This window comes from Streptosporangium sp. NPDC002721, from assembly GCF_042888905.1.
Lineage (GTDB): Bacteria > Actinomycetota > Actinomycetes > Streptosporangiales > Streptosporangiaceae > Streptosporangium.
Window position 1 is genome coordinate 343,240 of the sequence record NZ_JBIAQI010000002.1, and the last position, 54,775, is coordinate 398,014.

The 54,775-nt window shown below is 71.4% G+C and carries 53 protein-coding genes and 1 pseudogene (1 of these 54 cut by a window edge); 22 read left to right on the forward strand and 32 right to left on the reverse strand.

Features of this window, described 5'->3' with window-relative positions:
- The 5 genes from ACFYWM_RS03660 to ACFYWM_RS03680 all read left to right on the forward strand — a co-directional run.
- Positions 1-1,130, forward strand: the 3' portion of a protein-coding gene (locus ACFYWM_RS03660) for an ABC transporter substrate-binding protein (RefSeq protein ID WP_389908062.1). 433 nt of this gene lie to the left of the window's left edge; only the last 1,130 of its 1,563 coding nucleotides appear in the window; its start codon lies off the left edge, out of view; its stop codon occupies positions 1,128-1,130.
- A 120-nt stretch (positions 1,131-1,250) separates the two neighbouring features.
- The gene (locus ACFYWM_RS03665) at positions 1,251-2,216 is read left to right on the forward strand and encodes an ABC transporter permease (RefSeq protein ID WP_389908064.1); all 966 of its coding nucleotides are present in this window, start codon (positions 1,251-1,253) and stop codon (positions 2,214-2,216) included.
- The gene (locus ACFYWM_RS03670) at positions 2,213-3,073 is read left to right on the forward strand and encodes an ABC transporter permease (RefSeq protein WP_389908066.1); all 861 of its coding nucleotides are present in this window, start codon (positions 2,213-2,215) and stop codon (positions 3,071-3,073) included. The genes ACFYWM_RS03665 and ACFYWM_RS03670 overlap by 4 nt, the downstream gene beginning before the upstream one ends.
- Positions 3,070-3,882: an ATP-binding cassette domain-containing protein gene (locus ACFYWM_RS03675; protein WP_389908068.1), complete on the forward strand. Its 813-nt coding sequence runs from the start codon at positions 3,070-3,072 to the stop codon at positions 3,880-3,882. The genes ACFYWM_RS03670 and ACFYWM_RS03675 overlap by 4 nt, the downstream gene beginning before the upstream one ends.
- Entirely contained in the window at positions 3,879-4,790 is a 912-nt protein-coding gene (locus tag ACFYWM_RS03680) for an ABC transporter ATP-binding protein (RefSeq protein WP_389908070.1), read from the forward strand. The genes ACFYWM_RS03675 and ACFYWM_RS03680 overlap by 4 nt, the downstream gene beginning before the upstream one ends.
- Positions 4,791-4,800: 10 nt before the next feature.
- Here ACFYWM_RS03680 and ACFYWM_RS03685 read toward each other — a convergent pair whose 3' ends face one another.
- A complete protein-coding gene (locus tag ACFYWM_RS03685; RefSeq protein WP_389908072.1) occupies positions 4,801-5,271 on the reverse strand; it encodes a DUF2000 domain-containing protein in 471 nt (156 codons plus the stop codon).
- 114 nt (positions 5,272-5,385) lie between these two features.
- On the opposite strand from ACFYWM_RS03685, the gene ACFYWM_RS03690 reads away from it, so the two are divergent.
- Entirely contained in the window at positions 5,386-5,877 is a 492-nt protein-coding gene (locus tag ACFYWM_RS03690; RefSeq protein WP_389908074.1) for an Lrp/AsnC family transcriptional regulator, read from the forward strand.
- 255 nt (positions 5,878-6,132) lie between these two features.
- On the opposite strand, the gene ACFYWM_RS03695 is transcribed toward ACFYWM_RS03690, so the two are convergent.
- The 5 genes from ACFYWM_RS03695 to eda form a co-directional block, all read right to left on the reverse strand.
- Positions 6,133-7,290 carry an AI-2E family transporter gene (locus tag ACFYWM_RS03695; protein ID WP_389908076.1) on the reverse strand — a complete coding sequence of 386 codons (1,158 nt, stop codon included), beginning with the start codon at positions 7,288-7,290 and terminating at the stop codon, positions 6,133-6,135.
- 426 nt (positions 7,291-7,716) lie between these two features.
- A complete protein-coding gene (locus tag ACFYWM_RS03700; RefSeq protein ID WP_389908078.1) occupies positions 7,717-8,043 on the reverse strand; it encodes a cupin in 327 nt (108 codons plus the stop codon).
- Positions 8,044-8,110: 67 nt separating this feature from the next.
- Positions 8,111-8,731 (reverse strand): AAA family ATPase, encoded by a 621-nt coding sequence (locus ACFYWM_RS03705; RefSeq protein ID WP_389908080.1) that lies wholly within the window; start codon positions 8,729-8,731, stop codon positions 8,111-8,113.
- A gap of 1,368 nt (positions 8,732-10,099) precedes the next feature.
- Complete coding sequence (locus ACFYWM_RS03710; RefSeq protein ID WP_389908081.1) at positions 10,100-11,347, reverse strand: TIGR03118 family protein; 1,248 nt, start codon at positions 11,345-11,347, stop codon at positions 10,100-10,102.
- 259 nt (positions 11,348-11,606) lie between these two features.
- Entirely contained in the window at positions 11,607-12,218 is a 612-nt protein-coding gene (gene eda, locus ACFYWM_RS03715; protein WP_389908082.1) for a bifunctional 4-hydroxy-2-oxoglutarate aldolase/2-dehydro-3-deoxy-phosphogluconate aldolase, read from the reverse strand.
- Positions 12,219-12,340: 122 nt separating this feature from the next.
- On the opposite strand from eda, the pseudogene ACFYWM_RS03720 reads away from it, so the two are divergent.
- Positions 12,341-13,447, forward strand: a pseudogene (locus tag ACFYWM_RS03720) (RNA-guided endonuclease InsQ/TnpB family protein).
- A 119-nt stretch (positions 13,448-13,566) separates the two neighbouring features.
- Here the strand turns inward: ACFYWM_RS03720 and ACFYWM_RS03725 are convergent.
- From ACFYWM_RS03725 to zwf, 3 genes are all read right to left on the reverse strand, one after another.
- On the reverse strand, positions 13,567-14,523 hold the full coding sequence (locus ACFYWM_RS03725) for a glucokinase (RefSeq protein WP_389908084.1): 957 nt from the start codon (positions 14,521-14,523) through the stop codon (positions 13,567-13,569).
- A 190-nt stretch (positions 14,524-14,713) separates the two neighbouring features.
- Complete coding sequence (edd, locus tag ACFYWM_RS03730; RefSeq protein ID WP_389908086.1) at positions 14,714-16,609, reverse strand: phosphogluconate dehydratase; 1,896 nt, start codon at positions 16,607-16,609, stop codon at positions 14,714-14,716.
- Positions 16,610-16,677: 68 nt separating this feature from the next.
- Positions 16,678-18,153, reverse strand: a complete 1,476-nt coding sequence (gene zwf / locus ACFYWM_RS03735) for a glucose-6-phosphate dehydrogenase (RefSeq protein WP_389908088.1) — start codon at positions 18,151-18,153, stop codon at positions 16,678-16,680.
- Positions 18,154-18,313: 160 nt separating this feature from the next.
- On the opposite strand from zwf, the gene ACFYWM_RS03740 reads away from it, so the two are divergent.
- From ACFYWM_RS03740 to ACFYWM_RS03750, 3 genes are all read left to right on the forward strand, one after another.
- Positions 18,314-19,516, forward strand: coding sequence for an ROK family transcriptional regulator (locus ACFYWM_RS03740; protein ID WP_389908090.1), 1,203 nt, complete (start codon positions 18,314-18,316; stop codon positions 19,514-19,516).
- 206 nt (positions 19,517-19,722) lie between these two features.
- Positions 19,723-20,817 (forward strand): Gfo/Idh/MocA family protein, encoded by a 1,095-nt coding sequence (locus tag ACFYWM_RS03745; RefSeq protein ID WP_389908092.1) that lies wholly within the window; start codon positions 19,723-19,725, stop codon positions 20,815-20,817.
- Positions 20,814-21,410, forward strand: a complete 597-nt coding sequence (locus ACFYWM_RS03750; RefSeq protein ID WP_389908094.1) for a DUF1349 domain-containing protein — start codon at positions 20,814-20,816, stop codon at positions 21,408-21,410. The genes ACFYWM_RS03745 and ACFYWM_RS03750 overlap by 4 nt, the downstream gene beginning before the upstream one ends.
- A 42-nt stretch (positions 21,411-21,452) precedes the next feature.
- Here ACFYWM_RS03750 and ACFYWM_RS03755 read toward each other — a convergent pair whose 3' ends face one another.
- Positions 21,453-21,998 (reverse strand): MarR family winged helix-turn-helix transcriptional regulator, encoded by a 546-nt coding sequence (locus ACFYWM_RS03755; RefSeq protein ID WP_389908096.1) that lies wholly within the window; start codon positions 21,996-21,998, stop codon positions 21,453-21,455.
- 168 nt (positions 21,999-22,166) lie between these two features.
- Here ACFYWM_RS03755 and ACFYWM_RS03760 point away from each other — a divergent pair, with 168 nt between their 5' ends.
- The 3 genes from ACFYWM_RS03760 (at position 22,167) to ACFYWM_RS03770 (ending at position 25,545) form a co-directional block, all read left to right on the forward strand.
- Positions 22,167-23,336: a flavin-dependent oxidoreductase gene (locus ACFYWM_RS03760; protein WP_389908098.1), complete on the forward strand. Its 1,170-nt coding sequence runs from the start codon at positions 22,167-22,169 to the stop codon at positions 23,334-23,336.
- On the forward strand, positions 23,333-23,782 hold the full coding sequence (locus ACFYWM_RS03765) for a DUF3237 domain-containing protein (RefSeq protein ID WP_389908100.1): 450 nt from the start codon (positions 23,333-23,335) through the stop codon (positions 23,780-23,782). The genes ACFYWM_RS03760 and ACFYWM_RS03765 overlap by 4 nt, the downstream gene beginning before the upstream one ends.
- A gap of 95 nt (positions 23,783-23,877) precedes the next feature.
- Positions 23,878-25,545, forward strand: coding sequence for a CocE/NonD family hydrolase (locus tag ACFYWM_RS03770; RefSeq protein ID WP_389908102.1), 1,668 nt, complete (start codon positions 23,878-23,880; stop codon positions 25,543-25,545).
- 139 nt (positions 25,546-25,684) lie between these two features.
- On the opposite strand, the gene ACFYWM_RS03775 is transcribed toward ACFYWM_RS03770, so the two are convergent.
- Entirely contained in the window at positions 25,685-26,512 is an 828-nt protein-coding gene (locus ACFYWM_RS03775) for an alpha/beta fold hydrolase (RefSeq protein ID WP_389908104.1), read from the reverse strand.
- Between the two features lie 195 nt (positions 26,513-26,707).
- Between ACFYWM_RS03775 and ACFYWM_RS03780 the strand changes: the two genes are divergently transcribed.
- A complete protein-coding gene (locus tag ACFYWM_RS03780) occupies positions 26,708-27,727 on the forward strand; it encodes a WXG100 family type VII secretion target (RefSeq protein WP_389908106.1) in 1,020 nt (339 codons plus the stop codon).
- 304 nt (positions 27,728-28,031) lie between these two features.
- Here ACFYWM_RS03780 and ACFYWM_RS03785 read toward each other — a convergent pair whose 3' ends face one another.
- From ACFYWM_RS03785 to ACFYWM_RS03800, 4 genes are all read right to left on the reverse strand, one after another.
- On the reverse strand, positions 28,032-28,340 hold the full coding sequence (locus ACFYWM_RS03785) for a MiAMP1 family antimicrobial peptide (RefSeq protein ID WP_389908108.1): 309 nt from the start codon (positions 28,338-28,340) through the stop codon (positions 28,032-28,034).
- Positions 28,341-28,476: 136 nt separating this feature from the next.
- On the reverse strand, positions 28,477-29,400 hold the full coding sequence (locus tag ACFYWM_RS03790) for an NADP-dependent oxidoreductase (protein WP_389908110.1): 924 nt from the start codon (positions 29,398-29,400) through the stop codon (positions 28,477-28,479).
- A gap of 27 nt (positions 29,401-29,427) precedes the next feature.
- A complete protein-coding gene (locus ACFYWM_RS03795) occupies positions 29,428-29,757 on the reverse strand; it encodes a DUF3140 domain-containing protein (RefSeq protein ID WP_389908112.1) in 330 nt (109 codons plus the stop codon).
- A complete protein-coding gene (locus ACFYWM_RS03800) occupies positions 29,750-29,986 on the reverse strand; it encodes a DUF2945 domain-containing protein (protein ID WP_389908114.1) in 237 nt (78 codons plus the stop codon). Before ACFYWM_RS03800 ends, ACFYWM_RS03795 begins: the two co-directional genes overlap by 8 nt.
- A 457-nt stretch (positions 29,987-30,443) precedes the next feature.
- On the opposite strand from ACFYWM_RS03800, the gene ACFYWM_RS03805 reads away from it, so the two are divergent.
- A complete protein-coding gene (locus ACFYWM_RS03805) occupies positions 30,444-31,979 on the forward strand; it encodes a methionine--tRNA ligase (RefSeq protein WP_389908116.1) in 1,536 nt (511 codons plus the stop codon).
- A gap of 174 nt (positions 31,980-32,153) precedes the next feature.
- Here the strand turns inward: ACFYWM_RS03805 and egtD are convergent, their stop codons facing one another.
- The 9 genes from egtD to ACFYWM_RS03850 all read right to left on the reverse strand — a co-directional run bounded on the left by egtD (position 32,154) and on the right by ACFYWM_RS03850 (position 42,813).
- Entirely contained in the window at positions 32,154-33,134 is a 981-nt protein-coding gene (gene egtD / locus ACFYWM_RS03810) for an L-histidine N(alpha)-methyltransferase (RefSeq protein ID WP_389908118.1), read from the reverse strand.
- A gap of 102 nt (positions 33,135-33,236) precedes the next feature.
- A complete protein-coding gene (egtC, locus tag ACFYWM_RS03815; RefSeq protein WP_389908120.1) occupies positions 33,237-33,941 on the reverse strand; it encodes an ergothioneine biosynthesis protein EgtC in 705 nt (234 codons plus the stop codon).
- Between the two features lie 12 nt (positions 33,942-33,953).
- Positions 33,954-35,300 carry an ergothioneine biosynthesis protein EgtB gene (gene egtB / locus ACFYWM_RS03820; protein WP_389908122.1) on the reverse strand — a complete coding sequence of 449 codons (1,347 nt, stop codon included), beginning with the start codon at positions 35,298-35,300 and terminating at the stop codon, positions 33,954-33,956.
- A gap of 95 nt (positions 35,301-35,395) precedes the next feature.
- Positions 35,396-36,649: an ergothioneine biosynthesis glutamate--cysteine ligase EgtA gene (gene egtA, locus ACFYWM_RS03825; protein WP_389908124.1), complete on the reverse strand. Its 1,254-nt coding sequence runs from the start codon at positions 36,647-36,649 to the stop codon at positions 35,396-35,398.
- Positions 36,650-36,690: 41 nt separating this feature from the next.
- Complete coding sequence (locus tag ACFYWM_RS03830; protein ID WP_389908126.1) at positions 36,691-37,380, reverse strand: RNA polymerase sigma factor; 690 nt, start codon at positions 37,378-37,380, stop codon at positions 36,691-36,693.
- Positions 37,381-37,736: 356 nt separating this feature from the next.
- The gene (locus ACFYWM_RS03835; RefSeq protein ID WP_389908128.1) at positions 37,737-39,680 is read right to left on the reverse strand and encodes a DUF2264 domain-containing protein; all 1,944 of its coding nucleotides are present in this window, start codon (positions 39,678-39,680) and stop codon (positions 37,737-37,739) included.
- An 83-nt stretch (positions 39,681-39,763) separates the two neighbouring features.
- Positions 39,764-40,612: a carbohydrate ABC transporter permease gene (locus ACFYWM_RS03840; RefSeq protein WP_389908130.1), complete on the reverse strand. Its 849-nt coding sequence runs from the start codon at positions 40,610-40,612 to the stop codon at positions 39,764-39,766.
- Positions 40,609-41,544, reverse strand: coding sequence for a carbohydrate ABC transporter permease (locus ACFYWM_RS03845; RefSeq protein ID WP_389908132.1), 936 nt, complete (start codon positions 41,542-41,544; stop codon positions 40,609-40,611). Before ACFYWM_RS03845 ends, ACFYWM_RS03840 begins: the two co-directional genes overlap by 4 nt.
- Positions 41,545-41,595: 51 nt before the next feature.
- Positions 41,596-42,813: an ABC transporter substrate-binding protein gene (locus ACFYWM_RS03850; protein WP_389908134.1), complete on the reverse strand. Its 1,218-nt coding sequence runs from the start codon at positions 42,811-42,813 to the stop codon at positions 41,596-41,598.
- A gap of 184 nt (positions 42,814-42,997) precedes the next feature.
- On the opposite strand from ACFYWM_RS03850, the gene ACFYWM_RS03855 reads away from it, so the two are divergent.
- The 3 genes from ACFYWM_RS03855 to ACFYWM_RS03865 all read left to right on the forward strand — a co-directional run bounded on the left by ACFYWM_RS03855 (position 42,998) and on the right by ACFYWM_RS03865 (position 45,619).
- Positions 42,998-44,398 carry an ROK family protein gene (locus ACFYWM_RS03855; RefSeq protein ID WP_389908136.1) on the forward strand — a complete coding sequence of 467 codons (1,401 nt, stop codon included), beginning with the start codon at positions 42,998-43,000 and terminating at the stop codon, positions 44,396-44,398.
- A gap of 120 nt (positions 44,399-44,518) precedes the next feature.
- Entirely contained in the window at positions 44,519-44,977 is a 459-nt protein-coding gene (locus ACFYWM_RS03860) for a winged helix-turn-helix domain-containing protein (RefSeq protein WP_389908138.1), read from the forward strand.
- A 372-nt stretch (positions 44,978-45,349) separates the two neighbouring features.
- Positions 45,350-45,619: a hypothetical protein gene (locus ACFYWM_RS03865; protein WP_389908140.1), complete on the forward strand. Its 270-nt coding sequence runs from the start codon at positions 45,350-45,352 to the stop codon at positions 45,617-45,619.
- A 145-nt stretch (positions 45,620-45,764) separates the two neighbouring features.
- Here the strand turns inward: ACFYWM_RS03865 and ACFYWM_RS03870 are convergent, their stop codons facing one another.
- The 4 genes from ACFYWM_RS03870 to ACFYWM_RS03885 all read right to left on the reverse strand — a co-directional run bounded on the left by ACFYWM_RS03870 (position 45,765) and on the right by ACFYWM_RS03885 (position 47,780).
- Positions 45,765-46,298 carry a hypothetical protein gene (locus ACFYWM_RS03870; protein ID WP_389908142.1) on the reverse strand — a complete coding sequence of 178 codons (534 nt, stop codon included), beginning with the start codon at positions 46,296-46,298 and terminating at the stop codon, positions 45,765-45,767.
- A gap of 395 nt (positions 46,299-46,693) precedes the next feature.
- Positions 46,694-46,960, reverse strand: a complete 267-nt coding sequence (locus ACFYWM_RS03875; protein WP_389908144.1) for a hypothetical protein — start codon at positions 46,958-46,960, stop codon at positions 46,694-46,696.
- A 60-nt stretch (positions 46,961-47,020) separates the two neighbouring features.
- Positions 47,021-47,410, reverse strand: coding sequence for a hypothetical protein (locus tag ACFYWM_RS03880; protein ID WP_389908146.1), 390 nt, complete (start codon positions 47,408-47,410; stop codon positions 47,021-47,023).
- A 4-nt stretch (positions 47,411-47,414) separates the two neighbouring features.
- Complete coding sequence (locus ACFYWM_RS03885) at positions 47,415-47,780, reverse strand: hypothetical protein (protein ID WP_389908148.1); 366 nt, start codon at positions 47,778-47,780, stop codon at positions 47,415-47,417.
- A 95-nt stretch (positions 47,781-47,875) separates the two neighbouring features.
- Between ACFYWM_RS03885 and ACFYWM_RS03890 the strand changes: the two genes are divergently transcribed.
- The gene (locus tag ACFYWM_RS03890) at positions 47,876-48,211 is read left to right on the forward strand and encodes a hypothetical protein (RefSeq protein WP_389908150.1); all 336 of its coding nucleotides are present in this window, start codon (positions 47,876-47,878) and stop codon (positions 48,209-48,211) included.
- A gap of 208 nt (positions 48,212-48,419) precedes the next feature.
- Here the strand turns inward: ACFYWM_RS03890 and ACFYWM_RS03895 are convergent, their stop codons facing one another.
- Positions 48,420-48,614 carry a CsbD family protein gene (locus ACFYWM_RS03895; protein ID WP_389908152.1) on the reverse strand — a complete coding sequence of 65 codons (195 nt, stop codon included), beginning with the start codon at positions 48,612-48,614 and terminating at the stop codon, positions 48,420-48,422.
- A gap of 433 nt (positions 48,615-49,047) precedes the next feature.
- Here ACFYWM_RS03895 and ACFYWM_RS03900 point away from each other — a divergent pair, with 433 nt between their 5' ends.
- A complete protein-coding gene (locus ACFYWM_RS03900; protein ID WP_389908154.1) occupies positions 49,048-49,626 on the forward strand; it encodes a ClpP family protease in 579 nt (192 codons plus the stop codon).
- 346 nt (positions 49,627-49,972) lie between these two features.
- Here ACFYWM_RS03900 and ACFYWM_RS03905 read toward each other — a convergent pair whose 3' ends face one another.
- The gene (locus tag ACFYWM_RS03905; RefSeq protein ID WP_389908156.1) at positions 49,973-50,698 is read right to left on the reverse strand and encodes a DUF2470 domain-containing protein; all 726 of its coding nucleotides are present in this window, start codon (positions 50,696-50,698) and stop codon (positions 49,973-49,975) included.
- Between the two features lie 87 nt (positions 50,699-50,785).
- On the opposite strand from ACFYWM_RS03905, the gene rpsD reads away from it, so the two are divergent.
- Positions 50,786-51,400 carry a 30S ribosomal protein S4 gene (gene rpsD / locus ACFYWM_RS03910; RefSeq protein ID WP_389908158.1) on the forward strand — a complete coding sequence of 205 codons (615 nt, stop codon included), beginning with the start codon at positions 50,786-50,788 and terminating at the stop codon, positions 51,398-51,400.
- On the opposite strand, the gene ACFYWM_RS03915 is transcribed toward rpsD, so the two are convergent.
- Positions 51,388-52,356, reverse strand: coding sequence for an ion transporter (locus tag ACFYWM_RS03915; RefSeq protein ID WP_389908160.1), 969 nt, complete (start codon positions 52,354-52,356; stop codon positions 51,388-51,390). The genes rpsD and ACFYWM_RS03915 overlap by 13 nt on opposite strands.
- Positions 52,357-52,784: 428 nt before the next feature.
- On the opposite strand from ACFYWM_RS03915, the gene ACFYWM_RS03920 reads away from it, so the two are divergent.
- Positions 52,785-54,050: a hypothetical protein gene (locus ACFYWM_RS03920; protein WP_389908162.1), complete on the forward strand. Its 1,266-nt coding sequence runs from the start codon at positions 52,785-52,787 to the stop codon at positions 54,048-54,050.
- Here ACFYWM_RS03920 and ACFYWM_RS03925 read toward each other — a convergent pair.
- Positions 54,037-54,768: a TetR/AcrR family transcriptional regulator gene (locus ACFYWM_RS03925; protein WP_389908164.1), complete on the reverse strand. Its 732-nt coding sequence runs from the start codon at positions 54,766-54,768 to the stop codon at positions 54,037-54,039. The genes ACFYWM_RS03920 and ACFYWM_RS03925 overlap by 14 nt on opposite strands.
- Between the last annotated feature and the right edge of the window lie 7 nt (positions 54,769-54,775).

The following is a 54,775-nucleotide window of genomic DNA, read 5'->3' on the forward strand; positions in this document are numbered from 1 at the left end:
GGGTCACCGCGAAGGAGTCGCAGTCGGCCCGCAAGGGCAGCTTCGCCGTCGTCAAGAGCGTCGAGACCCCCGACGACAGGACGGTCGTCGTGAAGCTGAAGGACAAGTCGATCTCGTTCGTCTACAACCTCAGCTACATCTGGATCGTCAACGACACGGCGAAGGACCTGGCGAAGTCCGAGGACGGGACCGGCCCGTACCGGCTGGGCGAGTGGAAGCGCGGCTCCACGCTGAGCCTGACCCCGTTCGACGGTTACTGGGGCACCGCCCCGACGAACAAGGGTGTGGTGTTCCACTACTTCACCTCGGCGACCGCGCTCAACAACGCGCTGCTGACCGACGCCGTCGACGTCGTGACCAGCGAGCAGAGCCCGGACGCGCTGGAGCAGTTCAAGAACAACCCGAACTACAAGGTCAACGACGGCCGGTCGACGACCAAGCTCCTGCTCGCCTTCAACGACAGGGCCAAGCCCTTCGACAACAAGCTCGTCCGCAAGGCCGTCGGCTCCGCCATCGACGACCGCAAGCTGCTCGACTCCATCTGGGGCGGCTACGGGACGGCGATCGGCTCGATGGTCCCGCCCAGCGACCCCTGGTACGAGGACCTCACCTCGGTCGACCCCTACGACGTGGAACTGGCCAGGAAGCAGCTCGCCGAGGCGGGTCTCCCGAACGGGTTCGACTTCACGCTCGACACCCCGAACTACGACCCGCACCCCACCGCGGCCACGTTCATCAAGGGCGAGCTGGCCAAGATCGGCGTCAACGTGACGATCAACGTCATCACCGCCGACGAGTGGTACACCAAGGTCTTCAAGAACCGCGACTTCACCGCGACGCTGCAGGAGCACGTCAACGACCGCGACGTCGTCTGGTACGGCAACCCCGACTTCTACTGGGGCTACGACAACCCCGAGGTGACCGAGCTGGTGAACGAGGCCGAGAAGAGCGACACCGTCGAGCGGCAGGCCGAGCTGCTCAAGCAGGCCAACCGGAAGATCGCCGAGGACGCCGCCAGCGACTGGCTCTACCTCTACCCGCAGATCGTGGTGGCCTCGTCGTCGCTGTCGGGCTACCCGGTCAACGGCCTCAACTCGCAGTTCCACGCCTACGGCATCAAGAAGGGCTGATGCCCGGCCCGCACCTCACCCGCCCGGCCCGCCGCCCCGTGCGGCGGGCCGGGGGCCGGCGCGCGTGCCCGCCGGTACGGAGTCCCCTGTCATGACCACTCACCCGCTGCCCGGTTCTTCATGATCACTTACCTGCTGCGGCGGGCGGCCTTCCTCGTCGTCTCGCTCCTGCTGGCCTGCGTCGTGCTGTTCCTGCTGCTGCGCCTGCTGCCCGGCGACCCCGCCAACGCGCTGCTGTCGGTCGGGGCCACCCCCGAGCAGATCGAGGCCGCCCGCCACCAGATCGGCTCCGACCGGCCGCTGCCCGAGCAGTTCGCCACCTGGATCGGCCGGCTCGCCACCCTCGACCTGGGCGAGTCGTTCATCAGCACCCTCCCGGTCGGCCCGGAGATCGCCTCCCGCCTGGTCGTCACCGTCCCGCTCACGCTGCTGTCCTTCCTGCTGGCCGTCGCCGTCGCCGTACCGGTCGGCTTCGTCGCCGCCCACCGCGCGAACACCTGGTACGGGGCCCTGCTCAGCGGGCTGTCCCAGCTGGGCATCGCGGTCCCGGCCTTCTGGGTGGGGATGCTGCTGATCACGGTGTTCTCGCTCCGGCTGAGGGCGTTCCCGGCCGGGGGCTTCCCCAGGGACGACTGGGCCGACCCGGTCGCGGCCCTCACCTCGCTGGCGCTGCCCGTCGTCACGATCGCCCTCGTCATGTCGGCCTCGCTCGTCCGCTACGTCCGCTCCGCCACCCTGGACGTGCTCGGCAGCGACCACCTGCGGACCTTCAGGGCGCTCGGCTCCTCCTTCACCGGGGCGATGTGGCGGCACGGCCTGCGCAACGCGGCCGTGCCCGTGGTCTCCGTCCTCGGGATCGAGCTCGCCACGACCTTCCTCGGGGCCGTCGTCGTCGAGAGCGTCTTCGCCCTCCCCGGCCTCGGCGGCATGCTGGTCAAGGGGATCGCCCAGCACGACTACCCGGTGATCCAGGGCATCCTGTTCGTCAGCACCTTCGCGGTCCTGCTGATCGGCTTCGCCGCCGACCTCGCCCAGCGGCTCATCGACCCCCGGCTGCGCGGCACCGTCTCCGGAGGCCCCCGATGAAGGCCGCGCCCTCCGTACCGGACAGTCCCGCCCGGTCGCGGCGGTCCACCAGGTCCGCGACGCTCGTGATCGGGTGCGTGCTCGCCGGCCTGGTCGTCGCCGTCGCGGTCGTCTCCCTCCTCTGGCTCCCGTACGCCCCGGACGACACCTCCGGGAGCCGGCTCATGCCCCCGGGGGCCGCCCACCCGCTGGGCACCGACAAGCTGGGCCGGGACCTGCTCACGCAGCTGATGATCGGCGCTCGGATCGCGCTCACGGTCGGAGTCGGGTCGGTCCTGCTCGGCGGCCTCCTCGGCCTGCTCGCCGGTCTCGCGGCCGGGTTCGCCACCCGCTGGCTCGACGACACGCTCTCGGTGCTGCTCGACATCCTCATCGCCTTCCCCACCCTGCTCCTGGCGATGCTCGTGGTCGCGGTGCGCTCGGCGTCGCTCGGCTCGGCGATCCTCGCGATCGGGCTGGGCATGTCCGCGATCGTGGCGAGGCTCACCCGGGTGCTCGTCAAGCGCGTGCTGGCCCAGGACTTCGTCACGGCCTCGCGCACCTCGGGAACCTCCTGGCCGCGCGTGGTGACCGAGCACGTCCTGCCGAACATCTGGCCGACGCTGCTGGTCAACCTCGCGCTCCAGCTCGGGCTCGCCGTGCTGGCCGAGGCGTCGCTGTCCTACCTGGGGCTCGGCCCGCCCCCGCCGAACGCCTCCTGGGGGCGCATGCTGCAGGAGGCCCAGGCGACCGTGCTCACCGCCCCGGCCGGCGCCGTCGCGCCCGGCGTGCTGCTGGTCGTGCTCGTCGTCGGCGTGAACCTGATCGCCGACGGCCTCAGGGACGTGGCCGACCCGACCCGGCGGAGGACGCGATGAGCCTGCTCGACGTCACGGGGCTGCGCGTGCGCTCCGCCGACGGCCACGACCTCGTCAGGGGCCTGTCCTTCACGGTCGGCCCGGGGGAGCGGCTCGGCCTGATCGGCGAGTCCGGCTCCGGCAAGTCGCTGACCGCCCTCGCGGTGATGGGCCTGCTGCCGTCCGGCATGACCGCGTCCGGCAGCGTCGTGCTGGACGCGCCGGGCACGGGCCCGTCCGAGATCGTCGGCGCCCCCGAGCGGCGCCTGAACGGGCTGCGCGGCCGGGCGGTGTCGGTCGTCTTCCAGGAGCCCCTCACGGCCCTCGACCCGCTCATGAGGGTCGGCCGCCAGCTCGCCGAGCCCATCAGGCGCAGGCGGGGACTGCGCGGCGCCGCCCTGCGCGCCGCCGTGGCCGACGCGCTCGGGGAGGTACGGATCGCCGAACCCGGCCGGGTCGCGCGGGCGTACCCGCACGAGATCTCCGGCGGCCAGCGCCAGCGCGTCGCCATCGCGATGGCCCTGGCCTGCGAGCCCGCGCTGCTCATCGCCGACGAGCCCACCACGGCCCTCGACGTGACGGTGCAGGCGGAGGTGCTCGCCCTGCTCGGCGGCCTGGTCACCGCCCGGGGCATGGCCCTGCTGTTCATCGGCCACGACCTCGCGGTCGTCTCCGGGATCACCGACCGCGTCCTCGTCCTCAAGGACGGCGAGGCCGTCGAGTCGGGAACCGTCAGGGAGATCGTGGGCGCGCCGCGCCACCCGTACACCCGGTCGCTGGTGGCGGGCGCCCGGCACCTCGACAGCGCACTGGATTGGACGAACCGTTGACCCGGCCCATCCCGGACCAGCCGTCCGAGCCCACCGAGCCCACCGAGCCCACCGAGCCCACCGAGCCCACCGAGCCCACCGAGCCGTCCGCGGCAGCGGCAGCGGCCGGGAGCGTCGGGGACGAGGCGGTCCGGCCCGTCCTGGAGGCGCGCCAGGTGGGGTTCGCCTACCGCCGGGCGGCCCCCGTGCTCTCCGACGTCTCCTTCGAGGTGCTGCCGGGGCGTAGCACAGCCCTGGTCGGGGAGTCGGGGGCGGGCAAGACGACGCTGCTGCGCCTGCTGCTCGGCCTGGCCGTGCCCACCGCCGGGCGGATCCTCTTCGACGGCACGCCGCTGTCGCCGCGCGACCGGGGGCGGATGCGCGCGTTCCGCCGCAGCGTGCAGACCGTCTTCCAGGACCCGTACTCCTCGCTCGACCCCCGGCAGCGCGTGGGCAGGATCGTCGCCGAGCCGCTCCGCTCGCTCGGGCTGGTACCGGCGGCGCGGTGGAACTCCTCGGCCGCGGACCTGCGCGTCGCCGCCGCGCTGGAGGCCGTCGGGCTGCCCGCCGACGCCGCGCGCCGCTACCCGCACGAGTTCTCCGGCGGGCAGCGCCAGCGGGTCGCCATCGCGCGGGCCATCGTGTGCGAGCCCCGGGTCCTGCTCGCCGACGAGCCCGTCAGCGCCCTGGACGTCTCCACGCGGGTACGGGTCATCGACCTGCTGGCCGAGCTGCGCGAGAGCCACGGGCTGACCGTCGTGATGGTCTCCCACGACCTCGCCGTGGTCGCGATGCTCTGCGACCACACGGCGGTCCTGGAGCGCGGCCGGATCGTGGAGCAGGGCGACACCGCCACCGTGCTCGGCTCCCCGCGCCACCCCTACACCCGGCGCCTGATCGACAGCGTGCCGAGGCTCCCCACCACCTGACCGGCCCGCGTCAGCGCAGCAGCGGGAGCTTGCCCGTGAGGCGCTCCACGGCCTGGCGCGGGCCCAGCAGGCTCACCGCGTAGTACGAGAGATCCTCGCCGTCGGCGCGGGCCAGGCCGGCCAGATACTCGTCGTAGACGTTGGTGCGCTGCGCGATGGCCGCCATGTCGGCGACGACCAGCTCCGCCTCCCCCGCCGCCTCGTTCCTGACCCGGCGGACGACGTCGGCGGGCGCGGCCAGCACCGTGCACCCGGTCCAGGGCAGCCCGGCGTGGGCGCGGCCCGAGGCGTCGGTGCCCGCCGAGCCCAGGATCGCGGGGACGGCCCCGCCCACGGACGCGGCCAGGCAGGCGGCGGCGTTGGCCTGCAGGCCCCGGGGCAGGTCGTGGTCGATCACGATCACCCATTTCACCGGAAGCCGCCGGGTGGGCAGGTCGGTCCGGCGGTCGAGGGTGTCGATCCAGTCGGCCGTCATGGTCATTCCGTGTTCCTCTCTCCGAACTTGTGAGAGGACGCTCGCACTCATACCGTAGGTATCACAATCTGATCTCGCTCTTTCCGAAGGAAGTTCGGGGATTCGTGGGAAAATGTGTCCGTGGACGAACTTGATACGGCCATCCTCGCCGAACTCCAGCGCGACGGCCGCCAGACCAACCGCGAGCTGGCCGAGCGGCTCGGCATCGCGCCCTCGACCTGCCTGGAGCGGGTGCGGTCCCTGCGGAGCAGGCAGGTGATCGAGGGCTTCCACGCGGAGGTCAACCTCGCGGCCATCGGCCGCCCGGTCCAGGCGCTCATCAACGTCCGGCTGCACCCGAAGATCAGGGAGGCGGTCGAGGGCTTCCGCGACCACGTCGCCGCGCTCCCCGAGACCCTCGCGGTCTTCGTGGTGTCCGGCGGCGACGACTTCATCATCCAGGTGGCCGTACGCGACACCGGCCACCTGCGCGACTTCGTCCTCGACCACGTCTCCCGGCACCGCAACATCGCCGACGTGCGCACCTCGCTGGTCTACGACCACATCCGCAAGACCTCCGTCGAGGTACTGCCCCCCGAGCGGCCCGGCCCGCCCCGGACCCGCCACCGCTGAGCGGGTCCGGGACCGGCGGGCCGGGCGCCGGGGGTGAGGCCTCCGGGTTCGGCCGAGGGGGGCGGCGATCTGGATCCGATCCAGGTCGGGGGCGTAACCCGTGGAGGAGTTGCCGAACCTGATCGTGTTGCTCCCGGCCCGCAGGCCGACGTCCACCACCGGGGTGCGGAAGTTGGACCAGCCCAGGGTGTTGCGGAAGTAGGCGCGCTGGGCCGCTCGACCGGGGGCGGTCCGCGCCCTCCCGGGGCGCGTGCGTCAGGCGGGCTTCTTCGCGGGGACGGCCGTTCCGGTCTCCGGCTCCGAGGGCGGCTCCGGGAGCGGGGGCGGCTCCGAGGGCGAGGGGGGAAGCGGCGGGTCGCTGAGCTGCTCGCGGAGATAGTTCCACACCACGGCGATCAGGGCGGCGACCGGTACGGCGAGCAGGCTGCCCACGATGCCCGCCAGGCTGCCGCCCAGCGTCACCGCCAGCAGGACCACCGCCGCGTGCAGGCCCAGACCGCGACTCTGCACCATGGGCTGGAAGACGTTCCCCTCCAGCTGCTGCACGGCGACGATGATGGCGAGCACGATCAGCGCGTCCGTCGGGCCGTTGGAGACCAGCGCGATGAGGACCGCGACGAAGCCGGCGAACAGGGCCCCGATGATGGGGATGAACGCCGCCACGAAGGTCAGCACGGCCAGCGGGAGGACCAGCGGCACGCCCACGATCCACAGGCCGAGACCGATGAAGACGGCGTCGAGCAGGCCCACGAAGGCCTGGGAGAGCACGAACGAGCCGAGGGTGTTCCAGCCGCGCGTGGCGAGGGCCGGCACGTCCGTGGCGAGGCGGCCGGGCAGCTGGCGGGTCAGCCAGGGCAGGAACCGCGGGCCGTCCTTGAGGAAGAAGAACATCAGGAAGAGCGCCAGGACGGTGGTGATCAGGCCGTTGACCACGGTGCCCACGCCGGTGAGGGCGGCGGTGACGATGCTGCCGACGCTGGACTGGATGCGGGTCACCGCGGTGTCGAGTGCCTTGCTGAGCTGGTCGTCGCCGAGGTTCAGCGGAGGCCCGGAGGCCCAGTCGCGCAACTGCTTGATGCCGTTGCTCACGCCGGTGGCCAGCTCGCCGGACTGGGAGGCCACCGGGACGGCGATCAGCACCACGGTGCCGGCGGCGACCAGGAGGAAGAGCAGGGTCACGACCGAGGCGGCCAGGGTGGGGTGCCAGCCGTGCCGGCGCAGGAAGCGGGTCACCGGCCAGGTCAGCGTGGTCAGGAGCAGGGCGATCACGAGCGGCCAGATGACTGACCACATCTGGCCCAGGATCCACAGGACCACCGAGGCCATCAGAACGACGAGCAGCATCTCCAGGGAGATGCGCGCCGAGGTGCGCAGCGCGGCGCGGGTCTTCTTGGAGTTCAGCGTGGCAGGCACGAGAACACCCTAGACAAAGTCCGATCAGGCCCGCACCCGAGGGGGAAACCGGAACGGAACCGGGACAACGCCGACCTGCCGCCGGATGGCGTACGAGCCCCGGGGGCGGATCGACAGCGCCTGCTTCGCCCGTCTCCGCCTCGCTTGTCTCCGCTTCGCCCGTCCTCGCTTTTCCCGTTTTGCCTTGCCCGTTTTGTCTCGCGCGTTTTTGCCCCGTCCCGGGGGCGGCCGTTCCGGTCACCGGCCGGGACGCCGGGCTTCTCGGAGCGGCCGAGGCACCGGGGTGCTCGGAGCGGCCGGGACGCTTTCGTCGGGACGGCACGTCCCCGTGCGGACGCCCGGTCCGGCCGGTGGGTGGTCCCAGGCGTGGTGGCCTGGCCGTCCCGGCCGCCCCTGCCCGATGAGGGGCGGGCCGCGGGGGCGTCCTCAGTCGCCGATGTTGACGACGCTGGTGAGGATGACCACCGACTCCTCGTCGGCCTCCAGCGAGTGCCGCCGCTGCGGGATCGGGGCGGTCTGGCCGGCGCCGAGCCCGACGGTCTGCTCGTCGTCGATGAGCCGGACCCGCCCCGACAGGACGTGCAGGCTCGCGGCCGGCGGGGCGTCGTGGTCGCCGAGGGCCGTTCCCGCGGTCAGCGCGATGATCGCCTGACGCAGGGTGCCCTCGTTGAGGTAGGTGTGGGCGCTGCGGCCGTGCGTGCTCGCCCTGGCGAGGGCGAGGTGTTCCGCGGCGAGAGCCAGTACGTCGATCATTCGGTTCCTCCCGGTCGTTGTGAACCTGCCCTGGGCGGGTGGGGCGCAGAACCAGGCGAGGGTAAAGTCATCCGTCCCGCCGCGTGGCGGGCCGCTCGTCGAAACGGATGGCCCTGAGCAGGTCGGCGGCGGGACGGTCGAGGATCGTGACGCTCGCGGCCGGGGGGAACGTTCCGCGGCGGGCGCGATCGATGATCACTCGCCAGCGGCGGCAGTGCCGGGCGAAGGTCGCGCTCGTGACGACCCGGCCGCGCGAGAGCTGTCCCTCGCGGGCCAGCCTCGGCTCCACGTCGAGCAGGATCAGGTGGACCTCGCTGCCGACCCTGCGGGCCAGCCAGGCGAACCCGTACAGGATGTGCGGCCAGGTGCCGCGGGTGTGCGCGACGACGGCGTGCCCCTTCAGCAGGGCGCGGGCGATCCGTACCACGTGGGTGGTGTGCACGAGCGGGATGCGGGCCCTCGGGGGGACCGGGCCCAGGTAGCGGGCCCACCAGTTGCGGGACTGGCGCGAGTCGATGACGCGGGCCTCACCGGCGCGCACCGGCTCCCTCTCGTCGCCGCGCAGCCCGTACAGCCGGTCGAGCAGGGTGCTCTTGCCCGCGCCGGGGAGCCCGGCGAGGAGCACCAGCGATCCCGCCGGATAGCGCAGATCCTCGACGGAGGACCGGCCGGCCGGTGTGCTGGCCATCACGTGCACCTCGCTGGTATGGGGAACTTCTCTCATATTGCGTCTCGCAGCCTTCCAGTGGCGGAATCGAGTTCGCCGTCGATCCGGCGGTCACCGGAGGGGACGAACCTGGCGAAGATCGGACCGAGGGCTACTCGTGAGGCGCGTCCGGAGATGACGGCGGGCGGCGACCGGAACGGTACGAGCCGGCGACGGCCGCGGGACGGATCGCCGCGGGGGTACGGCGAGAAGGGGCGTCGTGCGGGAGGACCGGGCGGACACGGGAAACCCGGCGGGCAGGGCACGCCCGGTGGACACGGGAAACCTGACAGGTGGGAAATGCCCGGTGGGCACGGGAGAACACCTGGCAGGCGGGGAATGCCCGGTGGATACCGGCCACCTGGCAGACACGAGACGCCCGGCGAACACGGAATGCCCGGCGAACGCGGGACGCCCGGCAGGCAGGGAATGCCCGGCGGGCGCGAGATATCCCAGATACCCGAGATATCTGGACGATCCGGGATGCCCCGGAAACACGGCCCCGGAGGGGAGGGCGCCGTGGAGGGGGAACGCCGGTGAGGTGGTGCCCGGAGGGGGAGGGGACTGTCAGGGGCATGCTCGCTCCTCGAATGCGCTCGGCCATTCGAGGTCTCCTTCACCCGCACCTCACGGGCGACCGTCCGGGGACGCCACAGGACGTCCGTATTGACCGGGCCGGTTCTTGGGAAGTACTCCCCTCGTTCGTTCAAGGTTAAAGGAAAGCGGGCGGTGGCGTGGTCACCGGCGGGTGACTCTCCCGGACGACGTCACGCCGGGGCACCCCAGGGGAAGCGGGAAGTCCCGATCCCCGGCCTTCGGCCACCGCTCACCGATTCCCGCCACCGACCACCGGTCACCGGCTGTCAGCCACTGGCCACCGGCTACCGGCCACTTGCCGATCGCCGGCCTTCGGCCGCCGGTCCGGGTGCGCCGCGGCGCCGGCACTCCCGACGATCCGCGCGGGCCGGCCTGTCGGCTCGGCCTCGCGGTCCGCTGGTGTGGGAGTGCCGGCGCCGCCGGAGATAACCCCGGGCACTGGCGCCCGTCGGGGGTCTGTCTTTGACGCGATCCCCGGCGTACGCGCCGATGATTCAGCCCGTGCCGCTCCCGCGGCACCTCTGAGGCTTCCTGCCTCACCGACCCGGGCCATCGCGATGGTCCCACCGGGTCTCCGCAGGCTTTCGAGCTCTCACGGACGCCGTTCCCGCCGTCCGGCGGTACCTGGCGCGAGCACCTCGCCGAGCGCCGATCCGCCGTGAGGGCCGTCTTCGACTCCGCTGCGTGAAAAGAGCGGAAGAGAGGAGGGGCCGTGTCATCCCCGGCGTGCACACCGGGGCACCACGGACGAACTCAGTAGCCGGAGTTGCTGGAGCTGTTGTTGTTGGAGCCGGAGTTGTTGGAGCCGGAGTTGTGGGAGTTCGGGTGCGTGGAGGTGGGCGAAGGCGACGCGTTGCTCGTGGGGGAGTTCGAGGTGGCCGCTCCCGAGGGCCGGATCACGCCGAGCAGGCCGTGCGTGCCGCCGTCGCTGCCCGCGCTGAACCACAGGGCGTTCGTGCCGCCGACGGTCTCGGTGCCGGGCTCCAGGTCCCACAGGCCGCCCAGGGTGATGGCCCTGCCGTCGGAGGTGCGCAGCGGGCCGAGCGGGCGGCCGTTGCGCGGGTTGTAGGCGTTGATCCGGCCGTCGCCGAAGTTGCCGACCAGCAGGGCGCCGGAGTGGGCTCCGAAGCCCTTCGGGGCCAGCGTCATGGCCCAGGGCGCGTTGAGGGCCCCGCGCGCGGCGAAGCGGCCGACGAACCGGCCCGAGCCGTTGAACTGGCTGACGAACCCCTTGCCCTGCCCGGCCACCGACTTGCCGGTCTCGGGGTCGCGCTTGGCGTACGCGACGAGGATGGAGTTGCCCACGACCTCCACGTTGAACGGCGCGTAGTCCTCCGGCAGGCCGGGGTCCCGGAACGCGCGGCGGCCGAAGGAGATCCGGTCGAAGTCGCCGTCGAAGACGTGGACCTTGTTGTGGGCGAAGTCGGCGGCCAGCAGCATCGCCCCCCGGTTCGTCTCGGCGAGGGCCAGGCCCTTGAAGTCGGCGCCCTTGACGAACGCGCTGATGATCGCGTCGTCCGGGTCGGCCTCGGCGTTCCAGCCGGTGATCGCCCCGCTGGGGCTGGCGAAGATGAACGTCGCCGGTCCGGAGCCGCCGGGCCCCTTGACGACGAACTCCTCGCCCTTGTTGACGACCTGCCCGGTGGGCCTGCCGCCGGGGACGCGTACCTGCGTCTTCTCCTGCTTCACGGTGCCCGCGCCGCCGGAGTAGACCGTGGCCAGGCCGCTGCCCGTGGCCGAGACCCACAGGGTCTTGCCCATGGCCAGGCCCCACGGGTTGACCAGCGTGGGGTCGGTGACCGCGGCCCGGCCGCTGACGTCCGAGACCAGGTTGGTGACCGCGAAATGGTTTCGCAGGGTCTGCCCGCCGGCTTTCTCCGGGCCGCTGCCGGCCTTGGTCTGTTTCGCTCCGGCCTGCGCCTGGTGGGTCCCGGCGGACGCCGTACCGGCGACGCCCATGACCAGAACCGTGGCGCAGATCGTGACGATGCGTACTCGCATTCATGGCTCCTCTGTGAGGGAGTGCCTTTCGCCGCGAGATACGCGTGGGGTCCGTGCGCGGTTCAGTCCGTTTTGAACGGCCCGGACCTGGGAGGAGCCGGGAGAGCGGAAAAGGGCGGCCCGTGACCGCCTGGTGGGGCGGCCACGGGCCGGTTCCCATGAGCGTCACACCGGGTCACGGTGACTCATGGCCGCGGCGCGCGCCAAGGGAGGAGAAGACGCGTCCGCGGGGTCTGTCCAGGTCTGCGAGCAGGGAGGGTCAGCGCAGGGCGGCAGCCTCTGCGGCCAGTTTCTCGATCCTGGGATAGTCGCCGGTGGCGAGCGCGTCGGCAGGGGTGAGCCAGGTCCCGCCCACGCAGCCCACGTTCGGCAGCGCGAGGTAGTCGGGGGCCGTCGCGAGCTTGATGCCGCCCGTCGGGCAGAACCTGACCTGCGGCAGCGGGCCGCCGAGCGCCTTGAGGTACGGCAGGCCGCCGGCCGCCTCGGCGGGGAAGAACTTCATCTCGGTCACCCCGCGGTCGGCCAGCGCCATGACCTCCGACGCGGTCGCCACGCCCGGCAGGAACGGCACCCCGCTGACCTCCATGGCGTCGACCAGCACCGGGGTGGTTCCCGGGCTGACCAGGAACTTGGAACCGGCAGCCACGGAGGCCGCCACGTCGGCCGGGGTGCGGATGGTGCCCGCGCCGATCACCGCCTCGGGGACCTCGGCGGCGATGCGCGCGATGGCGTCCAGGGCGGCGTCGGTGCGGAGGGTCACCTCGATGACCGGCAGGCCGCCCGCGACCAGGGCGCGGGCCAGGGGGACCGCGGTCTCCGGATCGTCGATCACGACGACCGGGACGACCGGGGCGATGTCGAGCAGACTCATCGGATACCTCCATTGTGGAGACCCCGGGCTTTAGCCCTGGGGAGGAAACGTGGCACGTTGCCGCGTGGTCGGGAATCGAATACCCATGCGCGCTTAACTGATCGTGCGGTAGAACGTGGGGCGTGGCGCAGATCGTGAAGCGGGCTTTCGAATTCCGCCTCTACCCGACTCCAGAGCAGGCTGAAGAGCTCGCCCGGACGCCTGGCTGCGCCCGCCTGGTGTACAACAAGGCGCTGGAAGAGCGCGGTCGCGCCTACACCCTCGAAGGCCGTCGTGTCTCCTAGGTGGAGTCCTCGGCGAAGCTGACAGAGTGGAAGCGCACCGACAAGCTGGCGTTTCTGAACGAGGTGTCGTCGGTGCCGCTGCAGCAGGCGCTGCGGCACCTGCAAGCGGCGTTCGCGAACTTCTTCGCCAAGCGCGCGAAGTACCCGACGTTCAAGTCCCGCAAGAAGTCCCGGCTCAGCGCCGAGTACACCCGCTCGGCGTTCACCTACCGAGACGGCCGGATCACTCTGGCGAAGATGGACGGCCCGCTGAACGTCGTGTGGTCGCGCCCCCTGCCCGAGGACACGAACCCGTCTACGGTGACGGTGTCGAAGGACGCGGCGGGGCGTTGGTTCGTGTCGATCCTGTGCGAGGACCGCATCTCCCCGCTCCCTCCGACAGCCAACACGGTCGGGGGGGATGTGGGTATCACGGCGTTGGCGACGCTCTCCACCGGAGAGAAGATCGTCAACCCTCGGCATGAGCGGGCCGACCGCCGTAAGCTCGCCAAGGCTCGGCGCAATCTCGCCCGCAAGGAGAAGGGCTCGGCGAACCGGCAGAAGGCCAGGCTCGCGCTCGCCCGTGTCCACGCCCGCATCACCGACCGTCGCCGTGATCATCCGCACAAGGTCACCACTCGTCTCGTCCGTGAGAACCAAACGGTCGTGATCGAAGACCTCACCGTCCGCACCATGGTGAAGAACCACAGCCTGGCTCGCGCGATCTCGGACGCCTCGTGGCGGGAGATGCGGTCCATGCTGGAGTACAAAGCACAGTGGTACGGACGGGAGTCGCTGGTCGTGGACCGCTGGTTCCCCTCGTCGAAGTTGTACTCGGCGTGCGGCACGACCCGGCGGTCCATGCCCCTGAGTGTCCGGAATTGGGTGTGTGCCTGCGGCGCGTCCCATGACCGGGATGTGAACGCCGCGAAGAACATTCTCGCCGCCGGGCTGGCGGAGAGCTGAAACGCCTGTGGAGGGCTGGTAAGGCCTGATCCGCGAAAGCGGTGAAGGCCCGGCCCGGTGAAGCAGGAAACCCAACCCGTGAGGGGTGGAGTCCCCCGGCTTTAGCCGTGGGGAGGATGTCAAGCGAACTCCAGGGTGGACAGGCGCTGGTTCAGCCAGGCCGCCGCGCCGGTCAGGGCGGGTTGGGGCGCCACGATCAGCGCCGTGGCGATGCCGGACAGGTAGTCGTTCAGGGTCGGGGTGGCCTCGAAGCGACGGCGGAAGTCGCTGGAGCGGACCCGGTCCACGATACGCGGCAGCACGCCGCCGCCCAGGTAGACGCCGCCCCGCGCGCCGAGGGTGAGGGCGACGTTCCCGGCGAAGGTGCCGAGCATGGCGCAGAAGACCTCGACGGTCTCCGCGCACAGCGAGTCGTCCATCCGGGCCACGATGTCGGAGGCGGACAGCGTCGGCGCGTCCGTCCCGTGGACGAGCGCGAGCCCCCGGTGCAGGCGCGACAGGCCCGGCCCCGACAGCAGGTGCTCGGCCACCACGTGCTCCAGGCCGTCCGCGCGAAGTGCCCGGACGATCTCGTGGTCGCGCCGGTCGAGGACGGGCGCGGTGACGTGCCCTCCCTCCCCGGGGATCGGCACCCAGCCCTCGGCCGCGGGCACCAGGCCGCCCACGCCGAGACCGGTCCCGGGTCCGAGCACGGCCTTGACGCCGTGCGAGGGCTCGGGGCCGCCCAGGGAGACCAGGTCGTCGCCCCGAAGGTACGGCAGGGACGCGGCCAGGGCCTCGAAGTCGTTGAGCAGCCAGGCGTTCGGGATGCCCAGGTCGCGTACCGACCCCGTCCACCCGGCGTTGGTGAGCCGGTAGCGGTCGCCCTCCACGGGCCCGGCGATCGCGAGGCACGCGGCTCCCGGCTGAACTCCGCCCGCATGATCTGCGATATAGGCGGCTACGGCTTCGGGTAGGCCATCGTGTTCCGCGCCCGCGAGCACGGCCACCGCCTCGGGCTGTCCACCGGGCTCGGTGACCAGCCCGAAGCGGGCGTTGGTGCCGCCGATGTCGGCGACGAGCCAGGGGAGGCTCACATGATCTCCTTCGCGGATCGCGCGACCCGGACGGGCCACCCGACGTTCACGGTCCGTCCAACCCCCACGGTCCGTCCAACCCCCACGGGCCACCCGGCCGGCCCGCCCGGCGCGGACCGTACGAACGCGGACCGTACGAACGTGGACCGTGCGAGTTCAAGGCGCGCGAAGGAGATGGTGGTGTGCGCCCTCACGCACGGATTCCGCTCTGGGCGGTCGCCAGGCGGGTGCCGTTCGCGACGGCCTCGGCGTGGCCGTTCAGGGCGAAGACGCCCGCGCCGCGCTCGGCCGGGCCCGCCGCGCGGCGGAAGGCACCGAACAGCTCGCGGCCGGTGCCCACCCACTGGGCGTCGGTGAGCGGCGCGCCCTGGGGCGACCTGGTGGCCAGCTCCCCGGCGGGGACCAGCAGCTCCAGGGTTCCGGCGGCGGCGTCGAGGCGGATCGGGTCGCCGTCGCGCACCAGCGCGATGGGCCCCCCGTCGGCGGCCTCGGGCGACAGGTGGATGGCGGCCGGGACCTTGCCGGACGCGCCGGACATGCGGCCGTCGGTGACGATCGCCACCCGCTGGCCCCTGTCCAGCAGCACCGCCATCGGCGGGGTGAGCTTGTGCAGCTCGGGCATGCCGTTCGCGCTGGGCCCCTGGTAGCGGATGACCGCCACGAAGTCCTGCCCGTCCAGCTCGCCCGTGTCGAAGGCGCGCAGCAGCTCCAGCTGGTCGTCGAAGACCTTGGCCGGGGCCTCGATGACCAGGTGCTCGTCCTTGACCGCGGAGACCTTGCTGACCGCGCGGCCCAGGTTGCCGTCGAGCATGTGGATGCCGCTGTCGGCGGAGAACGCGTCGGAGACCGGGCGCAGCACGTCGAGGTCGGTGCTGCCCTCGGTACGCTCCTCCCAGACCAGCTCGCCCTCCTTCAGCTCGGCGGCCGAGCGGTAGTGGTCCAGCCCGCGCCCGGCGACCGTCAGCACGTCGCCGTGCAGCAGCCCGGCGTCCAGCAGCTCGCCGATGAGCACCTGCATGCCGCCCGCGGCCTGGAAGTGGTTCACGTCCGCCTGGCCGTTGGGGTACATGCGGGTCAGCAGCGGCACGGCCTTCGACAGCGCGGCCAGGTCGTCCCACAGGAGCTCGATGCCGGCCGCCGCGGCGATGGCGACGATGTGCATGGTGTGGTTGGTCGAGCCGCCGGTCGCCAGCAGCGCCACGCAGGCGTTGACGATCGACTTCTCGTCGACGACCTCGCCGACCGGGGTGTACTCGGGGCCGTGCGCGGTCAGCTCGACCGCGCGCCTGCCCGCCGCCTTCGTCAGGGCCTCGCGCAGCTCGGTGCGCGGGTTGACGAACGTCGAGCCGGGCAGGTGCAGGCCCATGACCTCGATCATGACCTGGTTGGAGTTGGCGGTGCCGTAGAAGGTGCAGGTGCCGGGGGAGTGGTACGACTTCGCCTCGGCGTCGAGCAGCTCGTCCTTGCCGACCTTGCCCTCGGCGAACAGCTGCCGGGTGCGGGCCTTGACCTTGTTGGGCAGGCCGGAGGTCATCGGCCCGGCGGGGACGAAGATCGCGGGCAGGTGGCCGAAGTGCAGCGCCCCGATCAGCAGACCCGGAACGATCTTGTCACAGACGCCGAGCATGAGGGAGGCGTCGAACATGTCGTGCGAGAGCGCGATCGCGGTGGCCATCGCGATGACCTCGCGGCTGTAGAGCGACAGCTCCATGCCCGCCCGCCCCTGGGTGATGCCGTCGCACATCGCGGGCACGCCCCCGGCGAACTGCGCGACGCCGCCCGCCTTCCTGACGGCCGCCTTGAGGATCGCCGGGTAGGCCTCGTAGGGCTGGTGCGCCGACAGCATGTCGTTGTAGCTCGACACGATCGCCACGCCCGGCTTGACGTTGGCGCGCAGGTCCCGCTTGTCGCTCTCTCCCACGCCGGCGAAGCCGTGCGCCAGGTTGGCGCAGCCCAGGCTCGCCCTGGCGGGGCCGCGCAGCCGGGCCGCGTCGGCCTCGGCGCGCAGCCGGTTCAGGTACGCGGTGCGGCTGGGGCGGCTGCGCTCGACCAGGCGGTCGGTCACCTCCTGGATCACGGGATGCATCCGGCCTCCTCGGTCGTGGTCGGCATGGTTCTCTCGGTCGTTCGGGGCCGGCTGTCCGGCTCGCGTGCTCACGCCTGTCCCTCCTCGTGCCAGACGCGGCCGCTGCGGCCGACCAGCTCGTGGGCGGAGGCGGGGCCGGCGCTGCCCGCCGGGTACGGCTCGGGCGGGGTGCCCTGGGACTCCCACTCGGCGAGGATCGGGTCGATCCACCGCCAGGCGGCCTCGACCTCGTCGCGCCGCATGAACAGGGTCGGGTTGCCGGTGAGGACGTCCATGAGCAGCCGCTCGTAGGCCTCGGGCACCCGGCCGGTGAAGGTCTCGGCGAAGCTGAGGCTCAGCGGGACCGGCTTGAGCGCCACCTCGCCCGCGCCCGGCTCCTTGGCCATGATGTTCAGCTGGATGCCCTCGCTTGGCTGCAGCCGCAGCACCAGCCGGTTGGGCGTGCTGCCCGGGAAGATCGAGTGGGGCACGTCCTTGAACTGCACCACGATCTCCGAGCAGCGGTTCGGCATGCGCTTGCCGGTCCGCAGGTAGAACGGCACGCCGGCCCAGCGCCAGTTCTTCACCTCGGCGCGGATCGCGGCGAAGGTCTCCACCCGGCGGGAGTCCTCGGTGGGCGCGGTGTTGTCGGGCTCGTCGAGGTAGCCGGGCACCCGGACACCGCCGGACTCGCCCGCCGTGTACTGGCCGCGTACGGTGAAACGGTCCACTTCGCCGCCGGTGACGGCCCGCAGCGACTGCAGGACCTTGACCTTCTCGTCGCGGATCGACTCGCGGTCGTTGCGCGACGGCGGCTCCATCGCCACCAGGCACAGCAGCTGGAGCAGGTGGTTCTGCACCATGTCGCGCAGCGCGCCCGCGTGGTCGTAGTAGCCGCGGCGGCCGGGGGTGCCCACGGTCTCGGCGACGGTGATCTGGACGTGGTCGATCCAGAGGGAGTTCCAGATCGGCTCCAGGAACGCGTTGGCGAACCGGAGCACGAGGAGGTTCTGGACCGTCTCCTTGCCGAGGTAGTGGTCGATGCGGTAGATCTGCCGCTCCTCGAAGATGGCGCCGACCTCGTCGTTGATGCGCAACGCGCTGGCCAGGTCGCGGCCGAGGGGCTTCTCCAGCACCACCCGCGAGGCGGGGGTGACCAGGCCGGCGCGGTGCGCCTCCCGGCAGAAGGGGCCGAAGGTCATGGGCGGGCTGGCCAGGTAGAACACCCGGTCGCGCCGCTCGTGCCCGCCGAGCATCCCGGCGAGCCTCGCCCACCCCGTCGGGTCCTGGCCGCCGATGTCGACGGTGACGTGGTGCAGGCGGCCGAGGAAGCGCTGCCAGGTGTCGAGGTCGTCCACCGGCACCGAACCGCGTACCTCGGCGTCCACCTTGCCGCGGAAGTCGGCGTCGTCGAGCCCGCCGCGGGACATCGCGATCACCCGGGTCTCGGGGGCGAGACGCCCGTCGCGGTCGGCGTGGTAGAGCGCGGGCAGGAGCTTCCGCATGGAGAGGTCGCCTGTGCCGCCGAAGACGATGAGGTCGGCGGGTTGCGGGGTCTCAGACATGGGGCTGCGCTCCGTAGTGATCTACCGGTAGTGATCTATCAAAATTAGGTATAGATCGGACAGTAGCTAGATCTTGCGCTCTGCACAAGCGGAGTTTTGTAATTTGAGATGAGAAAGTAGGAAGTTTTCATTTCGTAAGTGGGTGTGATTCACTTGGCGGATGCCTCGACGTCCCGCTGCCGCGCTGGCCACCAGCGGTGAGGTGCTGCGCCTCATCCGCTCCGGCGAGGCCGTCACCCGCGCGGACATAGGGCGCGTCACCGGCCTGTCCAGACCCGCCGTCTCCCTGCGCGTCACCGAGCTGCTGGACCGCCGTCTGGTCGTGGAGGACAGCGAGGGCCCCTCGACCGGAGGCCGCCCGCCCACCCGCCTGGCCTTCAACGCCTCGGGCGGGGTCGTCCTGGTCGGCTCCCTGGGCGCGAGCCGCGCGCAGGTCGCGGTCTGCGACCTCGCGGGCGAGGTGCTGGCCAGCGCCGCCCTGTCCGTGGACGTCGAGGAGGGGCCGGACGTCGTCCTGCCCCTGGTCATGCAGACCTGGAGCGAGCTGCTCGGCGACCGTCCCGCCTCCCTGATCCGCGGGGTCGGCCTGGGGGTCCCCGCCACGGTGGAGTTCGCGGCCGGCCGCACCGAGAGCGCCCGGATCATGGCCAGCTGGACCGGCGTGGCCATCCCGCCGATCATCGCCGAGCGCTTCCCCGTCCCCGTCTTCCTCGACAACGACGTGAACGTCATCGCGATCGGCGAGCACCGCGAGATCTACGCGGGCGAGGCCGACGACCTGCTGTTCATCAAGGTCTCCACCCGGATCGGCTCCGGGGTCATCGCCGGGGGCGAGATCCTGCGGGGGGCGCTGGGCGCCGCCGGGGAGATCGGCCACATCCCGGTCCGCGACGGCGGGGGAGTCCTCTGCCGCTGCGGCAACATCGACTGCGTCGACTCCATCGCCAGCGGCACCGCGATCCTGCGCAGGCTCCGTGACATGGGGCACGAGGTCACGACCCTGGCCGACGTGGTGAGCCTGGTCAGGGCCGGGGACGCGGAGACCATGACCGTGGTCCGCAACGCCGCCCGGATGCTCGGCGAGGTCGTCGCCAGCGCGGTCAACCTGCTCAACCCCTCGGTGGTGGTCCTCGGCGGCGACGTCGCGGAGACCTTCCAGCCGATGGTCTCGGGGGTACGCGAGGTCATCCACCGCCGCTCGACGGCCCTGGCCACCCGCAACCTGCGCATAGAGCGCAGCAGGCTCGGCCCCAGCGCCGGGATCATCGGCTGCGCCCACATGGTCCTGGACAACATCCTGTCGCCCGAGGCCGTCGACTCCGCGGGCTGGCAGCCGCTCCGCTCCGTCCGCTCCCTGGCCTGAGCCGTTCCCGCGCCTGAGCCGTTCCCGCGCCTGAGCTGTTTTCGCGCCCGAGTCGTTCCCGTGCCCGAGCGTCTGGACCGGCTCCGCGCCTGAGCTTTCGCGCAGTTCCTGAGCCCGAGCGTTCGTTCCGGCCGTCCGAGCCGGTCTCCGGCATGTCGCGGCGCGCGCCCCCTGACTTCGACACTGAAAATCCATAAGATCGTCATATGTCCGCACCAGGGCTTAAATGGGGGATCGCCGGATACGGCGACATCGTCCGCAGGAAGGCCCTGCCCGCCCTGCTGTCCCTCGGTGAGACCGTCGCCTGCGTGTGGGGCCGGGACGCCGCACGGGCCCGGGCGACCTGCGAGGAGTTCGGCGGGTCCGGCGCCTTCGGCACGTCCGACTACGCCGCGCTGCTCGACGTGGCCGAGGTCGTCTATGTCGCCACGCCGGTCGCGGCCCATCTCCCCCTCGCGATCGCGGCGGCACGCGCGGGCCTGCCGGTCCTCGTGGAAAAGCCACTGGGCGGGACGGTTCCCGGCAATGCGGGCGTCACCCGCCGCCGTGAGACGGCTCCCGACCCGGCCACGGCCTCCGCAGAGGCCGCCCGCCAACCCGGGACGGCTCCCGACCCGGTCACCGCTTCCGCAGGAGCCGCCCGTCAACCCGAGACGGTCCCCGAACTGGCAACCGCACACGCGGGTGTCGCCTACTACCGTCGGCTCGCGCCCGCGCTCGGGCGGGTACGCGAGATCCTGCGCGGGCGTGCCGTCCACCGCGCGGTCGTGGAGTTCCGCAGCCCCTTCGACCCGGGACCGGACGACCCCCGGCTCTGGCGTACCGACCCCGCGATCTCCGGTGGGGGAGTACTCGCCGACATCGGCAGTCACCGCCTCGACCTGCTCTGCTGGCTGCTGGGGGAGCCCGTCGTGACCGGCGCGCGGACGGGCCTGCCCTTCGACCTGGGCGCGGAGCGCCTCGCCCGGCTGGAGCTGGCCTGGCCGTCGGGTGCCACGGCCGGCCTGGAGGCGGCGTGGGCGCCCGGCGCCCGCCACGACCGGTTCCGCCTGTCCTTCGACGGCGGTCACCTGGAACTCGACCCCCTCGACGCGGGGAAGGTGCGCGGGACCGTCGACGGGGTCGCCGTCGAGGAGTTCCTTCCGCCCCCGGAGAACCCGCACCTGCCCCTCCTGGCCGACTTCGCCCGCAGCGTCCGGGACGGCACCGATCCGGTCTGCCCCGTCCGTGACGCCGAGGTCGTCGACCGTCTCATCGCGGACGCCTACGCGTTCGCAACCCGTCTGGAGGAACACCCGTGAGCGAGACCGTCTCCCTGCCCCCCTTCCCCACGCCGCTGCGCTGGCTGAACCGGCCCGAGGACTGGAGCGTCGACGGCGACGTGCTCTCCATCGGCGCGGGGGCGAGCACCGACCTCTTCTTCGACCCCGGGGAGCCGGACCGCTACGCCAACGCCCCCGCTCTCGTCGGCCGCCTGGACGGCGACTTCACGCTCAGCACGCGGGTCAGGCTCGACCTGCTGTCCACCTACGACGCGGCCGCCCTGCTGCTGTACGCCGGTGACGACCGGTGGGCCAAGTGCGGCCTCGAACTCTCTCCTCAGGGCAGGCCCACGATCGTCACGGTGGTCACCCGCGGGGTGTCCGACGACTGCAACTCCGTGACCATGGACGGCACGGAGATCCGGCTGCGCATCTCCCGCCTCGGCCCGGCCTTCGCCTTCCACGTCGCCGACGAGTCCGGGTTCTGGCACCTCATCAGGTACTTCGCGCTCGACGGGGATCCGGAGGTCGGCTTCCTCGCGCAGAGCCCCACCGGCGGGGGCTGCACCGTGCGCTTCGAGGACATCGCGTACTCGCCCAAGCGCCTGGCCGACCTGCGCGGCGGCGAGTAACCCGCTTCCCCCCGTGCCGATAGTCGCGGAACGGCGGCCGGGTCACGGGGTGTCGGCCGGGCGGGCGGTGAGGATGCGGGCGAGCAGGCCGCTGAGTTCGGCCTGCTCGCGCGGGTCCAGGGGGGAGAACCACTCCTGCTCCCTGCGGGTCTGCTCGGCGAACGTCTCGCGGACGGCGGCCTCCCCCTTCCCGGACAGCGCGACCACCACCGCGCGCCTGTCGCCGGGCACCGGGCGGCGCTCGACCAGGGCGTCGCGCTCCAGGGTGTTGACCACGTTCGTCACCGCCGAGCGGGACATGGCGGAGATCTCGGCGAGCCGGGCGGGCTGGGTCGGGCCGAGAATCCAGAGCTTGAACATCAGCCGGAAACCGGGCAGCGTCCAGCCGCGCGGGCGGTGGATCCGTGTCTCCAGGTCCGTCACCAGCAGGTAGGCCAGCTGCAGCAGGTTGTAGGCGAGCTCGAACCCCTCCGGGTCGGCGGGGGCCGGCATGCCCGCCAGGCGTTCCCGCGCGTACGCGGCGTACCGCAGATCCGCCCTCCCCTCCGGCTCCGCCCGCGACCCCCCACCGCCCTCGGCCCGTGGCACCCCCCTGCCTTCCACCTGCGACGTCCCCTTGCTCGCGGCCTGTCGGCCGGAACCCGCGCGCGCTGGTCCCCCGCCTGCCGGCTCCACTGATTCCACCGGACAAGTCTTGCGCAGGCTCGCCCTCACCGTGAATATTGTTATGGCCATAACAATCGACGGGAGACGCCCGTGGACATCGTCATCGCCGGTGGCGGCATCGGCGGCCTCGCCGCCGCGCTCAGCCTGCACGCGGCGGGCTTCGAGAACCTCACCGTCCACGAGGCCGTGCGGGAGATCCGTCCCCTGGGCGTGGGCATCAACCTGCTGCCCCACGCCGTACGGGAACTGACGGAGCTCGGGCTCGCCGACCGGCTGGCGGCGATCGGCGTCGCCACCGCCGAACTCGCCTACTTCGACCGGTACGGCTCCGCGATCTGGTCCGAGCCCAGGGGCCTCGACGCGGGATACCTGTGGCCGCAGTACTCCGTCCACCGGGGGCGGCTGCAGATGATGCTGCTGGACGCCGTGATCGAGCGGCTCGGGCCGCGGTCGGTCGTCACCGGCAGCCGGATCACCGGTCCGGGCGCGGAGGACCTGCTGATCGGGGCGGACGGCATCCACTCGGCGATCCGCGCGCGCCTGTTCCCCGGCGAGGGACCCCCTCCGTGGAACGGGCTGGTCCTGTGGCGCGGGACGACGTACGGCGCCCCGTTCCTGACCGGGCGTTCCATGGTCATGATCGGTGACGGTACGCAGAAGTTCGTGGCCTACCCGATCGAGACCGGCGAGCGGACACTGATCAACTGGATCGCCGAGAAGCCCTCCGGCGACGCGGCCCCCGACCGGGGCGACTGGAACCGGCCGGCGGACCTGGCCGAGGTCGAGAAGCACTTCGCGGACTGGCGGTTCGACTGGCTGGACGTGCCGGGGATCATCGCCGGGGCCGAGGTCGCCTACGAGTATCCGATGGTGGACCGCGACCCGCTGCCGCACTGGACCGAGGGGAACGTCACCCTGCTGGGCGACGCCGCCCACGCGATGTACCCGATCGGCTCCAACGGCGCCTCCCAGGCGATCATCGACGCCCGGGTGCTGGCCCACTCCCTCGCGCACGGCGACCTGGCGGCGTACGAGGCCACCCGGCGGCCCGCCACGACCACCCTGCAGCTGTCCAACCGGCGGATGGGCCCCGAGATCGTGATGAGACTCGCCCACGAGCGCGCCCCCGGCGGGTTCGACGACATCGAGCGGGTCATCCCCTACGCGGAGCGGGCCGAGATCGCCGCCTCCTACAAGCGCACGGCGGGGTTCGACCCGGCTTCGCTGAACGGGTCCCCGTCCTGGAGCGTCGCCCGGTGAACCTCGAACACCTCGCCACGTTCACCGTGATGCTGGACCCGATCCTCGAACTCGGCGGCACCCACTGGGGGCGGCGACGAGTGATCAATATCGTGGGCGGGTCGTTCGAGGGCCCGCGGTTCTCCGGCGTCGTCCTGCCCGGCGGTGCCGACTGGCAGATCGTGCACGCCGACGGCATGGCCAGCGTCGACACCCGCTACACCCTGCGCACCCACGACGACGCCCACCTCTACCTCTCCACCTCCGGCGTGCGGCACGGCCCCGCCGAGGTCATGGCCCGCCTCGCCGAGGGCGAGCCGGTGGACCCGTCCGAGTACTACTTCCGGCTGTTCTGCCGTTTCGAGACCGGTGACGAGCGCTACTCGTGGCTCAACCGCACCCTCGCCGTGGGAACGGGCGGCCGGCTGCCCGACGCCGTCCGCTACGACGCCTACACCCTGACCTGACCCTTCCCGACCTGTCCCCTTGCCGAATCGAATCGAACCGCGCACGGCCCCGGCACGACCCTCCGAGGCCCGGCGGACACCCCGAGGAACTCCTGATGCCGAAGCTGAACCGCACCCCGCTCTCCATCGTCGCCGAGCACGACACCCCGATGCCGGTGCGCGACGGCACGATCCTGCGCGGCGACGTCTACCGCCCCGCCTCGGACGGGCCCTTCCCGGCCCTGCTCGTCCGCACCCCGTACGGCGCGGGCTCGTTCCTGATGGCGCCGAGGACGCCCGCGCTGGAGGCCGGCTTCGCGGTGGTGCTCCAGCACTGCCGGGGACGCGGGAGCAGCGACGGGGAGTTCCGGCCGTGGCTGGACGAGGGCGACGACGGCTACGACACCGTCGGGTGGATCACCTCCCAGCCGTGGTCGAACGGCGAGGTCGCGGCGTTCGGGATGTCCTACCTCGCCGGGTGCGCGCTCCAGGCCGCCGCGACGCGCCCGCCGGGGCTCAGGGCCGTGGTCGCCTCGATGACCCCGCACGACTTCTACGACGGGCTGAAGTACCACGGCGGAGCCCTCGCGCTCGGCTCGGCGCTGAACTGGGGCCTGCTGCAGACGATGCTCGGGCTGACGCACGGGATGGAGGCGGGGGAGGACGTGGGCGCCGGGTTCGGCGAGCTCCTGCCCGTACTGGGCGACCAGGCCGCCGCCGTGCGAACGCTGCCGCTGCGCGACATCCCCGCGGGGCCGTGGTGGAGTGACTGGATCTCGCACCCGACCCGCGACGCCTACTGGGAGGGGCTTGCCGAGACCCTGCGGCACGACCGGATCGAGGTGCCCGTGATGCACGTCGGGGGGTGGTTCGACCTGTTCCTCGCCGGAACCCTGGAGAACCACCGGCGGCTGGGCGGCCCGCTGGTCATCGGCCCCTGGTCGCACGGTTCCAACTCGACGGGCACCGGCCGCCTGGACTTCGGGTTCTTCTCCTCGGCGCAGGCGGCCATGCTGCCGCAGCGGCAGATGGACTTCCTGCGCGGCGAGGACACCGGCCCGGCCGTGAAGATCTTCGTCATGGGCGACAACGTCTGGCGGGACGAGGAGGAGTGGCCACTGTCCCGCGCGGTCCCCACCCGCTACTACCTGCACACCGGCGGCCTGCTGTCCGCCGAACCCCCCTCGGACACCGCGCCCCTCTCGGACGCCGGACTTTCCATGGACGTCGGGCCTTCCACGGACGCCGAATCTTCCACGCACCCCGCGCCCTCCATCTTCACCTTCGACCCCCGCGACCCCGTACCCACGACCGGCGGTCCCCTCCTGCTCCCGGACGTGACGAACATCGGACCCCAGGACCAGCGCGATGTCGAGCTCCGCCCCGACGTGCTCTGCTTCACCACCGAGGCGCTCGCCTCCGACGTCGAGGTGACCGGCCGCCTCTCCGTCACCCTGCACGCCGAGACCTCGGCGCTCTCCACCGACTGGACGGCCAAACTCGTCGACGTCCACCCCGACGGCCGGGCGATGAGCGTGATCGACGGCATCGTCCGGACCTCCGTCCGGTCCGGAGTGCACGAGATCGACCTCGTCGCCACCAGCCAGGTCTTCAAGACCGGTCACCGCGTCCGCGTCGAGATCTCCAGCTCCAACTTCCCCCGCTTCGACCGCAACCCCGGCAACGGCCGGACCTCCGCCGACTCCACCGAGGCCGACCTGGTCCTCCAGCGCCAGACCGTCTTCCCCGACTCCTACATCACCCTCCCGATCGTCCCCCGGTAACAGCCCCGGGCCGTACGACGACCTCCCGACATCCGAGGCGGCCCGGGTGGATGAAGCCCGACACGTCCAGGGTTCGCGGATCAAAGATGATGCTGGGCAGGCGCCGGCGTGCGGCAAGGCGTGATCCGCACGAAACGGCCTAGCTGCCGAGGAATCCCTCGATCGCCTCGGCGAAGGTCTCCGGAGCGGTGACCCAGGGGTAGTGGGCGCCGGGCAGCACGACGCTGGTCCCGCGCGGGAAGATCCCGGCCAACTCGGCCGCGTGCACGGGCAACGGTCCCGGATCCTGCTCTCCCGCGACCACCAGGACCGGCGTGGTGACCTTCGCCAGGCTCGCCCGGGTCTTCCCGGCGGCGGGCATGCCGGTGTGGAAGCGCTTCGCCGCCTCGGCCGAGCGTTCGGCGAACCGGGTGGCGTGCGCTTCGGCGGTCTCGTTCCAGGGACTGTAGAAGAACGGCTGCGCCCTCAGGCGCCGGCTCTCATCGCCCGCGTCCCACGCCTTGAGGTCCGGCAGCCTGCTCTCGTACCAGCTCTCGCCGGCCCGGCGCTCGATCTGGGCGTACCACTGCTCATCGGTTATCTCGATCCCCACCGGGTGCACGGTCGGTGTGACCAGCACCAGGTGCTTCATCCGTTCGGGATACCGGGCGGCGTACAGCAACGCCAGCCCTCCGGCCGCCGAGTGCCCGAGCAGGTCCATCCGCTCCAACCCCAGACGCACGCGCAGCGCCTCGACATCCGCGACCAAGCGGTCCATCGCGTACGTGTCCGGATCGAGGGGCGCCGCGGATTCGCCGGTTCCCCGGCTGTCCAGCAGGAAGAGGCGGCGCCGAGCCGCCAGGCCGCCGAGATCTCCCAGGTATCGCGAGGACCGCCCGGGCCCGCCCGGCAGGCAGACCAGCGCCGGACCTTCTCCCCGCTCATGACAGACGAGCACGGTCCCGTCATATGAAGTGAACCTGACCATCCCCGCATCCTCGCATCGCAACCCCGGGAGCCGTCACACCACGATCGCGATCACCGGCCCAGAGCCAACCGTTCCTCGCCCGGGGGACTGGGCGTTCATTGTTCACCGGCAGTTCATCCGTTTCCGTCGAGTGGTTCCCGACGGCTCGGCTACCTTCGCGATCCGTCCCCGTTGATCAAGAGAAGGTAATGCCCCGTGGCCCCCGATCCGGATTCCGAGCGAGATTTCGCGCCCAGGACCGTCAACAGCTGGCCGGGGCTCGGTGACTCGGTGAGAGACGTCGTCGACGTGAACCACCGGGCGTTGCGCGCCGCCGCCGAACGTCTCGTGGTCGACCTGAACGACGTCGGCATTCCCACCTGGTGGTACGGGCCGGAGTTCAAGGCCGGAGACTGGGATGGGGCCGCGGACGTCTCCCGGCTCTTCCGGGGTTTCACCGAGGACCTTTTCTGCGTCGCCAGTGACGCGATGGTCGAGTGCGTGGCGGCCGCCTGCGGCGTCGCCACCGCGGGCAGGAACTACGACGTCGCCGACCATCACGGCTGGCTGACGCGGCAGTCGGTGTGGAATCGGCTGCGTGACCCCGTCGACACGGTACGGCCTTCCTCGCAGACACCCCGAAGCAGCTGGAGCAGTTACGAGAAGGGGTATGCCGTCAGCTCGCAGTATCCCCACGGGAACGTGTACGCCGACCGGCAGGACACGACGGCGCGGTATGACTATGACGGCCTCGGCAAGGAGCAGGTCAGGGCCCTGCTGATGTCGGGTGACGAGCATTCGATCAGGGAGTACTCACGGGTCGTGAAAAGCGTCGCCGACGACCTGGAGGGGTTGCAGGAAAGGATGCGCGCGCACGCGAACGACGTCAGCCGTCACTGGGCCGGCCCCGCGGCGGAACGCGCGCAACGGGCGCTGAAGACGATTTACCAGGCCGTCACCCCGCTGGCCGAGGCGCACCATTCCCTCGGCGCGCTGGCCCGTACGTGCGCGGATGTCGTGGTGGCGCCGGCCAAGGCCCGCTTCGACCACGCGGTGGCCGGTGAGAACTGGCTGACCGACATCTTCCAGGACGACGACGACCGTTCCGCCCGTGACTTCCTGCGCGCGGTCGACCAGCGGTTCCGCGACGAGGTGCTGGCCCGTTTCCCGCGACACGTACGGATCGATCTTCCCGGCCTCATCCCGGCGGAGGACCGGCTCACCTACCTGCTCTGACTCCGCGTGGACGGCGGGGCGATCCATGGAGTCCTTCCACGCGGGTCCGTGTCGCCAACCGCGAATGCGGCGAAAAGGGGTGATGTCCCCCGAGGTGTCGGCAGGCGGGGTGCGGAAAGCAGGCTTCCCGTGGCCGGAGGCCCGGTTCTGGCCGAAGTTCTGACCGGCGCGTGACCGGAAGGGGGGTGGGCTCCTGCTTCCGGTCACGCTTTCCAGGCGTCAGCACACTTCGGGCGTCAGCACACTTCGGGCGTCAGTGCACTTCGGGTATCAGCGCGCTCTGAACGTCAGCACGTTCCGGGCGTCAGCACACGATGAAGATGCTCTTCCAGCCGACGGGCGTCCTCTGCTCCGCGTTGCGGTTGGACGCCAGCTCGAAGTGCGTCACCCCTTGAGCGTCGGGCTGGTTGTACATCCGGCCGCTCTGGCCGTCGCCGTACCACTTGTACGACCCGTGGAAGGGGATGTTGGACGGGCCGCACCGGTCGATGACGACCGAACGGCCGGTGAAGCCCGGCCCCTCGTAGGCCACGTACTGCGAGGCGTAGGCGGCACCGCCCATGACCACGACCATGGCGGCGGAGATGAGGGGGACGAGGGCGATTCGCTTCACGGTGATCCTTTCGACGACCTCAGCACTCTACTGAGAGTAATGAAGACATTACTCTTCGTATGCAAAGTGTGCTGTGCGTGTCCTGGATCGCTCATGACCCGTGGCCGGGCGGCGCCGGTGAGCGGTTCCCGTCCGGCTACTCCTCTTCCGTGACCCTGATGATCGTCTTGCCGGGGCTGCGCCGGGTGGGCGCGAACGCGGAGGGCGCCTCGGCGAGTGGCCGCACGGCCCCGACGATCGGGCGGAGCCGCCCGTCCCGGACCCGCCGGACCAGGTCCGCGAGCCGGGCGCGGTCGGGCTCGACGACGAAGAAGATCGCCTGCCCGTCCCGGGGCCGGGTCGTGGGCGGTGAGGCGATGGTGACGAGCGTGCCGCCAGGGCGTACCAGCGCGGCCGAGCGGTCCAGGATTTCGCCGCCGATCACGTCGAGCACCACGTCGACCTGACCGGCGTCCTCAAGGTGGTCGGAGCGCAGGTCCAGGAAGGCGTCGGCGCCGAGGCCGAGTGCCGTGTCCCCGTCGCCCGCCCTGCCGGTGCCGATCACCCGGGCTCCCGCCTCGCGCGCGAGCTGTACCGCGATGGAACCGACGCCGCCCACGGCGCCGTGGATCAGGACGGTCTGCCCGGCGGCGAGGCGGCCGTGCTCGAACAGGCCCTGCCACGCGGTCAGCCCCGAGATCGGCAGCGCGGCGGCCACGGTGTGGTCGACGTCGGCCGGCAGCGGCGCGAGGTTGCGGGCCTCCACCGCCGTGTACTCGGCCAGCGAGCCGTCGCGGGTCCAGTCGGCCAGCCCGAACACCCGCTGGCCGACGGTCAGGCCGGTGGTTCCGTACCCCAGCTCGGCGACGACACCCGACAGCTCGTGTCCGGGCACGCTGGGCGTCCGGTCCCGGCCCGCGCGATCGGACCACGTTCCCGGCCAGTCGAGCTCTCCGGGGGTGAACCCGGCGGCGTACACCCGGACGACGACGTCGTTCTCGGCGGCGTGGGGGTACGGCTCCTCCGTGAGGGAGAGCCCGGCCGGACCGGCGGCGCGGTCTCGGACGGTGATGGCTCGCATGAGCGGGTCCTTACCGGGGCGCGCCGCTCATCTGAGCGGGTCATGCCCCCAGTTCATGAGGGAGTATCGCCAGCGGGTCTCCTTGACGTCACCGGACGGACGCTGCGTCAGGTGGCGGCGGACGTAGCCGATCACCTTGCGCATGTGGGCGTAGTCGTCCTCTCCCAGGTCGTCCTTCCGCTTGCGCAGGATCTCGGTGATCCGGCGGCCCGACTGGTGACCCGTCGACTCCTCGCCGCCCGATTTGTCCCCAACGCTCCTGGACTCCTCCGTCTCCAGCCAGCTTTCCAGCTCCGCGGCGGTCATGTTGACCGCCCGGCCGAAGTCCGCGGCGATCTGTTTGCCGTCGTCAGTCATGGCGGTTCTTCTTGTGTAGCGCCGACGGCTTGTGCACGGCGGTCTTGCCGCTCTTGTCGCTGCGCACGACGTACTGCGGATCGTCGGCCGAGGCGTCCACGGTGCGTCCCGCCTCCTCCGTCCGCTTCGTGATCTTCTTCTCCACCTTGCCCGAGGTCGATGAGCCGTGGCTCTCCCACGTGACCTCGTCACCCACGCCGGGGTCCTTCTGCTTGCGCTTGTCGGTCATAGCCGACCCTTACCCCGTCCCCCTCCGAAACCCATCGCACCGGACCTGAACTGGCGCTTCACTGGATCGGACCGCCCTGAACGATCGACGGGACGCGCTGGCCGAGGTCTCGTTTTTAACCGGCGGTTACCCGTCGATTGCCGCCCCGGCCCGGCGCGCCACGGCATCCGGGGCGCGTCGCGCAGGTCCCCGGTCTCTCCTCGCCGTGAGAGCGCTCACCGTGGGACTGCTCACCGTGGGACTGCTCGCCGTGAGAGCGTTCGCCGTGAAAACGGAAGGCTCGTGCCGGTGGACGGGTGTTAGCCTGGCCGCATGAACGCGTCCGTCCGTCAGGTGATGATGCCCCGCTCACGGGGCCGCTGACGCCGCACGGACGTTCGTTCGATCGTTTTCGAGGCCCTGCTACGGGGCCTCGACGCGTTTCACCGGCCGGAGCCCCCTTCTCACGGAGGTTCCGATGACCACGACGCACACCTACGTCACCACCACCATCCCGTACGTCAACGCCCGTCCCCATTTGGGGTTCGCGCTGGAGCTCGTGCAGGCCGACGTGCTCGCCCGGTTCCGTCGCGCTCGGGGTGAGCGGGTGCGGTTCCAGACCGGCACCGACGACAACTCGCTGAAGAACGTGCTGGCCGCCGAGGCGGCCGGTGTTCCCGTCCAGGCGTTCGTCGACCGCAACGCGGAGGCGTTCGTCGCGCTGCGCGAGCCGCTGGCGCTCTCGGTCGACGACGTCATCCGTACCAGCCGGGACCCCCGCCACCGGGTCGGGGTGGAGCGGCTCTGGCGGTCCTGCGCCGACGCCGGCGACCTCTACCGCAGGCACTATGAAGGTCTTTACTGCGTCGGCTGCGAGGGGTTCTACACCCCGGCCGAGCTCAGCGGCGGACGCTGCCCGGAACACGGCGTCGAGCCTCAGCGGGTCGCGGAGGAGAACTGGTTCTTCCGCCTCTCGCGCCACGCCGACCGGCTCCACGACCTCGTCTCAAGCGGGCGCCTGAGGATCGAGCCCGCCGAACGCCGCAACGAGGTCCTCGGCTTCATCGCCGGTGGCCTGGAGGACTTCTCGATCTCCCGGTCGACCGCCCGCGCCCGGGGGTGGGGGATCCCCGTCCCCGGGGACCCCGGACAGGTCGTCTACGTGTGGTGGGACGCGCTCGGCAACTACGTCACGGCCCTGGGCTACGGCACCGGCGGTGAGAGCTACGGTCGCTGGTGGGCCGGTGCCGATCGCCGGATCCACCTGGTCGGCAAGGGGGTGTTGCGCTTCCACGCCGTCTACTGGCCGGCGATGCTGCTGTCGGCCGGGCAGCCGCTGCCCACGGACGTGGTGGTGCACGACTACCTCACCGCCGGTGGCCGCAAGATCAGCAAATCCGGTGGGGTCACGGCCGATCCGGTCGCCCTGGCGGGGGAGTACGGCACCGACGCCGTCCGCTGGTGGCTGCTGCGCGAGGTGCCGCGCGTCGGGGACGCCGACTTCACGGTCGACCGGCTCGTCGCCCGCGCCAACGACGAGCTCGCCAACGGGCTGGGCAACCTCGTCAACCGGGTCGTCACCATGGTCCACCGCTACCGCGGCGGGCACGTTCCCCCGGCCGGGGCCGGTGTGTCGGAAGGGGAGGGTCTTGAGAAGGCCTGCCGTCAGGCGCCCGGTCTCGTCCGCTCGGCCCTGGACGACTTCGCGTTCCGCCGGGCCACCGCGCCGGTCTGGGCCGTCGTCGACGAGGCCAACCGCTACGTCGAGCACACCCGGCCCTGGGAGCTGGCCCGCGCCGAGCGCGACGGCGACCCCGGCGCCGCGGCCCGGCTCGACGCCGTCCTCGCCACGCTCGTCCGGGCCTGCGGGACGCTGGCCGACCAGCTGGCGCCCTTCCTGCCCGGTACGGCCGCCCGGATCGCCGCGCAGTGTACGGCAGGGGAGGATGGGCTTCCCGAACCACGCCCGCTCTTCCGGCGGATCACCGTTCGGGAGCCGGAACCCGCGTCCTGATCCTCGCCGTGTACGAGGGCCGGGGTCCGTGCTCCGATCCCCGCCGTGTACGAGGGCGGGAGGCCGTGCTCCGGTTCTCACCGCCTACGAGGGCCAGGACCTGCGTCCTGGTCCTCGTACGCGGCACGACGGCCACGGGCGGGGGACGCGTCGCGGCGGTCGCGGGTCCGCGGGTCACGGGTGGGCCAGGACGAGGACGAAGTCGCCGGTCGGGTCGGTGTACTGGCGGATCATTCCGAAACCGGCCGTGACGAGCTCCCGTCGCAGGCCTTCGGGACGGAACTTGGCGCTGATCTCGGTCCGCATCTCCTCGTCGGCCGCGAAGGAGACCCGCAGGCCGAGGTCACCGATCCGCACGCGCATGGCGCGGGTCGCGCGCAGCCGCATCTCGATCCACTCGTGCCGCGCGTCGTACAGCGCGACGTGCTCGAAGGCGTCCGGCTCGAAGTCGGCGTCCAGCTCCCTGTTGATGACGCGCAGGACGTTCCGGTTGAAGGCGGCGGTCACCCCGCTCACGTCGTCGTACGCCGCGACCAGCCGGCCGGTGTCCTTGACCAGGTCCGCGCCGAGCAGGAAGGTATCGCCGGGGCGGAGCGTGGCGCGCAGCTCCTTCAGGAACACCTCGCGCGCCGTCGGGGCCAGGTTGCCGACGGTCCCGCCGAGGAAGGCCACCAACCGCCGTCCCGTACGGGGCAGCAGGCCCAGGTGCGCCTCGAAGTCGGCGCAGATCGCGTGTACGGCCAGACCCCGGTAGCGGGTGGCGAGCCGGTGCGCGGCCTCGCCCAGGGTGACCGCGTCGACGTCCACCGGCGTGTAGGCGCGCAGCCTTCCCGTCGCGGCGAGGGCGTCCAGCAGCAGCACGGTCTTCTCGCTGGTCCCGGAACCGAGCTCGACCAGGGTGTCCGCGCCGGCGCGCACGGCGATGTCGAGGGCCTCCCTGCGCAGGATGGCCAGCTCCCGGCGGGTGGGGTAGTACTCGGGCAGCCGGGTGATGCGGGAGAACAGCTCGCTGCCGGCCTCGTCGTAGAACCACTTGGGCGGCAGCCACTTCGGCGTCGAGGTCAGCCCGGCGCGGACGTCGTGTTCGAGGGCCTGGCGAAGATGGTCGCGGCCGAGATGGTTGACCAGGTGGATGGCTGACTGGCTGACGGACACGGGGCCTCCTGGGTGTGTGGGCCACGGTCCCGCTCGCCGGTCCGTGGCCGGGTGCTGTGCTTTCCTGTGGTCTGGGCTCTCCTGTGGCCCGGCTCCGCCCGCTCACAGGGGCTGGACGCGCACCCCGTCGGGTGAGGCGAGGACCAGGGTGTGGTCCGGTACGGCCTGCCAGCCGGACCGGTCGTCCAGCGGCTCGCTCGCCACGAGCACCCCGTCGTGCGGGTGGCCGTCGCGGCGGAGGAAGAGCGTGTCGCCCCAGGCGGTCGCGGCGACCGACGTACCGTCGCAGGCGAGCAGGTTCAGGCGGGCGAGGGGATCCTTCAGCCCGGCGCGGGTGACGATCTCCGCCAGGGCCTCACCGAGCGAGTCGCCCGCCCGACGCCGGAGGAACACCGCGGCGGCGAGCCAGGCGGAGTCGCAGGAGCTCTCCGCGTCGTCGGCGAGCTCCCTCACCGCCTCCCGCGCGACGTAACCGTTGTGGCTGAGCAGCCACGGCCCGTCGGCGAAGGGCGCGGTCGCGGTCTCCTCGATCGGCATCCCGACGCTGGCCGACCGCACGGCGGCCAGCAGGCAGCCGGAGCGGGCCGTCCCCGCGAGCCCCGCCAGGTTGGCGTCGGTCCAGGCGGGGACCGTCCGGCGGTAGCGGACGGGCTCCGCGCGGGCGGCGTCGTACCAGCCCATGCCGAAGCCGTCGGCGTTGATCGCGCCGTGGCGCTGCAGGCGCGGTCTGTAGGACTGCCGGAGCAGGCCGTGGACCGGCTCGTGGATCAGCGAGGCGAGGGTACGGGGAGCACCCAGCCAGGACACGTGGCGGCACATCTACCCGTGCCCCGCCGAGCGTTCCGCCGAGCGCTCGGGGGAGTGGTCGGGAGAGGCCGAGCGGGCGCATCGGAAGCCGGAGAAGATCTGCCTGCGGGCCGGGCGGTCCCAGTTCCTGAACGTGGTGCGGACCACGGCCGGGTCGGACGCCCAGGACCCGCCGCGCAGCACCCGATAGTGGGCGCCGAAGAACACCTCGCTGTACTCGCGGTAGGGGAAGCTGCGGAAACCGGGGTGGGGCAGGAACCACGAACCGGTCCACTCCCACACGTCTCCGATCATCTGCTCGGCGCCGCAGGGACCCGCCCCCAGGGGGAAGGCGCCGAGGGGCGCGGGCCGTGCCGCCCGGTGCCCGAGGTTCGCCATGCCGGGCCCCGGCGGGTCGTCGCCCCACGGATACGTGCGCGACCGCCCGGCCTCGGCGTCCCAGCCGCAGGCCTTCTCCCACTCGGCCTCGGTGGGCAGCCGCCGTCCCGCCCACCGGGCGTAGGCGTCGGCCTCGTACCAGCACACGTGCTGCACGGGCTCGTCCATGGGGACGGGCTCGGTCCTGCCGAAGCGGGTACGCCACCAGGTGTCGCCGTCCCTGGTCCAGAACAGCGGGGCGGAGGCGCGGGTCCGCCGCAGCCAGCGCAGGCCGTCCGGGGCCCACCAGCGGGGGTCCTCGTAGCCGCCGTCCTCGATGAAGTCCGCGTACGCGCGGTTGCCGACGGGCAGCCTGTCGATCCAGTAGCCGGGCAGGTCGAGCCGGTGGGCGGGGCGCTCGTTGTCGTAGGCCCACGGCTGGGTGTCGGTGCCCATCATGAAGGGGCCTGGGGGGACGAACACCTCGTCGGGGCCCCGCGTCCGCCAGGACCCGCCGGGCGGCAGCTCGCCGTCGCGGACCAGCCCCGGCCGGCCCGACAGCTGCAGGGTGGCGAGCATCGTCTCGTCGTGCTGGTGCTCGTGCTGGATCACCAGGCCGAAGACGAAGCCGTACCGCCGCAGGGGGTCGGGGTCGTGCAGGTCGACCGTGTCCAGGACGTCCAGCACCCGGCCGCGCACGCCCTCGATGTAGTGGCGGGCCTCCACCGGCCCCAGGATGGGCAGGGACGGGCGGTCCGCGCGCGGGTGCTTGAACGCGTCGTACAGGTCGTCGATCTCCGGGCGGAGCGGCTCGATCCCGCCGACCTGCCGCAGCACCCACAGCTCCTCGTAGTTGCCCACGTGGGCCAGATCCCACACCAGCGGCGACATCAGCGGCGAGTGCTGCGTGACCAGCAGGTCGTCCTCGGCGTCGGTGTAGGCGGTGGAGCGGTTCCGCGCGGCGGTCAGCTCGGCGGCGATCCGTTCCTTGAAGTCGCTCATCAGATACCTCCAGCGTGGAGACCCCGGGCTCTTCCGGCCCGGGCTCCCGGTACGGTCCCGCTCCGATCTCGATCCGGGCCGGTTCCGGGAAGGACTCAGATCCGTCCCTCCTCGGCCAGCCAGTCCCGCAGGCGCCCTCCCGGCTCTCTCGTTAGATCCAGCAGGTCCTCGGCCGGGGCGCGGCCGGGGGTCACGTGGCGGTCGGCGAACGCGGCCACCTCGCAGACCAGGGACGGGGCCGCCCCCAGGCGGGGCAGCGCCGAGAGGGCGGCACGGAAACAGGCGCCTGCGGCCCTGCGCAGCCGGGGCTCCGCCAGGCCGTGGCGCGCCGCCGACGACCACATCCCCGCGCACGGCCCGGCCGCGGCCAGCGCCGCGTCGGCCGCGCGGTCGTCCGTCACCAGGGCGTGGGTCACCGCCACGCACACCGGCCAGCTCGCCGGGTGCTGGGCGTCGAGGTAGCGGATCTCCAGCCAGCCGCGCGGCCGTACGGGCGGGAAGAGTGTCGTGGCGTGGTAGTCCAGGTCGGCCAGGGTCGGCGGGTGTTCGGACGAGGCCAGCCGGTCGCGGAAGGTCGAGCCGTCGAGGACCGGGCGGCACGGCTCCGCGCCGTTCCCGCTCCCGCTGTTCCCGGTGGTGTCGCGCACGGCCATGAGGCGGGCGTCGAGCAAATATTCGGTCCACGCGGCCGCGGGGTCGCCGCTCGCCGGGACGGCGGCCGTCCGGGTGCGGTCGAGCCGCTCCCACACCGCCTGGCGTCCCGACATCCACCCGCACGGACGGCCCTCGCTGAGCGGCGAGTTCGCGAAGGCCGCCACGAGGACGGGCCCCAGCAGGTGGGCGCGTTCCCACCGCGCCGCGGGTCTCATGCCCAGGTCCAGGTTGACCTGGACCGACGCCGTCGAGCACATCATCAGCGGCCCGTACGGGGCGCCGAGGAAGCGCGCCATCACCTCGTACCTGGGCAGGCGCAGCTGCCGCCTGGCCGGGCGCAGCGGGTCGAGACCGACCCCGCCCAGCGCCAGGCCGGCGTCCCGCAGCGCCCGGCGCACGGCGTTCACGTCGGCGGTGAGGAGGGCGATCGCGGCCGGCAGCGAGCCGGGTGGCCCGGAGAGTTCCAGCTGGCCTCCGGGTTCGAAGGTCACCAGGCTCCCGCCGGGCAGCGGGGGCAGGGCGTCGGCGATCCTGGCCATCGGGACCTGCCGGGCGGGAGCCGTACGGTCGAAGACCAGGAACTCCAGCTCGATCCCCACCCGGTCGCCGGGGGAGCCGAGGAAGCAGCGTCGCGCGAAGGTCTCCACATCCGAGGCGCTCCGGATCAGTGTGTCCTCGGTCGCCAGACCGGTCATCCTCATCCCCTTTCGCCTGATACATCCAGACGTGTACGGATTTACAGAGTCGCGAGACGTCCAGGCGTTACAGGGGGGTGGAAGGCGGGCCGTCTCGCCGTCTCGAAGTAATCCTCCAGCCGCCCGCGCACCGCCGTGCGAGCGCGGTGCAGCAGGACGCGCTGGTTGGCGGCGGAGATCTCCAGGATGTCGCAGACCTCCTGGGAGGTGCACCCCTCGACGTCGCGGAGCGTGATCACGGTGCGCTGCCTGATCGGCAGCTCGGCCAGGGCGGCGGCGATCCGGCCGCGCACCTCGGCGGCGAGCACCTCGCTCTCCGGGGTCGGCCAGGCGGCGGGAAAATCCTTCCAATGTCCTGGAAAGGGGGCGTCCACCCCCTGGAAGCACGAACGGTCGGCGGTCTGCCTCTCCCGTTCGAAGGCGCTGCTCCAGGGCACCGTGCGGTTCTCGCGCACGCCTCGTCTCCTGGCCGTGTTGACCAGGATCCGGTAGACCCAGGTCTTCACCGACGAGCGGCCCTTGAAGTCCTCGATGCCCCGGATCACCGCCAGCCAGGTGTCCTGCACGACCTCCTCGGCCGAGTCGTTGGTGGACACGTGCGCGCGGGCCAGCCACAGCATCCCCCGCGACCAGGTGTCCAGCAGTGCCGTGAACATCGCCTCATCCCCGGCGCGCAGGGCCGCGACGACGACATCGTCCGAGGGCAACGCGCCGTCTGTGAAGGACTTCACGGTCGCCTCCTCCCGGTGGACATCCGCAGGCCCGCCCGCTCGCGCGCTCGGCGCGCGGTGCTCGCGGGTCGTCGTGGCGACGCGGTGCTCCGCTCGGCCCTCCGGTCGCCGTGGCGCCCTCCCGATCGAGGGCACCGCCGGGGGAATGGTGGCTCTGGGAGAAAATTCCCATTCTGACCTGGTTCGACACCTTTTCGCCTATGAAGTCGCATTCGGCTCTGCGGGTGGCCTCCAGCGCGGTCACGCCGCCTGCCGGGGTCCTCCGGTGTCCGGGTACGCCAAAGGCGCGAGCCCCTGCCGTGCCGGGGATCGCGACCTTGGTTTAGAGCCTGTCGCCGGGAGTCTCGGTTCGCCGGTCAGCCGGTCCCGAAGGGATGGCCGCCGGGGAGGAGCGCCAGGACGCCTTCCAGGCCGGGCGGCTCCGGCCAGCCCGCGTGCCCTCCGGCACCGGAGAGCCCGGAACCGGCCGCCCGGGAGCCGTACAGGCCGGAACCAGCCGGGCCGGAACCAGCCGGGCCGGAACCGGACAGGTCGGAACCCTGCGGATCCGAACCCTGCGAACCGGAACCAGACGAACCAGAATCAGACAGCCCGGAACCGCGCGAACCCGAGCCGGGCAGCCCGGAACCCGAGAGGCCGAGGACCGCGCAGGCCAGCCAGTGCTCGCCCGGCTCGTGCTCGCCGCGCAGCGTGGGGATGACCGTACGCGGCACGACGACGTTCGTCCCGGGCAGGGGACGGACCAGTTCACCGGCCCGCGCCGAGCCGAGGTCCTCGATCACGCACAGCCCGGCGGGGGAGTCGAGGCGGGCGTGTCCCGGACCCTCGGCGACGCGGTGCGCGACCGGGTCGCGGTCGACCGCGAACGCCCCCTCGGCCGACAGCAGCCGCCGCCCCGACCGTACCCGGTGCACGCGCACGTGCCAGGGGGAGCGGGCGAGCAGCCAGGTGTCGACCTCCACGTCCGGCCACGGCGTCCACCGGGCGTGCAGCAGGCCGCCACGCTCGGAGAAGTCCTCGGGCGCCTCGCAGGGCCGCCAGTGCGTCCCGTCGTCGCTCAGGGCCAGGGTGCTGTCGAAGGCGCCCTGCTCCAGGCCCCACGACCCGGCGGGCACGCTGAACCCGAAGGACGTCGAGTAGGCGAACTTGGCGTACTTCGCCGCGCCGTGCCGTACCCACGTGTTGTGCTGCCCCGCGCTCAGCATGACGACCTGCCGGCCCTCCTCGCACCGCATCAGCGCGACACCGGCCTCGGGCTGGACGCTGGTTTCGGGGAGCTCCCGCGCGGGCTCCTCGGCCGCCGCCCAGAAGGGGTGGCCGTCGGCGAGCGCGAGCGGCAGGAACGCCTTCATCGCCCAGTACGGGGAGCCGGGGGCGTTGTACTGCTCGGCGAGGGCGGGCTGGGCGTAGCCGTACCCCAGGGTGAGCAGGCCCGAGGAGTCGCGGAGCGGCCGCCGCAGCCACCAGCGCAGGTGCCGCGCCAGGTGGCCCCGCACCTCACCCCACGGCAGGGCCTCGACCCCCGCGAAGCCCAGGGCGCCCCAGAAGGCCCCCTGGGCGAAGCGGTAGGTCAGGCTCCGGCCGAAGGGCACGGCGGCCCCGTCGGAGGTGAACCAGTGCTGGAAGTCGAGCGCGAACGCCGCCGCCCGCCCGCGCAGGCGCTCGGCCCGACCGGGGTCGCGCTCCCCGGCCAGGGCGGCGTAGACCAGGCCGTAGAAGTGCATCGCGAAGGGGACGTAGTAGTCGCGCTGCGCGGTGGGGCCGTCGCTGTACCAGCCGCGCCCCAGGGCGAAGGACTCCAGGCGCTCCAGCCGGGCGAGGTTGGGCGCGGGGTCGAAGCGCACCCCGACCCGGTCCAGCCCCAGCCCCACCAGCACGGGGAAGAACCGCCAGTTGTTGTCGGCGGTCTCGCGGGTCATCGCCTGGAGCAGCCAGGCGGCGAGGTTGTCCCGCTCCGCGCCGCTCAGCGGGTCCCACACGGCCTCGGGGGCGAGGGCGAGCGCCAGGCCGATCGCGGCGGTCTCCACCAGCCGCTGGTCGACGTCGGTCGCCGCCCCCCAGAACTCCGCGTGCCCGGGGTCGGTCCCCGCGGCGAGCCCTCGCCGCCACAGCTCCCAGTGCCCGAAGGACCCCCCTCCGGCCGCCAGCGGCGCCAGCCCCCACAGCGGGCGGGCGAACGCCTCCAGCTCGGCGGCCTCGTCGCCGTACAGGGCCGCGTTGGTCCCGAGCCGCAGGCGCGCGCGCCCCGGGCTGAAGCGGGGGACCAGCGGCTCGGCCAGCTCGGTCACGAGCCGGCGCATGTCCTCGCGGCCACGCACCGCCCCGCCCGCACCCGGTGAGTCCTCACTGTCGTACGGCGCCCCGCCCGCACCCGGCGAAGAGGTCAACTCTTGAGCCCGGTGAACGCGATCCCCTGCATGATGCGGCGCTGGAAGATCAGCAGGACGATGATGACCGGGATGACCGCGAGGGCCGCGCCCGCCATGATGTAGTACGCCCGCCCGGACTCGCTGCTGGCCAGCTGCTGCAGGGCCAGCGGCAGCGTGTAGAGCTCGGGGTCGTTGAGCACCACCAGCGGCCAGACCAGGTCGTTCCAGTGGAAGATGAAGCTGGTGATCGTCACGACCGCCAGCACCGGCTTCGACAGCGGGATGATGATGCGCCAGAAGATCTGCATCCGTCCCGCGCCGTCGATGCGCGCCGCCTCCTCCAGCTCGGTGGGCAGCGACATGAAGAACTGGCGCAGCAGGAAGATGTCCAGCACCGAGGCGATGTTGGGCAGGATCAGGCCCCACCCGGAGTCGAACATGCCGAGTGCCTGGGTGACGTGGATGCGCGGCACCAGCAGCGTGATCGTGGGGACCATCATGCCCGCGAGCAGGACGACGAACAGCTTGTCCCGGCCGGGGAAGGGGATCCTGGCGAAGGCGTAGGCGGCCAGCGCGTCCACGAGGAGCTTGGCCGGAACCAGGATCAGGCAGACCCAGACGCTGTTGATAAACGCCTGGCCCAGCCCGCTGACCTGCAGGACGTGCTCGTAGTTCTCCAGGGTGGGGGAGAACTCGCCGGTCTTGCGGTCGAGCGGCAGCAGGCTGGGCACCTTGGTGTAGACGTCCGAGCCGTGCTTGAACGAGGTCGCCAGCATCCACAGGAACGGGACGACCGACACCAGGGCCAGCAGCACCAGCGCGATGTAGATGGGCGCGAGCCGTACTTTCCTCGCGGCCTTCACGACGCCTCCTGCTTGACGAACTTGAACTGCAACGCAGTAATGATCATGATGAAGACGAACAGGATGAACGACATCGCGCAGGCCGCGCCCATCGCGTCGTAGCGGAACGCGAACAGGTACAGGTGCAGGACGTAGGTCAGGCCCGACTGCTCGGGGCCGCCGGTGACGCTCCTGCCGCCGCCGCCCGAGAAGATCACGTACACCAGGCCGAAGACCTGGAGCGCCGCGATCACGCCGGTGACCAGCAGGTAGAAGGTGGTGGGCCGCAGCATCGGCACGACGATCTTCCAGAACCGCTGGACGGGCCCCGCGCCGTCGATGATCGCGGCCTCGCGGATCGAGTCGGGGATGCCCTTCAACCCGGCGAGATAGATGATCATCGAGATTCCGCACTGCCAGGCGGCGATGAACGACAGCGCGGGGATGACCAGGTCGGGGGTGTTGAGCCAGTTCTGCGGCGGGATGCCGACCAGGCCGATCATGGTGTTGACCAGGCCGTACTGCGGGTCGTAGAGCCAGCGCCAGATGGCGCCCACGGCCGCCTCGGCGGTCACGACCGGCAGGAACAGCAGCAGCCGGAACATGTTGGAACCCCGGCGGATCGCGTTGATCAGCAGCGCCTGCACGAGCGCGGTACCCAGCGTCAGCGGTACGGCGATCAGCGTGTACTGCAGGGTGACCTGGACCGACTTCCAGAAGTGCGGGTACTTCACGTCGTCGAACAGCAGGTCGGTGTAGTTGGCCAGGCCGACCCAGTTCGGCGCCGTCCGCAGGTTCCAGTCGGTGAAGCTGTAGTAGAGGGCGGCCAGTGCGGGATAGAGCAGGAAGATGACGAAGTAGATCACCGCGGGGGCGATCAGCAGCCACCCGATGACGTGGTCGCGTCGCCCGAACCCCGGGCGACGGCGCCGCCGCCCGGGAGGAGGCGTCACGGCGGGCTTGTCAGCCAGCACCGGAGATGCCACGTTTGCCTCGCTTTCGCGTTAGCCGTTCCACTTGAGCAGCGCGCGCGTCTTGTCCGCGGCCTCGGTCAGCGCCTGCTGGGAGGTGACCTTGCCGCTCAGCGCCGCCTCGATGGCGGGTGCGATGATCTCGTCGTTGATCTGGATCCACTCCGGCAGGGCGGGCCTGGCCTGGGCGACCTTGAGCTGCTCCAGGAACGCCGCCTGGTCGGGCCCGAACGTGGCGGCGTCGCGCTCGGCGGCCTCGATGTTGGTCGGGAAGCCACCCAGCGCCTGCGCCAGCGTGGTGTTGTTCTGGGCGTTCGTCAGGAAGGTGAGCCACTTCCACGCCAGCTCGGCGTTCTTGCCCTTGCTGAAGACGACCGCGTTCTCGCCGCCGATGTTGCCGGAGGGCTCGGTCTTGTACGGCAGCGGGGCGGTGGTGAACTCCAGGTCGGGGAAGTCCGCCTTGATGGTGGCCACGTCCCACGGGCCGGAGATCATCATTCCGGCGAGGCCGTTCTCGAAGGGCTTGTCCGAGTCGGTGATCTGCCGGGGCGACGAGGGCAGGAGGTCGACCCAGAGCTGGAGCGCGTCGACTCCGGGCTGCTGGTCGAACAGGATCTTCTTGTTCTTCTCGTCGACGAGGGAGCCTCCGGCGGCGCCGAGGAAGCCCGGCCACATCCAGCCGCCGTAGCCGTCACCCTTCGGCACCACCATGCCCGCGATCTTCGGGTCGGCCTGGTGGATCTTCGCGGCCGTCGCCTTGAGCTCGTCCCAGGTCTTGGGAGGCGTCGGCACCAGCTTCTTGTTGTAGAAGAGCGCCACCGCGGTGTGGTCGAGCGGCAGCCCGTAGAGCTTGTCGTTCACCTTGTTGGTGTTGAGGGCGCCCTCGTAGAAGATCTTCTCGTCGACCGTTCCGGCGGGCACCTCCTTGATGGTGCCGTCCAGGGCGTACCTGGCGACCAGCGGCTGGTCCAGGATGCCGACGTCGGGGACGGTCCCGGCGGCGACGGCGCTGCCCAGCTTGGTGTTGTAGTCGTCCTTGGGGATCTTGACGATCTTGACGGTGACGTTGTTGGCCTTCTCGAAGTCGGTACGCAGCTTCTCGACGACCTCCCCCGCCTGCGGGGTGCGGTCCTGGAACATCCAGTAGGTCAGTGTCGTGGCCTCCGAGGCCGTCCCGTTGTCGCCGCCGCAGGCGACGAGTCCGGCGAGCAGTGCCATACCGGCCGCAGCCCCTGTGACTCTCCTGATCATTTCTTCCTCCTGATGGGGGGTGCAACGGACGATAATGTAAGATGTGAAAAAAGTTCAGTCCCCTTAAGAAACGCTTTGGTAACACGGAGGTGAGACGGGCGCGGGCCGCCCGTGAGACGGGGGTGTCCGGAGGGTCGGGGGCCGGACGTAGATCGTCCTTTTCCCGATTACCATGTGCCGTGACATGGGGAGGTGGGCCATCGTGAGGCCCGAGCGCAGGACGGTCCGCGACGTGCGCAAGGGCAACCGGGCCATGCTGCTGCGGACCCTCTACTTCAGCGGCCCCGTGACCCGCAACGAGCTGACCAGGCTCACCGGCCTCAGCGCCGCCACGGTGAGCAGCATGACGGGCGACCTCCTCGCCGAGAACATCGTCGTCGAGGCGGGCCAGACCGAGTCCGACGGCGGCCGCCCCCGCGCCATCCTCCGCGTCAACCCCGTGTACGGCCACGTGGTCGGCGTCGACGTCGCCGAGACCCACGTGCGCGTCGAGCTGTTCGACCTGGAGATGAACGAGAGGGCGAGGGTCGAGTACGCCCTGCGTCCCGCCAGGCACCAGATCGAGCTCGTGGTGCGCCACATCCTCGCCGGGGTCGAGGTCGTCCTCGGCGACGCGGGCGTCCCGGCGGGCCGGGCACTCGGGGTGGGTGTGGGTGTCCCGGGCATCGTCGAGGGCGGCCCCGACGCGCTCATCCACACCAGGACGTTCGGCTGGGACGGCGTCCCCATGGGAGCGCTCCTACGCGCGGGCACCACGCTCCCGTTCTTCGTCGAGAACGGCACCAGGGCGCTGGGCCGCGCCGAGCTGTGGCCCGACCCCCGCCGAGGCGGTGGCGGGGGCGGCGAGCAGGTGCGTGACGGCACGGCGCGCGGGATCGGCGGTCCGGGGTACGGCTCCGGCGTCGCCGGTACCTCGTTCGTTCCGGGTGGTCCGGGTGGCCCGGCGGGTCCGGGTGGTTCGGCCCGTCCGGCGGGTCTGGCCGGTCCGGACGGCATGGCCCGCTCGGTTGGGCCGGAAAGCGAGGGCGGCGGCGCCGGACGCGGGTCCGGTGACGCGGTGATCGTGTTGATCGGCTCCGGGGTCGGGGCCGCCATCGTCTCCGACAGCATGACCTTCCGCGGCGTGAGCAGCAGCGCGGGAGAGTGGGGCCACACCAAGATAGTGGTGAACGGCCGGACCTGCCGGTGCGGCGGGCGCGGCTGCCTGGAGGCCTACATCGGGGCCGAGGGCATCCTCGACCGCGCCGGGGTGCCCACGCGGACGGCCGACTGGCAGGCCGAGCTGTCCGCCCTGGTGGAGTCCGGGTCGCCGGTGATCTCCGAGACCGTCACCTACCTGGGCGTCGGCCTGTCCAACCTGATCAACCTCATCAACCCCGAGCGGATCGTCATCGGCGGCTGGCTCGGGCTCCTGCTCGGCAGGCACCTGCTCGACGACATCCGCGCCGCCTCGGCGGAGAACTCCCTGCCCCGGCCGTACGCGGCGACCTCCATCGTCCTGGGCCGCCTGGGCCCCGACGCCGTGGCCCACGGGGCCGCCACCCTCGTCCTGGACGAGTTCCTGAACGCCCAATCCTCTTCGTGAGCCTGCTGAGCCTGCCGACCGCCTTGGGCGCGTCCCACTGATCGCGCGGCCGGGAACCGCCGGGGTGACACGGAGTGGGTGCCTGTTAGATCCTATTTGCCCAGGTGAGAGCCTTAAAGTATGAGATATTCAGACAGGGGTGGTGGGCTGTCCGCGGAGGAGCGGGCCAGGCGCGAAAGGGTGCGGTTCCAGGCCGCGGACATGTTCGCCGGGGAGATCGCGCCGCCGCGGGTGGCCCGGCTGCTGGGAATCACCCGGAAGTCCGCCTACGAGTGGTACGCGCTCTGGCGGCGGGGCGGCAGGGCGGCACTGGTCTCCAAGGGCGCGCACAGTGGCCGCAAGCTCACCGACGAGCAGCTGGCGCGACTGGAGGCGGCCCTGGAGGAGGGCGCCGCCGCCCACGGCTGGGACGACGGCCGCTGGACCGCCGAGCGCGTCGCCGCGCTGATCGCGGAGAGGTTCCAGGTCTCCTACACCGCGCGCGGCGTGGCCTACCTGCTGGACCGGCTGGGGTGGACCGGCCGGTTCCGGTTGCCGGTGCGCCGGACAGGCCGGCAGCCGGGACGCGGGACGGCATGACAGCCGGGACGCGGGAGGGCGTGACGGTCGGGACGCGGGACGGCATGACAGCCGGGACGCGGGAGGGCGTGACGGTCGGTGCGCCGGACGGGTGGACGGCCGGGACGCGGGACGGCATGACAGCCAGGGCGCGAATCCCCGGTGCGGTCGGGTTCGTGATCCTCACTCCGGTGTAACCTCCGCCTTTCCTCCCCGGTCTCTCCGGCGACAATCCCCGACCAAGGCTTTGTCCTTTCTGGGGTGAAAGTCCTTATGGCTCTGAACTAGCGTCTTACGTGACGTCGATTCGGCATATTTCCTGGAAATCTGCTCGACGCCCTGTAAGTCCTGGCGGCATGCCGGGTTCAACCATCAGACACGGAGTGATTTTTCATGTTCAAGCATGCTCTCGCCGCCGGCACCTTGGTGGCATCCAGCCTGGTCGTCGGCCTGACGGTGGCGGCTCAGCCCGCCGGCGCAAGCGCGGCGCCCCAGCAGGTCGCCTCCCTGTCGGCACTCCCGGCGACCACCGGTGGCAGCAGCTTCGATCCCTTCAACCCCTTCGGCTTCTACCCCCGGTATGCGCCTTTCGGTGTCTACAACACCGTCGTTCCTTTCGGGATCCGGCCTTTCTACCGCCCGGTTGTTTACAGCTACTGGTAAGCCGATAAACGGCGCAAAACTGTAATAGCCGAGCGTGAACGGCGCCGGGCGCGGTCGATCCGTGTCCGGCGCCGTTCACGCTCACGGTGAGGGTGGCGTCGCCGCCTCCCGTCACGGCCCGCCTCCCGTCACGGCCCGCCTCCCGTCACGGTCCGGCCACCCGATCGGGCCGGGCCGCTCGTCGCCGTCCGTACGCCGTCCGGCCGAACGGTTTGAAGACCGAGAGCGCCACGTTGAGCGCGTAGAGGGCCAGGGCGACGCTCGGCGCGATGACCAGGACGCGGTCCACGCCGCCGAGATCCAGGGAGAGCAGTTCCGCGGGAAGGGCCCGGGAGACCGAGGCGGCGGCCGTCCCGATGTGGGAGCGCAGCGCGAACACGGACGCGGTGGCCGCGACCAGCGTGGTCACCAGCTTGACCAGCACCCAGTGGTACCTGGCGAATCCCCATGGGGTGCCCAGGCAGAGCAGCACGCCGGTCAGCAGCGCGCCGAGGCTCACCGGGACGATCAGAGTGTCACCGAGGACGTTCATGGCCAGGTAGGAGGCCCGCAGCATCTCCGGATCCCCGGTCGTCAGGGCGGTGACCCCGAGACCGAGCAGCCCCAGGTCGAGCCCGAGCCAGCCGACCGAGATCACCACGTGCAGGGTGAGGACGGTCCTGCGGACCGGAGGTGACATGACCGGCGCGGGGCGGCGGGCTACACGCCGCGCGCCGCGGTCTTCGGAGGGGGCGGTCGGGGGCATGGGCGCCTTCCGGGCACGTGCCGCACCGCGTACCGGCCCATGCCGCGCGGGCCGTCAGGTGGCCTGGAAGGGGAAGGACCGGCGAGGCGGCCCGGCGGGAGCGGGACGGGATCGTCGTGATGTCCACTCCACTCTGGCCGGGAACGTCCACCGGGCCGTCCTCCACCGGATGGCTTCTCGCGTACGCCCCCCGTCGTACGGGGGCGTCGCCGGTGAGGTGGCCCGCTCCCGCCCCGCGCGATGGACGCGCGGGGGGCGGGAGGCGTCCGGGCTCGTCCGGGCCGGGGAGGACGCGCGGCGGGCGCGTCCCGGGAGCCGCTCGCGGCGGCTCAGCCCGCTTCCGTCGTCCTGCCCGGAGGGGTACGCGACTGCCGGCGCATCGCCAGGACGATGTCCGCGATCGCGATCACGGCCAGCACGGCCATCGCGACGGTGAGCCAGGTGATCCCGGCCACGACCCCGAGCACTCCGAGGCCGATCACCGCTATCAGGGCGAACGAGCCCAGGCGGATGTGGACGACGTCGCGCGGGGTGGCCGCGACCATGGGCTTCCCGCTCGCCGAAGTCTCCTCCGGCATCTGTCCTTCGGCCGTCATGTTCTCCTCCTTGGTTGGAACGCGTCCTTTACCCGGATGCTCCTCTGTCATGTGTCCAGCTCACGTCCGACGTGACTGTTCGAGGGCCTCCACCAGTCCTTCGGTGTCGGAGACCGTCAGGGTTGCGCCCGGATGGGTCAGGAAACCGCCGGGTGCCAGCGCGGGCACCGGGGTGCGGAACCGGACGCACACGCCCCGCCCGGCGTTGGTGCCGAACGTCACCCCGCGGTCGGCCAGCGAAAGGTGCGGCCCGATGACCTTCCACGGTGAGTACGGGCCGGTCACGGTGGTGCCCGCGATGTTGGACAGGGGCGTGCGCAGTGACCAGAAGCCGAAGCGGACCGAGAGCTCGCCCTCGCGCACCTCGGCGAAGGCCCTGCCGGGCGTCACCCCGAACAGCAGCAGCGGTATCCGCCAGGCCGGGTCGAAACCGAACGCGAAACGCGTCATCAGGTCAGGACTCCCAGGGGGCGGTCTCGCCCATCTTGGCGTAGTACTTGGCCAGGTGGGCCTTGATCCGGCCGAGGTCCTCCTCGGGCACCTTGACCCCGCCCCTGGCCCCCTGCATGATCCCTCCCGCGGCCCGCACGGCGTGTGGCACCACCTTGAGCCTGCCGCCGATCACGTCGGCGATGGGAAGCTTGTAGCTCCCGAAGTTCTCCGGCTCGTCGCCGTCGTACCAGACATGAGCCTCCCTGTACCGGGCGTTGGGCTCCTCCTCGGAGCCCGACCACGAGCGGACGCGCTTCTCCGCCGCCTCGCCGTCCCAGGCCCTGTCGTGGTCGGCCAGTGGCAGATCCTGAAACCGGGTGACCGTCATGAGCTCGCTCCCTTCGTCGAGGGTTTCCCTACCCGGGTGACCGTCCCCATGCCTGCCGGCGACATATTCGGGCTTTCACAGGGGAGGGGACCGGCATGAACGACACTCCTGAGGTGAGCGAAGACAGGACCGAGCGCGACACCCCCGAGAAGGATCCGCCGCCCGCCGGCCCGCGAGGCGTCGACGGCGAGACCCGGGTCGTGGCGGAGCGTTCGGGGTCGGACACGACCTTCCCCGAACGACCGCTGCTGGCGGACCCCGACGACGCGCGCCGCACCCCGGAAGAGGAGAGCCCCGAGGGCGCGGGCCACGCCGAGGAGGAGGCCGAAGCAGAGGCCGGGGCCGGGGACGGTGCTGAGGACGTCGAGGAGAGCGAGAAGGGCACGTCCGGCAACGGAACGCCGGAGCCGGAGGTCGGTCCCGCTTCCTGAGGGCTTCCTCAAGGCTTCCTGAGGCGGCTGCCGTGAGGGTCGTCCTCCCCTGATCCGCCCTCCTCGATGCCCACCTTCGCGAAGGGCTCCCCCGGAGACCGCCTCCCGGTCTCCGGGGGAGCCCTTCCGCTCGTGCAGCGACCGGCGCGCTTCCCCTGAACGCGGCGGGGGTCCCGGAGAACCGGGACCCCCGCCACATGGTCGCGAGTCAGCTCTTGAAAGCGTCCTTGACCTTGTCGACGCCGTCCTTCAGCTTCTCCCCGGCCTGCTTGAGGTGGCTGTCGGCCTGGTCGGTCCTGCCCTCGGCCTCAAGCCGCTCGTTGCCGGTGGCGCGTCCCGCGCCCTCCTTGACCTTGCCTCCGAGCTCTTCGGCCTTGTTGGCAATCTTGTCGTCGGCACCCATGATGTGATTCCTCCCGTTTGTGGATTCTTGTCCACGCAGTGATATCCCCTCTCCCGCAGAGGAGGGGGTAAACATGCCCCTCCCCGATGTCTGGGCCGGCCCGATCCGGCATCGGCCGGTCGCCAAGGGTGCCCGGGAGTGCGGAACGGCCGGGACGGCCGGGACGGCCCCGGAACGACCGGGACATCGGCGCGGCCGAAAGTATCGGCGCGATCGAGGACATTGACGCGGGCAAGGACATTGGCGTGGGTGAGGGCATCGGGTCGGCCGAGGGCATTGGATCGGCCGGGTCCGGCGGGAAAACAGAATGACGGATGCTGCGCTTTCAGCGAAAAGCGCTGACAGCGAACGAACGGAAAGCACGGTCCCCGGCGGGACTATGGTCACGAGTGTCCGTTGTTCACACCCCCCGGGTTCGGAGTAGGTGGAAGACATGAGCGGTCCCCGGATCGTCCCCGAAGACCAGCTGTACCAGCGGCTGCTGCGCAAGCGGATCGTCGTGCTCGGCAGCGAGGTGAACGACGAGGTCGCCAACCGGATCTGTGGTGAGTTGCTCCTGCTCTCCGCCGACGACGACCGGCGCGACATCTGGCTCTACATCAACTCACCCGGCGGCTCGGTGTCGGCCGGAATGGCCATCTACGACGTGATGCAGTACATCCCCAACGACGTCGCCACCGTGGCCATGGGCATCGCGGGCTCGATGGGGCAGTTCCTGCTCTGCTCGGGCGCTCCGGGCAAGCGCTACATCCTGCCGCACGCCAGGGTGATCATGCACCAGCCCTCGGGCGGGCTCGGCGGCACCGCCGCCGACATCGCGATCCAGGCCGAGCAGATGCTCTACACCAAGCAGACGATGCGCGAGCGGATCGCCTTCCACACCGGCCAGCCGCTGGAGCGGATCGAGGACGACTGGGATCGCGACCGCTGGTTCACCGCCACCGAGGCCAGGGACTACGGTTTCGTCGACCAGGTCATCCGGAACACCAGCGAGGTGGTGTCCGAGGGCTGACATTCCGGTCCCGAGGCGATTCTCCCCCGAGAAGATCACACCCTGGGAATGATTTCACTTCCGGGGCGGTTTCCTACGGAATGGCCCGGCGTCATTTCCGGCCCGGACCATTCTCTGCCCGCGTCATTTCCGGCCCGCACCATTTCTCGCCCGCGCCACTTCCCGCTTGCGTCACTTCCCGCTTGCGTCACTTCCCGCTTGCGCCATTCCCGTCCGGGCCGGGAATGGCGCCACGCGGTGAATCGCCGCCCCACCGGCCGTTGAACGGCTGCTGCCCGATCGTTCCGGCAGCCGTTTCCAGGCCCTCTTCCCTACCCCGATCTCCCCGGTCCCGGCGGTCGCTCCGTCAGTGATGGCAGAGCAGGCAGCGTACGGCGTGTTCGAGAGACTCCGCGTCGGTGATGGGCGAGGGCCAGGGGAGCCGGATCAGCGTCGGGTCGTCCACGCCGCAGCGGACGGTCGCCCCGAAGCGGTCGAGCTCCCAGAGCCACGCCTCCGGCACCGGCGCGGCGAGCAGGGAGCCCAGCGCGGTCTCCAGCTGCCTGCGGTGGGCGTCGTTGATGTGGTGGAGCATGCGCTCGGCCTCGCCCATCAGGGGGTCGGGGGTGGCGCCGAGATACTCCTCGGCGTCCAGCACGCCCGACTCGGGCCCGGTGAGATAGATCACCCTGCCGACGTCGACGCGGAGCAGCCGGGGGCCGTCCGTCCCCTCCAGCACCTCGAACAGGGCCTCGTCGGGGCAGCGCTCGGCGATCGCCACCGCCGTCTTCCTCACCTCGGCCTCGGGCACGGCCTGCGCCCAGCCCTGCACCTTGAGCAGGCCGCGCGACAGCTCGTGCTCTCCCAGCGAGCGGTTCGACGTCAGGTCCACGGTCACCACGGGCTCGTCCCGCGCGTCATAGAGCGGGTCGCCCGGCAGGACGAGCAGCACGGGGCGGCCCGCGTCGTCCACGCCACCCTTGGCGGGCGTCGCGGGACCGGTGGCTCCGGAGACGGACACGTGGGTGGGAGCGGCGGTGGCGGCGAGGGTGCGGACCCGCTCGGGGATCGGCGGAGCGGTGACGGGCTGCATGGACCGGCTCTCCTTGAGGTCGGGAGATACTGCTGTGTAAGATTAGCCTTGCCTAACTAAGGTAGACCTAACCACAAAGGAGTGAGCATGCGCTACACCGGACCGAAGGTGCGTCTGTCCCGGAGGGCGGGCGTGCCGCTGACCCGCAAGGCGGTCCGTTACTTCGAGGAGCGCCCCTACCCGCCGGGTGAGCACGGCCGTAAGACCAACCGGCGGCAGACCGGTGACTACGGTCTGCGGTTGATGGAGAAGCAGAAGCTCCGCTGGTACTACGACGTCTCCGAGCGGCAGATGCGCCGCTACTGGGACCTGGCGTTGCGCGGCACCGGGCGTGCGGGCGCGGAGCTGGTGGTGCTGCTGGAGTCGCGTCTCGCCTCCCTGGTCCTGCGCTCCGGCCTCGCTCCCTCCATCTACGCGGCCCGCCAGTACGTCGCCCACGGCCACATCACCGTGGACGGCCGCAAGGTCGACATCCCCAGCTACCTGGTCAAGCCGGGCCAGGTCATCGCGGTGCGCGAGAAGTCACGCCGGATGCAGCCCTTCGCCGCCGCGTCCGAGGGCACGTACGCGGACGACCGGATCGCCGCCTACCTCGACGTCAATCACGCCGAGCTCAAGTTCACCCTGTTCAGCCGCCCGCTGCGCGAGCAGATCGTGGTCCCGGTGGACGAGCAGCTCGTGGTGGAGTTCTACTCGCGCTGACCTGACGCCGATCCGCGGCGCCGGCCCGCTGCCCCCCGGGTGGCGGGCTTTCTCGCGTCGCCGTTCGCGGCCGTCTTCCCGGCGGCCGGGCCGCCGCCGTTCCCCGCCGTGGCGAGGCCGCCGTTCATGGCGGGGCCGCCGTTCGCGGCCGGGATCGGGGCGCCGTTCGGCGTCACCGGGACCCGGTCCCGCAGCTCCCGAACCTCGGCCCGGAGCGTGGCCAGCTCGCTGAGGACCGCCCTGCCCAGCTGCTCGGTCGCCTGCACGGACTCCTCGGCGTGCTCCTCCTCCATCGCGCTGACCACCACCGCGATGAACAGGTTCAGCACCACGAAGGTGCACACCAGCATGAACACCACGAAGAACACCCATGCCGACGGGTGGTGGGCCATCACCTCGCGGGTGATGTCGGACCAGGCGTCACCGGTCATCATCTGGAACAGGGTGAACAGCGAGGTGGGCAGGTCGCCGAAGTACTCCGGGGCGGTGACGTGATAGAGCTTCGTGCCCATCACCGCCGTCACGTAGAGGACCAGTGCCAGCAGCAGCACGATCGAGCTCATCCCCGGCATCGCGGTGAGCAGCGCGGTCACCACCCGGCGCAGGCTCGGCACCACGGAGATCAGCCGCAGCGCCCGCAGGATCCGCAGCGCCCGCAGCACCGAGAGCCCGCCCGCCGTGGGCAGCAGCGAGATCGTCACGATCGCGGCGTCGAAGAGGTTCCACGGGTTGCGGAAGAACCGCCAGCCGTAGGCGTAGAGCTTGGCGGCCAGCTCGGCGACGAAGATGTAGAGCGCCAGGTGGTCGACGGCGGTGAGCAGCGTGCCGTACCGCTCGACGACCGTGACCGAGGTCTCCAGTCCGAGCGTGGCCGCGTTGACCACGATGACGGCGACGATGAACTGCTGGAAACGGTGTGTTTCGAGCAGGGCGCGGAGACGCTCGCGCGAGAGCACGGGGGGCTCCTGGGGGTCGAAGGGGCCGAGACAGCCAAGATCATAACGGACTGGTGAAGTTCCGGACCCATTACGCATATCGCGCGACATTACGGTCACTCGATCTTCGCCGTACGGAGGCATCGACGCGATCACCGGCTGTCTTCCCTGGCGGCACCACCGGCTCCCGTCCGGCATGGCGCCCGGCGGGCGGTCTCCCGGAGGGCAGTCGCCCCCAAGGGCCCCACAAGAGCTTCACAAGATCCTTACAAGGGTCCGCGCGCAGCATCTGTCGTAGCCGGGCGACGGTCCCGGACGGCCGCGGGTTCAGCACGGGGTGAATCGCTCGCGTCGGCGGAGTGCTCATCGCTCCGCGGTGACGGCGCCCGCCCCCGAGCGCCCGCGAAGGCCACAGGAGATGTGGCCCACATCAGATGTCAGGTGAAAAGATGTCACGTCGTACGTTCCCCTCCAAAAGCGCATTCCCCTCCAAGAGCGCGAAAACCGTGACGGTGGCGCTGCTCGCCGCCGCCACCGTGGTTCTCGGTCCGCTCTCGCCGGCTCTCGCCGATCCCGGACCGGCCCGGTCGGCGTCGCCCGTGACCGGCGACGCCGACCTGGTCCGGCGGCAGGCGCCCATGCTCGTCCTGGCCGACGAACTGGAGGCGGCCGGCAAGGCCGGCGGCTCCGGGTTCGCCGGCGTCGTTCTGGACGTCCCGGCCGGCGTCGTCCACCTGTACTGGAAGGGCGCCGCGCCGCGGGCGGTCGACGTCGCGACGGCGAAGGCGCCGGCGGGCGTCCGGGTGGAGGTGCACGCGGCGGCGCACTCCGCCGAGGAGCTGCGGGAGCAGGCGGACAGGATCATCCGGAAGCACGGGCTGAGCGCCGGCGGCGACGTCCACCGGGTGACACCGCTGGAGGACGGCAGCGGGCTGGAACTGGGTGTCGTGCGGACGCCGGGAACGCCCGTCACACGGGCCGTGACCGAGCCGCTCGTGACCCGCACCGAGGTGGAGGAGCCGGTCACGCCCTATGACGGCCGCAGGGGCGGAGGCTCGCCGTTCGAGGGCGGCATCCGGATCAACGGCTGCAGCGCGGCCTTCACCGCGGTGGCCCTGCCCGAGGGGCCGGGCGGGCCCCAGACCGAGAAACTGCTCGGTGCGGCGCACTGCGTCGACTACGTGGGGCAACGGGTGTACACCGGAAGCGTCCTCGTCGGCCATGTCGAGGCGGTCAACCCCGAGTTGGACACCTCGCTCATCGCGGTGGCCCCGGGCACGTCCATCACCGGCTGGATGTGGGACGGCGGCGTGGGTGACGGGTCGGAGTTCACCAAGCCGGTCCAGGGCACCTCCGCGCCGCGTAAGGGCACGTTCGTCTGCACCTCCGGCGCGGCGAGCGGTGTCCACTGCGACATCAAGATCTCGAAGACCGGCTCGACCCTCGACTGGAGGACACACGTCTCCCGGGCGGTGTCGGTCGGCGACCAGCGCCAGGGCGAGCTCGCCGCGGGTGACGGGGACAGCGGTGGACCGGTGTTCACGCTCGAAAGCAACTTCAGTTCCGTCCTGGCCGCCGGAGTGATCATCGGCGGGGACCCCAAGCGCCCGGCCACGTGCACCTACCTGTCCACCGACTGCTCCACCCGGGTCTTCTTCACCGACTTCCGCGCGGTGCAGTCCCACTGGGCCCCCCTGTACCTCATGGCGGGCTGACGGCTGGACGAGGAGGACCCGTCGCGCCACCCGCCGCCGGCGGGCAGGGCTGCCGGATGACCCGGACGGGTAGGTCCTGACGCTGAGAACGGGTGAGGTGAGCGCCGATGCCCGATTCCAGCAGCTCGAAGGCCCGCTCGGCGTGCCGTCGCAGGTCGGGGGCGATGGCGTCGAGGGTCTCGCCCGCCAGCACGCGCTCGGCGGAGTGGGTCGTCAGCCGGTGCAGCACCGCGTTGACCTGGGCGGCGACGAGCGCGGGGGTGAGGTCGCCGGGGTCGGCGCCGGCCTCCTCGGCGAGCGTCCTGGCCAGGGCCTTCTCCCGTCCCTCCCGCATCTCGCGCAGCCGGGCGTTGAGTGACGGGCTCCGGGAGACCATGCGGGTGAAGGCGTCGCCTCCCTCGTGGAAGCCGTAGCGGTGGTGGCGGGTGTCGAGCGCGTCCAGGAAGTCGCGGCGCAGCGCCTCCAGCGGGCTCTCGCCGGGCCTCCGCTCCCGGACGACCCTGCTCGGCAGGTCCTCCACCTCCTCCTGCCGGTCGAAGAGGAGGTCCTCCTTGGTCCCGAAGTAGTTGAAGACCGTGTTGACCGACACGCCGGCGGTCCTGGCGACCTCGGCCACCGTCACGTTGTCGAAGCCCTTCGTCACGAACAGCCACGTGGCGATGTCGGAGATGCGCTGCCTGGTCTCCCGTTTCTTACGCTCGCGCGGACCCTCGCTCATGGGCCCA

What these genes read in the sequence shown, in the direction of transcription:
- ACFYWM_RS03665 (WP_389908064.1), top strand. Translation starts at nt 1,251, where the DNA reads ATGATCACTTACCTGCTGCGGCGGGCGGCCTTCCTCGTCGTCTCGCTC.
- ACFYWM_RS03670 (WP_389908066.1), top strand. Translation starts at nt 2,213, where the DNA reads ATGAAGGCCGCGCCCTCCGTACCGGACAGTCCCGCCCGGTCGCGGCGG.
- ACFYWM_RS03675 (WP_389908068.1), top strand. Translation starts at nt 3,070, where the DNA reads ATGAGCCTGCTCGACGTCACGGGGCTGCGCGTGCGCTCCGCCGACGGC.
- ACFYWM_RS03685 (WP_389908072.1), bottom strand. Translation starts at nt 5,271, where the DNA reads ATGACCATGACGGCCGACTGGATCGACACCCTCGACCGCCGGACCGAC.
- ACFYWM_RS03700 (WP_389908078.1), bottom strand. Translation starts at nt 8,043, where the DNA reads ATGATCGACGTACTGGCTCTCGCCGCGGAACACCTCGCCCTCGCCAGG.
- ACFYWM_RS03705 (WP_389908080.1), bottom strand. Translation starts at nt 8,731, where the DNA reads ATGGCCAGCACACCGGCCGGCCGGTCCTCCGTCGAGGATCTGCGCTAT.
- ACFYWM_RS03710 (WP_389908081.1), bottom strand. Translation starts at nt 11,347, where the DNA reads ATGCGAGTACGCATCGTCACGATCTGCGCCACGGTTCTGGTCATGGGC.
- eda (WP_389908082.1), bottom strand. Translation starts at nt 12,218, where the DNA reads ATGAGTCTGCTCGACATCGCCCCGGTCGTCCCGGTCGTCGTGATCGAC.
- edd (WP_389908086.1), bottom strand. Translation starts at nt 16,609, where the DNA reads ATGCATCCCGTGATCCAGGAGGTGACCGACCGCCTGGTCGAGCGCAGC.
- zwf (WP_389908088.1), bottom strand. Translation starts at nt 18,153, where the DNA reads ATGTCTGAGACCCCGCAACCCGCCGACCTCATCGTCTTCGGCGGCACA.
- ACFYWM_RS03740 (WP_389908090.1), top strand. Translation starts at nt 18,314, where the DNA reads ATGCCTCGACGTCCCGCTGCCGCGCTGGCCACCAGCGGTGAGGTGCTG.
- ACFYWM_RS03745 (WP_389908092.1), top strand. Translation starts at nt 19,723, where the DNA reads ATGTCCGCACCAGGGCTTAAATGGGGGATCGCCGGATACGGCGACATC.
- ACFYWM_RS03770 (WP_389908102.1), top strand. Translation starts at nt 23,878, where the DNA reads ATGCCGAAGCTGAACCGCACCCCGCTCTCCATCGTCGCCGAGCACGAC.
- ACFYWM_RS03775 (WP_389908104.1), bottom strand. Translation starts at nt 26,512, where the DNA reads ATGGTCAGGTTCACTTCATATGACGGGACCGTGCTCGTCTGTCATGAG.
- ACFYWM_RS03790 (WP_389908110.1), bottom strand. Translation starts at nt 29,400, where the DNA reads ATGCGAGCCATCACCGTCCGAGACCGCGCCGCCGGTCCGGCCGGGCTC.
- ACFYWM_RS03795 (WP_389908112.1), bottom strand. Translation starts at nt 29,757, where the DNA reads ATGACTGACGACGGCAAACAGATCGCCGCGGACTTCGGCCGGGCGGTC.
- ACFYWM_RS03800 (WP_389908114.1), bottom strand. Translation starts at nt 29,986, where the DNA reads ATGACCGACAAGCGCAAGCAGAAGGACCCCGGCGTGGGTGACGAGGTC.
- ACFYWM_RS03805 (WP_389908116.1), top strand. Translation starts at nt 30,444, where the DNA reads ATGACCACGACGCACACCTACGTCACCACCACCATCCCGTACGTCAAC.
- egtB (WP_389908122.1), bottom strand. Translation starts at nt 35,300, where the DNA reads ATGAGCGACTTCAAGGAACGGATCGCCGCCGAGCTGACCGCCGCGCGG.
- egtA (WP_389908124.1), bottom strand. Translation starts at nt 36,649, where the DNA reads ATGACCGGTCTGGCGACCGAGGACACACTGATCCGGAGCGCCTCGGAT.
- ACFYWM_RS03835 (WP_389908128.1), bottom strand. Translation starts at nt 39,680, where the DNA reads ATGCGCCGGCTCGTGACCGAGCTGGCCGAGCCGCTGGTCCCCCGCTTC.
- ACFYWM_RS03850 (WP_389908134.1), bottom strand. Translation starts at nt 42,813, where the DNA reads ATGATCAGGAGAGTCACAGGGGCTGCGGCCGGTATGGCACTGCTCGCC.
- ACFYWM_RS03855 (WP_389908136.1), top strand. Translation starts at nt 42,998, where the DNA reads ATGGGGAGGTGGGCCATCGTGAGGCCCGAGCGCAGGACGGTCCGCGAC.
- ACFYWM_RS03860 (WP_389908138.1), top strand. Translation starts at nt 44,519, where the DNA reads ATGAGATATTCAGACAGGGGTGGTGGGCTGTCCGCGGAGGAGCGGGCC.
- ACFYWM_RS03865 (WP_389908140.1), top strand. Translation starts at nt 45,350, where the DNA reads ATGTTCAAGCATGCTCTCGCCGCCGGCACCTTGGTGGCATCCAGCCTG.
- ACFYWM_RS03870 (WP_389908142.1), bottom strand. Translation starts at nt 46,298, where the DNA reads ATGTCACCTCCGGTCCGCAGGACCGTCCTCACCCTGCACGTGGTGATC.
- ACFYWM_RS03875 (WP_389908144.1), bottom strand. Translation starts at nt 46,960, where the DNA reads ATGACGGCCGAAGGACAGATGCCGGAGGAGACTTCGGCGAGCGGGAAG.
- ACFYWM_RS03880 (WP_389908146.1), bottom strand. Translation starts at nt 47,410, where the DNA reads ATGACGCGTTTCGCGTTCGGTTTCGACCCGGCCTGGCGGATACCGCTG.
- ACFYWM_RS03885 (WP_389908148.1), bottom strand. Translation starts at nt 47,780, where the DNA reads ATGACGGTCACCCGGTTTCAGGATCTGCCACTGGCCGACCACGACAGG.
- ACFYWM_RS03890 (WP_389908150.1), top strand. Translation starts at nt 47,876, where the DNA reads ATGAACGACACTCCTGAGGTGAGCGAAGACAGGACCGAGCGCGACACC.
- ACFYWM_RS03895 (WP_389908152.1), bottom strand. Translation starts at nt 48,614, where the DNA reads ATGGGTGCCGACGACAAGATTGCCAACAAGGCCGAAGAGCTCGGAGGC.
- ACFYWM_RS03900 (WP_389908154.1), top strand. Translation starts at nt 49,048, where the DNA reads ATGAGCGGTCCCCGGATCGTCCCCGAAGACCAGCTGTACCAGCGGCTG.
- ACFYWM_RS03905 (WP_389908156.1), bottom strand. Translation starts at nt 50,698, where the DNA reads ATGCAGCCCGTCACCGCTCCGCCGATCCCCGAGCGGGTCCGCACCCTC.
- rpsD (WP_389908158.1), top strand. Translation starts at nt 50,786, where the DNA reads ATGCGCTACACCGGACCGAAGGTGCGTCTGTCCCGGAGGGCGGGCGTG.
- ACFYWM_RS03920 (WP_389908162.1), top strand. Translation starts at nt 52,785, where the DNA reads ATGTCACGTCGTACGTTCCCCTCCAAAAGCGCATTCCCCTCCAAGAGC.
- ACFYWM_RS03925 (WP_389908164.1), bottom strand. Translation starts at nt 54,768, where the DNA reads ATGAGCGAGGGTCCGCGCGAGCGTAAGAAACGGGAGACCAGGCAGCGC.